Source organism: Streptomyces sp. 549 (assembly GCF_030124175.1).
Lineage (GTDB): Bacteria > Actinomycetota > Actinomycetes > Streptomycetales > Streptomycetaceae > Streptomyces.
On sequence record NZ_JASKMT010000004.1, the window covers coordinates 1 to 57,671 of the forward strand.

The window sequence follows — 57,671 nt, forward strand, 5'->3', positions numbered from 1 at the left end:
AAGGAACGGACGCTTCCTTCGGATTCCCTTCCGGGCCTCCTCCGGGCGCTTCCCTTCGGTGTTTCCAACCTTACCAGACTCTCACCGGCCGTTTCACCGACCAGATCCGAACCCGAGGGAGACTGGAATCCCCTTCACGCTTTCCGGTATTCACCTCGCGGCTTCAACCTTTCGGCGCTTCCCGACACTATCAGAACCCCGCCTCCAGCCGTCTCCGACCGAAACCGCAATCCCAACCCTCCGCCGGGACGGAGGACCCACCACCGCAGACACCACAGAAACAAAGACTTTCCGTCGCGCACTGCCCGGTGAGACCGCCACGCTAGTGGACAATCCCCAGCGACTCAAAACCGAGCCACCCGAACCCATTCCGGAGAAACCGAAAGAGACCCTCACGGGAATCGAACCAGTAGATGTGGAGGCCGCCCGAAGCGGCAGAGACGCCACCAGCAGAACCAGACAGCTCCGCGGCAACCCGGAGTACATTACTGATCCGGCGAACCGGTGTCAACCCCCGTCTACTGCGGCACCCGAGGCCTCGACGACAGCGGGCGCTGGACTCAGTCGAGGTGGGCCGAGACACGGTCGAGCAGACGGGTCAGCAGATCGCCGAGCTGGCCGCGGTCCTCGCTGGAGAGGTCCTGGAGCAGGTACTCCTCGAAGGAGGAGGCCTGGCGCATGACCTGCAACCACTTCTCGCGGCCCTCGTCGGTCAGGCCGATGATCACCCGGACCCTGTTCTCCTCGTCGCGCTCCCGCGTGACGAGCCCCGCGGCGACCATGCGGTCGATGCGGTGCGTCATGGCCGCGGGCGTCAGCCCGAGTTGCTTCGCGATGGTGCCGGGCCAGAGCTGGTAGGGCCGGCCCACCATCACCAGCGCCTTCAGTACCTCCCACTCGGCACTGTTGAGCCCCAGGGTCGCGAGCTGGCGTCCGTAGGCGACGCTCATGCGCCGGTCGAGACGACTGAGGGCGCTGACCACCTTCTCCACTTGCGGGTCCAGGTCGCGGTACTCGCGCTGGTAGATCGCGATCTGCTCGTCGAGTGACGGCTGCCGGTCTGACATGGGCCGGAGTATCCCACGGCAACACGTTGGCATCGAAGACTTGCGATGTGTACTCTTTAGCTTCGAAGTCTTCAGCTCTCAGCTCTCGTGGTGTGTCGCTGACGGCTGCCCCAAACCAACGACGCCTCCTCGACGGGGCGTCGTCCCCCTGCAACGACCTAGGTAGGTGAGTGTGACCACCGCGATGGGCGCGACCTTGCGCCGGATCCAGCTCGGAAACGCATTGAGCGCGTTCGGAAGCGGCTTCACCGTCCCGTATCTGTTCATCTACGTGGCGCAGGTGCGTGAACTCGGGCCCAGCACGGCCGGAGCCGTGCTGGCGGCCTTCGCCGCTGCGGCGCTCGTCGTGCTGCCGTTCACCGGCCGGGTGATCGACGGGCACGGTCCGATGCCGGTCGCGCTCTTCGGCAGTGCCGCCGCGTCCGTCGGTGCGCTCGGCTTCGGCATGTCCAGCAGTGCACCGCTCGTCATGGTTTCCGCGGCCGTCATGGGCGGCGGTATAGCCGTGCTGCAGCCGTCCCTGGCGACGATGATCGTCTGGTGCTCGACGACGGCCACCCGGTCACGTGCCTTCGCGACGCAGTTCTTCCTCAACAACCTCGGGCTGGGCCTCGGCGGCCTGCTCGGCGGGCAACTGGTGGACGAGCACCGGGCGAGCAGCTTCACCCTGCTGTTCAGTGTCGAGGCGGTCATGTTCGTGGTGCTGGCCGGTGTGCTGCTCACCGTTCGTCTGCCGCGCGCCTCGGGCGTCGGCGAATCCATGCCGACGGAGGCCGGCGAGTCCGGTGGCGGCTGGCGCGCGATGCTCTCGCACCGGGCCATGGTCCTGCTCTGCGTGCTCGGCTTCGTCCTGTTCTTCACCTGCTACGGCCAGTTCGAGTCCGGTCTTGCCGCTTACGGCGTCGAGGTCACCGGGGTGTCGACGTCCACGCTCGGCTTCGCCCTGTTCGCCAACACGGCGATGATCGTCCTGGCTCAGTTCGTGGTCCTGCGCATGGTCGAGGGCAGGCGGCGCAGCCGGGTCATCGCGCTGGTCGGCCTGATCTGGATGGTGGCCTGGGTGGCTGCGGGCGTCTCCGGACTGGTTCCGCACGCCCAGGCGGTGGCGACGGCCCTGCTGATCTCGACCTACGCGCTCTTCGGGGTCGGCGAGGCCATGCTGTCGCCGACCGTCGCGCCGCTCGTTGCCGACCTGGCGCCGCCCCGCGTGATCGGCCAGTACAACTCGGCGTTCGCCCTGGTCAAACAGCTCGGTGTGGCCGTCGGACCGGCGGTGGGCGGCCTGATGGCGGCGCACGGCGCCTATGCGGCCTACATCGTCATGCTGGTGCTCTGCTCGGTCGGCGTCAGCGTGCTCGCGCTGATGCTGGGACGTCGACTCACGCCTGCGCAGGACAACCCGCAGCTGCGCACCCCGTCCCCGGTGGTTCACAAGCAGGCCGTGGCAGCGGTCTGACACAACCCGCCGTCGCCGGTCCGGTCGCCGTCGGGGGACGAGCGGGCTCAGGTGTGCGGCAGGGCGAACTCGCACCAGACCGCCTTGCCGCCGCCCGGTGTGCGTCGGCAGCCCCACGAGGAGGCGATGGTGGCGACGATGGAGATACCGCGGCCCGACTCGTCGGCGGGTTCGGCCCTTCGACGCCGGGGCAGGTGGTCGTCCCCGTCGGTGACCTCGACGATCAGCCGCCGGTCGGTGCGGCGCAGCCGCAGGCGCATCGGGGGCGTGCCGTGCTGGAGCGAGTTCGCCACCAGTTCGCTGGCGGCCAGCACGCCCAGGTCGCGCAACTCGGCCGGGAAGCGCCAGGACGTCAGCACCCCGATGGCGAAGGCCCGCGCCCGGGGCGCCGCCTCCACCCCGCCGAGCAGGTCGAGCGCCGCGTTGTGGAACAGCTCCGCGTCGTGACCGGTGCGTGCCGGGTGCTGGAGGACCAGTACGGCCACGTCGTCGTCGTGTTCGGCGGTGATGCCCAGCGCGCGCTGGAGCCGGCCGCAGATGATGTCGGGAGCGCCCGTTGCCCCGGCGAAGGCCCGCTCCAGCGTCTCGACGCCCTCGTCGATGTCGGCGTCGCGGCGCTCGACGAGTCCGTCGGTGTAGAGCACCGCCGTGGCGCCCTCCCCGAACGGCACCGAGCCCGAGGTGTGCAGCCAGCCCCCCGTGCCCAGCGGCGGCCCGGTCGGCTCGTCCGCCCGGTGCACGGTGCCGTCGGCGTTGCGCACCAGGATGGGCAGGTGCCCCGCGGAGGAGTAGATCAGCCGGCCCTCGTTGGGATCGTGCACGGCGTAGACGCAGGTGGCGATCTGGCTGGCGTCGATCTCGGCGGCCAGACCGTCCAGCAGTTGCAGTACCTCGTGCGGCGGCAGGTCGAGGCGGGCGTAGGCCCGGACCGCCGTGCGCAGCTGCCCCATCACTGCGGCGGCCCGTACGCCGCGGCCCATGACGTCACCGATGACCAGGGCCGTACGGCCGGCGCCGAGCGTGATCACGTCGTACCAGTCGCCGCCGACGGCGGCCTCGGTGCCGCCGGGCTGGTAGGTGGCGGCCACCCGCAGGTCGTCGGGCTGTTCCAGTTCCTGCGGCAGCAGGCTGCGCTGGAGGGTGACGGCTGCCTCCCGCTGCCGGGCCTCGCTGGCCCGCAGGCGCTCGGCCGACTCGATCTGGTCCGTCACGTCCGTGGCGAACACGAGCACGCCCCGGTCGTGCCGGTCGCCGGCCACCATGTTCTCCCGGAGTCCGGCAGCCCGGGAGGTGCCCTCGCTGTCGCCCGGCGTGGCGGCTCCGGCGGTGTCGGTCCGGCTGTCGGCGAGGTCGATCGGAGTGCAGGTGAAGGTGTAGTGGCTGGCCTTGGCCCCGCCCGGCACCCGGCGGGCCTTGACCGTGCGGGGTTTGCCGCTGCGCAGCACCTGCTCCATCAGAGGCAGCAGGCCCAGCTCCACGAGTTCCGGCAGCGCCTCCTTCGCCGGCGTGCCGAGGCTGCGCGGGCCGAACGCCTGGGCGTAGGCGTCGTTGACGTAGGCGATCCGGTGTTCCGGGCCCCGTACGACGGCCACCAGAGCGGGGACCTGGCCGAGCAGCCGGTGCACCGACAGCCCGTCCAGTCCTGCCTGCCCTGCGGCCTGTCCGAGCGCGGCGCGGGCGGGGTCCTGCAACTCACCGCGGGCGGACGGCACCTCCCAGCCGGGGGTCCCGGGCCCGGTGGCCGCGGACTCGGCGGTCCGCCCGGCCCGCGCGGCAGCGGTGCGTCGCTGCGTGCCTGGCAGGCGGGCGCTCCAGCGCGTGAAGTTCACTGCGGTTCAGATCCGATTCTGCCGGGAGTCAGGGAAGGGGGGTGAGGGGTGATCGTGACTCATTGCTGACGGGAGTGCACCCATGGTCACATGCCCAGTGTGGCCGATGGGACTGACATACGTCAGCGCTGCGGAGGACGGTGCCCGTCCCCGGCGGCCATTTCGAACTCCGCCCGGGGGTGCTCCAGGGAGCCGAGCGAGACGATCTCTCTCTTGAAGAACCCGGCGAGGGCCCATTCGGCGAGCACCCGGGACTTGCGGTTGAGGGTGGGCACTCTGCTGAGGTGGTAGACGCGGTGCATGAGCCAGGCAGGGTAGCCCTTCAACTTGCGCCCGTACACACGGGCGACCCCTTTGTGCAGGCCAAGGGAGGCGACGGATCCCGCATACGAGTGCTGGTAGGTGCTCAGCGGTTCACCGCGCAGGGTGGCCGCGACGTTGTCGCCGAGCACGCGGGCCTGACGCACGGCGTGCTGGGCGTTTGGGGCGCACTCCTGACCGGGCTGGTCGGCCGTCAGGTCGGGCACGGCGGCGGCGTCACCGGCTGCCCAGGCGTGTTCGGTGCCCTCGATCTGGAGGGTTGCGGTGCCGCGCAGGCGCCCGCGCGCGGTCAGCGGAAGGTCGCTCGCGGCGATGATCGGGTGCGGCTTCACGCCGGCGGTCCACACCAGCGTGCGGCAGGGGTGGCGTGCGCCGTCACTGAGCACGGCGACCCGGTTCTCGCAGCTCTCCAGCCGGGTGTCCAGCCGCACGTCGATGTTCCGCCCGCGCAGTTCCCGGACGGCGTACTTGCCCATCTCTTCGCCGACTTCGGGCAGGATGCGGTCACTGGCCTCGACGAGGATCCACTTCTGCTCCTCGGGCCGCAGGTTGTGGTAGTACCGGCAGGCGTAACGAGCCATGTCCTCGAGTTCGGCCAGCGCCTCGACACCCGCGTAGCCGCCGCCGACGAAGACGAAGGTGAGCGCGGCGTCGCGGATCTCGGGGTTGCGGGTGGAGGAGGCGATGTCGAGCTGCTCCAGCACGTGGTTGCGCAGCCCGATGGCCTCCTCGACCGTCTTGAAGCCGATGCCGAACTCGGCGAGACCGGGCACCGGCAGGGTGCGGGAGACCGAACCGGGAGCCAGTACCAGTTCGTCGTACTGGACGGTGAGCGGGCCGCCACCCTCGTCCTTGGTGGCGATGGTCTCGACGGTGGCGGTCCGCCGGGCGTGGTCGATGGCGGTGGCCTCGCCGACCAGGATCCGGCACTGGGGGAGCACGCGCCGCAGCGGCACCACGACGTGCCGGGGCGAGATGGAGCCCGCTGCCGCTTCGGGCAGGAAGGGCTGGTACGTCATGTAGGGCTCTGGGCTGACCACGACGATCTCCACCCCGCCGCGCCCCTCCCGGGCTGCCTTCAGCTCCTGCTTGAGCTTCTTCTGGAGTCGCAGAGCGGTGTACATCCCCACATATCCGCCGCCGACCACCAGAACGCGCGCTGTTTCCTTCGCCACCTTCGACCCCTGTCCGTGCGTCACCTGTCCATGACGCACCGCCGGGACGCCGTTTGTCCACAGGTCCCAGGAATTGTGTGACTGGAGGAAGCAAGGACTCCGGATCCGGCAACGGGACGAAGGGATGCGAGAATGCACAGGTCAGGAGGGTTCTGACGGGATTGGATCAGGTGCCCAAAGGGGGCAGATCAGGGTTGTACTCCGATCGGGGGCAGTCCGCCAGGAACCAGCCCCCTTCTCTCCCGACGACCGCTCAACTATGTTCGTAGTCGGCCGGTGGCGGGGCGTGGCCCCGTGGTCCGGCCGTATGACGGGGAGTCTCCGGGGGGAGACAGTGATTACCGGGGGAACGACTATGCGTATTCAAGGTGTTCAGGGTGTTCATTCCCTTCAGGACACGCACGGGGTGACCGAGGCCGTCTCATCGGACGGCGGGGGCGGAAGCGGGCGGTCGACGCCGCTGCGCATCGACGCCCAGCGCAATCTGGAGCACGTGCTGCGCGCGGCGCGTGAGGTGTTCGGCGAGCTGGGCTACGGCGCGCCCATGGAGGACGTGGCCCGTCGGGCGCGGGTGGGGGTGGGCACGGTCTACCGCCGCTTCCCCAGCAAGGAGGTCCTGGTCCGGCGGATAGCGGAGGAGGAGACGGCCCGGCTGACCGGCCAGGCCCATGCCGCGCTCAGCCAGGAGCGTGACCCCTGGTCGGCTCTGGCGCGCTTCCTGCGGACGTCGGTGGCCTCGGGCGCGGGGCGGTTGCTGCCACCGCGAGTGCTGAGGGCCGGTTCGGGCAGCGGCGCTGCCAGCACGCCCGCCTCCGCCGTGCGGGTGCCGCACCAGCGGCAGCCTGGCGAGGGCAGCGGCACAACGCCTGAGCTGTGGCTCGTGGCGGACGGCGCCGGGTCGGCGCTGGTTGATGACGTCTCATCGGTCAGCTCCGGCTCATCGGTCAGCTCCGCGGCACCTGTCAGCTCCGCCGCACCGGACGTCTCGGTGCTGTCGGGCACCGACGCCGAGGAGGCGCCGCTCGCCTCGCAGGAGGAGCCGCACGAGGGCGAGGGCGTCGCCGAACTCCTGGCCGTGGTCAGCCATCTGGTCGACCGCGCCCGTGAGTCGGGAGCGCTGCGGACCGACGTGACAGTGGCGGACGTCCTGCTTGTCATAGCCACCACTGCTCCTTCGCTGCCGGATGCCGAGCAGCAGGCGGAGGCGTCCGGCAGGCTGCTCGACATCCTGCTGGAAGGGCTGCGGTCGCGGGAGAACCGCTGAGGGAGTCGTCCCGCCCGGTCCGACGGCGTGACCGGGCGGCGTCGGCCGGAGGCGTGTCCGGGAGGCGCTGTCCGGGCACCTCTGGCCGGGCGGGCGACAGCAGGGACAGGCAGCCGGGGCGAGTGGCTGATCCCAGCGGCTCGCGGGAAGGCCGGCCGGTGACCTGAGTCAAGGCCCTGACCTGAGACGAGGCGGCCCCTGACGGTGCGGTGCTCGGGTACTGCGTCCCAGGTGCGGAGTGAGGGTGCGGAGTGAGGGTGTTGCGTTCCGGTTCTACTCCTTGGTCCGGGCCCTGCTCCGGGCACCTGGCGCAGTGACCCGAACGGGTGATACTTCAGGGCTTGCGGGGCGAAACCCACTCGGACGAGTGGTTGCGTTGCAGGGCCGGCGCTCACGCACCGACCTTGTGGGAGTCTTTCCCGGTGTTTGACTGCCACGGGGTCTACGGGAGCTTCCGCTATGGGTGTTGAGGGGCGGGACGAACCGCGCGGGGGCGAGAGTCCGCAGGAGTCGGGCGGGGCGACCGCTCCCAAGGTTCCCGGGCAGGCCGACCGGGCGGGCAAGGGGGCGGCACCGGCGTCCGCAGAGCGCTCCGCCCCGGGCGAGCCGCCTCGGTCAGTGCCCGTGCAGCGCTCCCGGGGCGCGACTGCTCAGGAGGACGGAGAGGCACCCGGAAGCGTCTTCCGGGGTCCCCGCGGATCCGTGGCGCCGCCCTCGGAGGGCCGGTCGGACGGCGACACCGGGGCGGAGGACCCGCCCGTCGGTGACACCGAGTTGGTGTCACGCATGCGCGGCGGGGACACCGCCGCCTATGACGAGCTGTACCGACGGCACGCCGAGGCGGTCCGGCGGTACGCCCGGACCTGCTGCCGGGACGCGGACACCGCCGACGACCTCACCAACGAGGTGTTCGCACGGACCCTGCAGGCCGTGCACAGCGGCAAGGGGCCACAGACGGCGGTACGCGCCTACCTGCTGACGGCGGTCCGGCACACCGCGGCTGCGTGGGGCCGGACGGCCAGGCGGGAGCATCTGGTGGAGGACTTCGCCCTCTTCGCCGGTTCGGCCGTCGCCTCGCAGGCCAGCGAGGCGGACACGCTCGATCTGGGTGCGGACGTGCGCGCCATGCACGAGGCCGAGCAGTCCATGGTCGTCCAGGCGTTCCGCACGCTGCCGGAACGCTGGCAGACGGTGCTGTGGCACACCACCGTCGAGGACGCCTCACCGCAGGACGTGGCTCCGATCCTGGGGCTGACCGCCAACGCCACCGCGGTGCTCGCCCACCGGGCCAGGGAGGGGCTGAAGCAGGCGTACCTCCAGGCACATGTCAGCCAGTCGCTGACCTCGGGCGGTGACTGCGCGCGCTACGCGGACCGGCTCGGTGCCTTCGCCCGCGGCGGTCTGCGCGTGCGGGCCGAGCGGGGCCTGCGCAAGCACCTGGAGGAGTGCTCCAGGTGCCGGGTGGCGGCCATGGAGGTCAAGGACGTCAACGAGCGGCTGCGCCTGCTGCTTCCGGTGGCGGTCATCGGCTGGTTCGCCGCGACCTACTCGGTCAAGGCGGCGGGCATCGTCGGCGGGGTGGGAGCGGCCGGTGTCGGTGGTTCCGCGGCGGCCGCGGGCGGCAAGGCCGGCGCCGGCGGAGCGGCGTCCGAAGGGCTGGGCGCGCCCGCGAAGGCGGGCATCGCGGCGAGCGCGGTCACCGCTGCCGCGGCGGCGGTGGCGCTCGTACTGGCGCTGGCGGGCAATCCGCAGCAGGAGGAGCCGCCGCCCCCGCAGGCCAAGCCGTCCGCCGTGCCGGTCGAACCGGCGCCGCAGGACCCGCCGGTGGAGGAGTCCGCGCCGGAGCCACCCCCGCTCGTGCCGGCCCCCGAGCCCGAGGCGCGCGCTGCGGCGCCGGCTGCCGAGGACCCGGCGCCAGCCCCGCGGCCGGAACCCGAGCCGGAGCCGCGCCCTGCCGACCCGGCTCCCGTGCCGCCCCCGGCACCCGCCCCCGCGCCGCCGTCCTCACCGCCCGCCCCCAGTCCGGCCCCGACGCCCACTCCGGCACCCACTCCCCCGCCGGTACCGCCGCCTCCCGCACCGGCCCCGGCGGGCTACCAGATCAACCAGCTGCGCTGGGACGTGCTGGGCGCCTCCGACGAGCCGGCCGTGCGGGTGGCCGAGAGCTCGTGGCTGTGGCAGCGGTCGGGTCTGCGGATCGGTGGTCGCCAGTACGGCCACGGGGTCACGGTGCACGCCCCCTCGTCCGTGACCATCGACCTCAACCGGCAGTGCGAGTCGTACTCGGCGGTCGCCGGCGTCGACGACCTGACCATGGGGCTGGGCGCCGTGCGCTTCGCCGTGCACGGTGACGGTGTCCTGCTCTGGCAGTCGCAGGTGGTCAGGGGCGGCGACCAGGCGGTACCGGTGAACGTGCCGCTGGCGGGCGTCAGGACGATGCGCCTGGTCGTGACCCCGGAGTCGCCGCTGGGGGCCGCGGCGCTGGCCGACTGGGCCGAGTCCGTGATCCGCTGCCGCTGACGGAGGAAGCGGGCACCGGGAGCGGGCGCGGGAGCCCGGCGCCCGTCAGCGACCGGTGCCCGACGGCGCGTGCCGCCAGCCCGTCAGATCGCGGGGCGGGGCGGCACGCCTGCGGCCACGGCGCGCTGGCGGGGTGCGGAGGAACCCGTCCAGCAGGTGCCGCGGCGCTGCAGCAGGCGGCGCAACCACAGCTCGGTGGAGACCAGTTCGGCGATGCCGTCCAGGGGCAGCGCCTCCCCCTGGGCCGCCGAGCGCAGTGCCTTGCGCACCACCCGCGCCTCCACCAGCCCGGCGTCGGCGAGCAGCGGCGCGTCGAAGAGGTCCAGCAGCTCGCCCACGGATGTGCGCAGTCCGGCGCGGACCGCGGCGAGGTGGGCGACGTGCGAGGTGGCGCCCCAGCCGGGTGGCAGGTCGTGGATCCCGGCGCCGGCCAGCACCGTCCGCAGCACCGACGCCCGGGCGCCGGGTCGTACCCGCAGGGCCTCGGGCAGTTCCAGGGCGGCGCGTACCACCTGGTTGTCGAGGAAGGGGGCGTGCAGGCGCTGGTTGCGGATCTCCGCGGCCTGCTCCATCACCCGGTAGTCGGCGGCCTGCCGTGCGAGGGCGGCGCGGGCCCGCTGGACGCCGGGGCGGGGGCCGAAGCCGGAGCCGGAGCGGATGGCGGCGGTCTCCAGCCGAACCGATACTTCGGCCAGAGCCTCACCGGTCAACCAGCGCGCTGCCGGGCCCGGGCGGCACCAGGTGAGCGCGGCGAGTGAGGCGTCGAGTGGGCTCTCGGCGAGACCGTCGGTGGCGAAGTCCCGGTCGCGCAGGCGGCGGGCGGTGTCGGTGACACCTTCGCGCTGCGAGGTGCGGGCCAGGCGGCGGGCGGCACGGTAGACGGTCAGCGGCACCAGGACGGAGTTGCGGCGGGGGCCCTCGGCGACGGCGAGGGCGGCTGCGGGGCGCAGGAGCTGGCGTCTGCGGCGGTCCATGAGCAGGTCCGCGAGACGCGCGGGGTGGGCGTCCAGCACCTGGCGGGCCCCGTACCCGATGAGGTGGTCGGCGCTGCCGGCCGCGAGGCGTCTGCGGTGGCGTTCGGCGAGGACGAGGGACGGTCCTGGCTCGTCGGTGAGCGTGTCGTCGTCGAGGTCGGCGTAGGGCAGTGCGTCCTCGCCTGCGGTCACCACGACGTGGTGCAGCCGCGGGTTGTCGGCGACGGCGCGGGCCCGTTCGAGTTCGGCGACGCGCCCGGAGTCGCCGTTGCCGGTGAGGTCGTTGAAGGTGACGGCGAGCAGCCGCTGCCCGGCGTGGGTGCCGGGGGCGCCGTAGACGGTGCCGGGCACGCCGGGCAGTCCGGCGGCGAGCAGCGCGAGTGTGGCGGAGGCGGAGCCGCCGGAGAGGTCGGCGCCGATGCCGGGGGCGGGCCCGCCGCGGCGGGCGGCGGGGCCGAGGCCGGGGATGGGCCCCGGGTCGAGGCCGTCGGCTCCCGGCATGCCGGGGCCTTCGGGGACGTGGCGGGGCGCGGCGAGGCGGACCCGGACGGCTTCGATGAGGGCGTCGCGCACGCCGTCGACGGCCTTCTCGGCTTCGAGCGGCGGGGCGGCGACCACGGTGGGCACGGCCGGCTCGTAGCTGGTGATCTCCCGGGTGCCGCCCTCGCGCAGGATCAGGGCGTGGCCGGGTGGGACGCGGTGGACTCCGCGGTAGGGCGTGGTGTCGCCCATCGCTTCGGGTGCTTCGGGGGCGGCGAGCAGCGCGCCGAGGTGGCCGACGTCGAGTTGCGCCTCGATGAGGTCGGCGAGCGGCAGGGCGGCGGTGGCGTAGGCGGTGCCGCCGGCCCAGGGGGTGTGGAAGACGGGGCGGGCGCCGGCGAGGTCGGTGGCCAGTGCCACGCGGCGGCCGATGCGGGCGACGGCGGTGTAGGAACCCGGCCAGGCGGTGAGGTGGCGCAGGGCTCCGCCGCGGGCGGCGAACAGGGCGACGCGCAGCTGGTCGTCGCTGGCGCCGCAGCAGCCGAAGACGGCGAGCCGGGTGCCCGGGTCGGCTTCGATGACGCGGACCTCGTCGGGCCGCCAGTCGCCGACGGCCCACAGCGGGTCGGGGTCGCCCCACAACTGCTGGGCACCGACAGGGTGCAGGTTCCGGCCGGAGACCTGGGCACTTCCCGCTGCGGTGCTGCTCCATCCCACCAACCACCGCATCGACGCCGCCTCCGCCCGTCACTCCTCGCCCGCAACCGCCGTTACGGATTGCTCCCGATGCTCTTCGGGCCCATGCTGCCACGAGACCGGCGTGGGAGAGGCGCGAAGGGGGCGCGTAGATGGGTGTGTTCATGCCGAGCGGGGTGGAAGTGGCCGTCACTGAAACAGCGACATTCAGCCAACTTCCAGCCGTGCGGGGGTTCGTGGCGGAGCGTCTGCGGGTCCCGGAGCGGCGGTGCGGCAACGGGCGGCGGACGTCGGCGGTTTGGCGGGCCGGGGCGTCACGGAACGTGCACGACGGTCCGGGAGGCGCTGTCGCCTCCCGGACCGGGCCACCGCTCGCGGGGATTGGAGCGGTGGCATTCCCCCAGCCCACTGGTTCCAGTTCAGTGGGCCGACCCACGCATCTCCCAGGTAAACGTGTGTCGGCGGCCTTGCACAGAGCGCACGGACAGGCGCACGGCCACACGACCGGGGCACGTGATCCGGCCGCCGCGCGGCGCGCTCGCGCTGGTCGCCGCGCGCCGTTCGGGGTCGCGCGGCCGCCGGGGCACGCAGACGAATCCCGCCATCCCCGAAGCCGCCCCTTAACGGTAGGGATGCGGCGAACTACGCTGGGTTCACGAATGCCCCGAGCATGTTCCGCATGCGGCGGGGCGGCCGTCGGTGTGTGTCAGGGGTGCGCATGTCCAGGGAGCCACGAGGGCCGAACGAGAAGCTGGGAACTGTTCTCGCGCTGGCGGGAATCAGCAACGCCGGACTCGCCCGGAGGGTCAATGACCTGGGCGCACAGCGCGGTCTGACGCTGCGGTACGACAAGACGTCTGTCGCCCGGTGGGTCTCCAAGGGCATGGTGCCGCAGGGCGCCGCGCCACATCTGATCGCCGCGGCGATCGGCAGCAAGCTGGGCCGCCCGGTTCCGCTGCACGAGATCGGCCTGGCCGACGCCGACCCGGCCCCGGAGATCGGGCTCGCCTTCCCCCGGGATGTCGGTGCGGCTGTGAAGGCCGCAACGGATCTGTACCGGCTGGATCTCGCCGGTCGCCGGGGCAACGGCAGCATCTGGCACTCCTTGGCCGGATCCTTCGCGGTGAGCGCATATGCAACGCCCGCGTCGCGCTGGCTGATAACCCCCGCGGACAGCTCGGTGGCACGTGCGGCGGACGACGACGCCGCGGGTGCCGCGTCGGGCGGTCCGCTGCGGGTGGGCCACAGCGACGTCTCCAAGCTGCGCGAGGCCGCCGCCGAGGCGCGGCGCTGGGACTCCAAGTACGGCGGCGGCGACTGGCGTTCGTCGATGGTGCCGGAGTGCCTGCGGGTCGACGCCGCGCCGCTGCTGCTGGGGTCCTACTCGGACGAGGTGGGCCGGGCGCTGTTCGGCGCGACCGCCGAACTGACCCGGCTGGCCGGCTGGATGGCCTTCGACACCGGCCAGCAGGAGGCCGCGCAGCGCTACTACATCCAGGCGCTGCGCCTGGCCAGGGCAGCCGCCGACGTCCCGCTGGGCGGCTACGTGCTGGCGTCGATGTCGCTCCAGGCCACGTACCGGGGCTTCGCCGACGAGGGCGTGGATCTGGCGCAGGCCGCGCTGGAACGCAACCGCGGCGTGGCCACGGCGCGGGTGATGAGCTTCTTCCACCTGGTCGAGGCGCGTGCCCAGGCCAAGGCGAACGACTCGGTGGCCTGCGGTACCGCGCTGTCCGCGGCCGAGGGGTGGCTGGAGCGCTCCCGGGAGGGTGATCCCGACCCGTCGTGGCTGGGCTTCTACAACTACGACCGGCTCGCTGCGGACGCCGCCGAGTGCTACCGGGACCTCAAGGCCCCGCGGCAGGTGCGCCGCTTCACGCAGCAGGCGCTGTCCCGGCCGACGGAGGAGTTCGTACGCTCGCACGGGCTGCGTCTGGTGGTGTCGGCGGTGGCCGAGCTGGAGTCCGGCAACCTGGACGCGGCCTGCGCGGCCGGGGCGCTCGCGGTGGAGGTCGCGGGGCGCATCTCCTCGGCCCGCACCACCGAGTACGTGCGCGACCTGCTGAACCGCCTGGAGCCGTACGGCGACGATCCGCAGGTGGTGGAGCTGCGGGAGAGGGCCAGGCCGCTGCTCGTCACCCCGGCGTGAGTCGGCCGGCCGGCCCCCGCGCCTCGGCTCCCGCGCGCCTCCGGCCGACGGTACGCGCGGGCGACAGACGGGTGGGGGCGGACGGGCAGGCGGCGGTGGGCGTGTGGCGGCGGGCGGGCGGCAGGATGTCAGTGGCCTCGCTCATGATGGGTGTGTGGTGTCAGTGAGCAGCGGGGAGCAGAGCCGGGCCGGCGGGCGGAAGGGCCGGGTGTACGACTGCGACGTCCTGGTGGTGGGCGGCGGCATCGTCGGCCTGTCGACGGCGTACGCCCTGACCCGGGCCCGGCCCGGGTTGCGGGTCATCGTCCTGGAGAAGGAGGCCGGGCCCGCCCGGCACCAGACGGGCCGCAACAGCGGCGTGATCCACAGCGGCGTCTACTACCGTCCCGGGTCGTACAAGGCCCGGTTCGCCGTGCAGGGCGCGGCGGAGATGGTGAAGTTCTGCACCGAGCACGGCGTGCCGCACCGCGTCACCGGCAAGCTCGTCGTGGCGACGCACCGCGCGGAGCTGCCCCGGCTGCACACGCTCGCGCAGCGAGGCCGGCAGAACGGCATCCCGATCAGGGAGCTGGGCCCGTGCCAGATCACCGAGTACGAACCGGCGGTGCGCGGTCTGGCCGCGCTGCACGTCGGCACCACCGGCGTGTGCGACTTCGCCGCCGTCGCGGCGCGGCTGGCGGAGCTGGCCGCCGACGCGGGGGCGGAGATCCGCTACGGCTCCGCGGTGGCCGCGATCGACCGCCGCCCGGGGCTCGGCGTGGCCGTGCGCACCGCGGACGGCCGGGTGCTGCGGGCCCGCGCGCTCGCCAACTGCGCGGGGCTGCACTGCGACCGCGTGGCCCGGCTGGCCGGCGATCACCCGCCCGCCCGGATCGTGCCGTTCCGCGGGGAGTACCACGCGCTGGCCCCCGAGCGGGCCGCGCTGGTGCGGGGGCTGGTCTACCCGGTGCCGGACCCGGCGTTCCCGTTCCTGGGCGTGCACCTCACGCGGGGCGTGGACGGCCATGTGCACGTCGGCCCCAACGCGGTCCCGGCGACGGCCCGGGAGGGCTACGACCGCCGCACACTGGACGCGGCCGAGTTCGCCGGCACGCTCGCCTGGCCGGGCACCTGGCGGATCGCCGCCCGGCACTGGCGGTACGGCGCCGGCGAGGTGCACCGCTCGCTGTCCCGCCGGGCGTTCACCGCCGCCGTGCGGCGGCTGCTGCCGGAGGTCACCGAGGAGGACCTCCGTCCGTCCCCGGCCGGGGTGCGGGCGCAGGCGGTGCTGCGCGACGGCACCCTGGTGGACGACTTCCTGATCACCGAGGGCCCGCACACCGTGCACGTGCTGAACGCGCCCTCGCCCGCCGCGACGGCCTCGCTGCCCATCGGCCGGGAGGTGGCCGGCCGGGTGCTGCGCGGTCTGTGACGCGGGAGCACCCGGGCGGGCCCGGGGCGGGCCTCCCGGGTGTCGGGGCCACCGTAGAATCGTTGGCACTGTGTCCGAGAGAATCCCCATGTTCGCCCCCGGTGCCGGCCCGACGGCCGACCCCGCCGGGGCGCACCACCACCGCCGCATCCGCAGCTTCCAGCCGCGCCGCAGCCGCGTCACGCATGCCCAGCGCGAGGCGCTGCTGCGGCTGTGGCCGGCCTGGGGTCTGGACGTCGACGGCAGCCGTGTGCTGGACCTCGACGAGCTGTTCGACACCCTGCCGCCCGGCGCTCCCAAGGTGGTCGAGGTCGGTTTCGGCATGGGTGAGGCCACCGTGCAGATGGCCGCCGACGACCCGGCCACCGGCATCCTGGCCGTGGACGTGCACACTCCGGGGCAGGGCAGCCTGATGCGCCTGGCGGAGCAGCGCGGCCTGGACAACGTGCGGGTCGCCAACGGGGACGCGGTGATCCTGCTGCGCGAGATGCTGCGGCCCGACTCGCTCGCCGGTCTGCGGGTGTTCTTCCCCGACCCGTGGCCCAAGACGCGCCACCACAAGCGCCGCATCATCCAGCCCGAGTTCCTGGACGTGGCGGCGTCCCGCCTCGCGCCGGGCGCCGTGGTGCACTGCGCGACCGACTGGGAGCCGTACGCGGAGCGCATGCTCGAAGTGCTGACCGCCCACCCGGCGTTCGAGAACACGCGGCCTGACGGCGGCTTCGCCCCGCGCCCCGGCTTCCGCCCGATGACCCGCTTCGAGGGGCAGGGCCTGCGCAAGGGCCACGCCGTGCACGACCTGCTGTTCCGCAGGCTGCCCCACCCGCCCGCCGACGGCTGACGCACGCCGCCCGGCTGCGGGCCGGTGCCCCGCGCCGCGGCCCGTCGGCCCCGTAAGGTCTACGGGTGCGTCCATATGTCCCGGGGCCCTCCCCCGAGCACCGATTCGGTGCCCGGCACGGCACGACCGGCCCGAACGAGCAGTCCGACCGCACGGCCTGGTTCCCGGCGATGCCGGCAGAGCGCGCCCAGTGGCGTTACGCGCCGCGCCGCGCGCCCTGGTGGCACCGGCGGGCGCTGCGGGTCGGTGCGATGGCGCTGCTGCTCGCCGTCTGCGGACTCACCGTCCTGGCCATCGTGCGGGAGGAGACCGGCACCGAGGGCTTTGCCATCGGCCTGCTGCTGTCGGTCCTGCCGGTGCCGCTGCTGATAGCCGCCTTCCGCTGGATCGACAGCGTCGAGCCGACCCCGTGGCGGAACCTGGTCTTCGCCTTCGCCTGGGGGGCGTGCGCGGCGACGCTGGTGGCCGTCGTGGCGAACGGTTTCGCCACCGAGTGGCTGGCGGCGTCGGTCATCGCCGGTGGGGACGTGGACACCGTCAGCGCGACTCTGGTGGCGCCCGTGGTGGAGGAGCTCGCGAAGGCTGCGGCGATCCTGCTGCTGTTCCTCTACCGGCGGCGGGCCTTCGAGGGGGTGGTGGCCGGCATCGTCATCGCGGGCATCACCGCGACGGGCTTCGCCTTCACCGAGAACGTGCTGTACCTGGGCAGCGCCTACGACGAGGACCAGATGCTCGGTTCGAGCGGGTTCGCCTCCACCACCGCTGCGACCTTCTTCATCCGCATCGTCATGTCGCCGTTCGCCCACCCCCTCTTCACCGCGATGACCGGCATCGGGTTCGGCGTCGCCGCCGCGCTGCCGCGCCACCGCCGGGGGCTGCGGATCGCGTTGCCGCTGCTGGGGCTGCTGACGTCGATGGTGCTGCACGCGCTGTGGAACGGCTCCGCGTCGCTGACCGGACTGCACTTCCTCGCCGTCTACGCGCTGTTCATGATCCCCGTATTCGCCACCCTGACCTGGCTGGCGGTCTGGTCCCGGCAGCGGGACCTGCGCACCGTGCGGGCGACGCTGCCGGCCTACACGGCGCAGGGCTGGATGGCGGAGCCGGAACCGTGGGCGCTGGGCTCCATGCGCGCTCGCGCCCTGGCCCGCAGGCTGGCCCGCCGGACGCACGGCGCGGCGGGCGCGCAGACCGTCTCCGAGTACCACGCGGCGGCCACCTCGCTGGCCCTGCTGCGGGCCCGCGCCGAGCGCGGCGCCACCGTGGCGGACTTCACCGCACGGGAGCAGGAGCTGCTGTACCACCTGCTGACCCGGCGCGACGTCGCCGGTCCCGCCACCGCGTCGGCGGCGCTGGCCCACGCCCGCCCGCACGTACCGCCCCGCTGGCACCCCTACGGCGCCCCGCCGCAGCACGCCTCTCCGCCGCAGCACGCCGCGCCACCCCCGTACGCCGCCCCGCGCCACGTGCCGCCCCCCGCGTACGCCCCGCCATCCCCGCGGCCGGCCCCAGCCCGGTACCCAGCACCACCCCAGGGCCCACCGCCGCCCCCGCCGGCGACGTGACCCCCGGGCGGGCCGGGACGGAAGAGGACGACGGGACGGACGGGAACGACGGGGACGGCGGGGTGCGGTGCGAGTAGCCGGGGTGGCTGCCGGGAAGCACGATGGAGTCACGGGGTGCGCCCCCGGGCACCGGCCCGGACCGGGAGCCCCGGCCGCTCTCGCCACTCCGGCCGCTGCGGCAACGCCCGGAGCGGGTGGTCCGCCGCTACCGAAGGAGTCCTGATGGCCGACGGCACGTCTGACGACGCCCTGCTGTCGCTGCTCGCCGAGCGCGACCTGGGGGTGCTGGTGACGCTGAAGCGGGACGGGCGGCCCCAGCTGTCGAACGTCAACCACAGCTTCGACCCGGCAGGCCGCACCCTGCGGGTGTCGGTGACCGACGGCCGGGCGAAGGTCCGCAACCTGCGCCGTGACGCCCGCGCGAGCTACCACGTCACCTCGCCCGACGGGTGGGCGTGGACGGTGGCCGAGGGCACGGCGGAGCTGACGCCGCTGACCGAGGACCCGCAGGACGCCACCGCGGACGAGCTGGTGGCCCTCTACCGGGCGATCCGCGGCGAGCACCCCGACTGGGACGAGTACCGCGCGGCGATGGTCGCGGACCGGCGGCTGGTGCTGCGGCTGGCCGTGGAGCGCGTCTACGGGCAGCCCCGCCGGTGAGTGGCGAACCGGGGGACGGCACACTCGCGGCGCTCGGCTTCGCCGGGGCGCCGCTGGTGGAACCGCTGCGGTACCCGGGGCGGGTCGCGGAGCAGCCGGTCCTGCTGAGCGGCGGACGGCTGCGGCCGTTGCGGGGCTTCCCGGTGACGGGCCGGGTGCCGGTGCTGGCGGTGGGCTCGAACGGTTCGCCCGCCCAGCTGCACCACAAGCTGACCGGGGCGGGCGTCACTGACACCGTGCCGCTGGCGCCGGTACGCGTCGAGGGGCTGGCGGTGGCCCTGTCGGGGCACGTGAGCCGGGCGGGCTACGTGGCGGCCACCCCGTACCGGGCCCCCGGGGAGGCGGTGGCTCTGGTGCTGACCTGGCTGACGCCGGAGCAGCTGGCCGTGGTGGACGTCAGCGAGAGCGTGAACTACCGCCGGGTGGCACTGCCACCGGCCGACTTCCCGGTGCTGCTGCCGGACGGCACACCGACGGCGCAGGGCGGTGCCCAGCTCTACGTCAGCCTGCGCGGGGTGCTCACCGACCCGGCCGGGCGGCCCCGGCCGCGCGGCCCCCAGGAAGCGGTGCTGTCGGCGCTGCTGGCCGACTCGGCCCGGCTGCGCGTGCTCTTCGGGCCGACTCCGCGGACGTGGATGGCGGCGGTGCGGGACGACCCGTCGCTCCCGGCCCGCGGCACCGCCGTCTTCCGCTCGGAGGGGTGGGTGCGGGAGTCCGGCGGGCTGCTGGACCTGCTGCCGCCGGGGCAGCCGGCCGACGCCGGCCCGTCGGCGGGGTCCGAGGCGCCGCAGCCCGCTCGGAGCACAGCAGCCCGGCACGTGCCGCGTCGCTGACCCGCCGCCGGTCACCCGTGGGCGCGGTCGTACTCCAGGACCGCGCAGCCGTTTTCGAAGGTCCGGCAGTGCGTCAGGGCGAAGCGGGTGGGCCGGAAGGCGGTGGCGAAGGACGGGATGCCGCTGCCCGCCACCACCGGGTACTTCTTGACGACCAGGCGGTCGATCTCCGGCAGCAGCGCACCCGCGAGCTGTCCGCCTCCCGCCAGGTAGATGCCGAACGGCGAGTCCTCGGCCTTCAGTTCACGTACGGCGGCCACCGGGTCGGTGCGCACCAGGGTGACCTGCTCGTCGGGCGACTTCTCGAGGCTGCGGCTCACCACGTACTGCCGCAGGTGGCTGTAGGGGCTGGTGATGCCCTCGCGGAGGGCCGGTTCGTAGGTGCCACGGCCCATGATGACGGTGTCGAACTCCTTGACCGGCCGGTCGCCGACACCCAGTGCGCGGCGGATGTGGCTGGGCAGGACGTCGGGGAAGTCCTCGACCATGCTGCCGGTGTGGTCGTCGGAGAGCGGAAGGAAGTCCACCTCCTCGTTCGGTCCGGCGATGAAGCCGTCGAGCGTGAGGCCGATGTAGTACGTCAGGCGTCGCATGCACACTCCCTGCAAGAGGTGATCAGTGAACCGGGGAGAACCACTACGATCAGAGTGCTACACCTGTAGTGGTTGTGCAAGGCGTTTTCCACACCCCGGGCACCCGCCCCCGAGCACCCGAGCACGACACACCAGCACCGCACACCAGTCCCGCACACCAGCACGGACACAGACCCGGGAGAGACGCATGGCACGCAATCCGGAACGCCGGACGGCACTGCTCGACGCGGCCATCGACGTGCTGGCGGCGGCGGGGGCGAGGGGCCTGACGTTCCGCGCGGTCGACCAGCAGGCCGGTGTGCCGGTCGGCACCGCGTCCAACTACTTCGCGGATCGTGAGGAGTTGCTGCGCCAGGCCGGGCGGTACATCTTCGTCCGGCTCGCCCCCGACCCGGGGGAAGTGGCCGAGCGCCTGGCCTCGGCCCCCACTCGCAGCCTGGAGGTCGTGCTGATGCAGGACATCGTCAGGCGGGCGCAGCGCGACCGCGCCGGGTACCTGGCGATGCTGGAGCTGCGACTGGAGGCCACCCGCAGGCCGGAGTTGCAGGCATCGCTGACCGACTACCACCGCGCCAACCTGGAGGAGATCGTCGGCCACCACACCGCCGGCGGTTTCCCCGGGGACCGCACCACGCCGGTTCTGCTCTACCTGGCCATGACCGGCCTGATCGTGGAGCACCTCACGCTGCCGGAGATGCTGTCCACCACAACGGGCGCGCTGGACGACCTCGTTGAGGACATCGTGACCAGCATCGTGCCCGAGCGGTGAGCTGGCCGTGCGGCGGGCGCGCACCGGCGGCGGGGCGCCGCGGCCGGTGCGGTCGGCCCCGACGGGCACGGGTGCGGGCAAGGACGCGGTCGGTGCACAAGAACACCGGCGGCCCTGGTGCCGGGGGGTGGTGCACCAGGGCCGCCGGCCGGGAGGGTTCGCCGCCGCCCCTCCCCTCCTGGGACCGGCCCGGGGCCGGCAGGTGCGGGGCGGCGGCGAGGTGCGCGGCGGCAGCGGAGTGCGCCGGCCGAGCGCAGCGAAGCGGGCCGTCCGGGGACGGCCCGCTCGGCGGATGTCAGACGCTGAGGCCCTTGCCGCGCAGCCAGGCGAGCGGGTCGATCGGGTCGCCGCCGCCGGGCCGGACCTCCAGGTGGAGGTGGGGGCCGGAGGAGTTGCCGGTCGATCCGACGTTGCCGATCACGTCGCCGGTGGTGACCGTGCCGCTGGTCTTGGTCATCGACGACAGGTGGGAGTACCAGACCTCGGTGCCGTCGTTCAGCTCCAGAATGATCCGGTAGCCGTAGGAGCCGGCCCAGCCGGCCTCCTTGATGGTGCCGGCGTGCACGGCCTTGACCGGGGTGCCGGTCGGCGCGGCGAAGTCCTGGCCGGTGTGGTTGTTGGACCACATGGAACCGGAGTCGCCGAAGCTGGAGGTGAGCTGATAGGACGCCAGCGGCATGCTGAAGGTGGCGGCGAGCTTCCGCAGCCGCTCCTCCTCCGCCTTGCGCTTGCGCTCCTCCTCGGCCTTGCGCTTGCGCTCCTCCTCCGCCTTGCGCTCCTGCTCGGCGGTCTTGGCGGCGTTCTCCGCGGCCTTCGCGGCTGCCGCCTTGGCGAGCGCGTCGCGTTCCTGCTGGTCGGCGGCGGCCTGCTGCTGGTCGGCCTGCTGGAGGATGCGGGCCCGCAGCGCCTCGCCCGCGTCGGTCTGGCCGGCGTCGGCATCGCTCTGGGTCAGGCCGACCTGGGTGAACGGCGCGGACACGGTGGTGGTGTCCGACTCAGCGGTGTCGGCGGCGAGGGTGTCCACGCCGGGAAGGTTGTCGGTGAGAGAGCCGAGATCCGGCAGCGACACGGGAAGCCGCGGCTTGTCCTGCGCGGTGGCGATGCCGCCGGCGCCGATCGCAGCGACCATGCCGACGCCCAGGACCGCGCTGCTGCGGGCCATGCCTCGCTGCTTGGCGACGCGGTGGCGTCCTCGCACGGAACGGGTGGACTCCTCGGTGGGGTTCCACTCGTCCCAGGAGTCTCCGGCGACGGGACCGTAGGCGGTGACCTCGGCCGGCGGGGCCTCGGTGGCAGACCTGCTTGACGCCACGGGGGCGCTCTCCTTTCCTTCCTCTGGCCTACCGGGTTAGCTGACGGGTTCGGAGCAGGAAGGTCTCCTACCGGCGTCTCCTGGCGAGGAGGCGCCCGATTCACCCCAAAATGGTGGTTCCCCGGTTCCTTTTGTGCAGGTGTTACTGGCGGTGATGCACTGATGGGATTCGGCCATGGCGCACGGTGTCGCCTCTTGCGACGACAGTGACGACCGCGCTGCGTTATCGAACGTTAATAGACCTGGAGGTCAGATTCCAAGTCTTCGGGGAATAAGGCGCCTTCATTGCCGGGACGTTCGTCACGCCCAGGCAGCAAGCGGGCATTTCCCCACCGGCACCCGATGCCTCGTCAGTCGATGTTCATCAAACTGTTATCCACAGGGGTGCGAAGCGCTTACCCACAGTGACATCGGAGGGGGGTTCGGCGACGGCGTCATTCGCGGCGGACGACGGCGAGCAGCGCCATGTCGTCGGTGGACCGCCCGCCGCTGTGCTCGCCGACGTCGGCCAGCAGACCGTCCAGCAGGGCCTGCGGCCCGTGCCGCTGCCAGCCTGCCCGGCGGATGCGCGGCGCCGGATCGTAGAACTCGCCCCGGGCGTCCCGGGCTTCGGTGAGCCCGTCGGTGTGCATCAGCAGCGTGGCGCCCACCGGGAAGGGCACCTCGCACGGCTTCGGCCGGGCGGCGTCGGTGCCGCCGAGCTGCAGCAGGCCCAGCGGAAGGGCGTGCTCGGCGGGGTCCAGCAGGCGGACGGTGCCGTCCGGCAGCAGGAGCAGCGGGGACGGATGGCCGCAGTTGACCAGACGCAGCATGCCCCGGTCGTCGACCTCGACGAGCACGGCCGTGGTGAAGCCCTCGATCCGGTCGAACCGCGGTCCCCGGCCGACCTCGCGGGTGAGCGCCCGGTCCAGTCGGCCGGCGAGCTGGTGCAGGCCCGCCTCCTGCTCCGCGGCCTCCCGGAACGCGCCGATGACCACGGCGACGGTCTCCACCGCGTCCAGCCCCTTGCCGCGCACGTCGCCGATGATCAGGCGGATGCCGTACGGGGTCTCCTGGACGGCGTAGAGGTCACCGCCGATGCGGGCGTCGGCCTGAGCCGCCTGGTAGCGCGCCGCCACGTCGAGCATCGACACCTGTGCCGGCGGCACCGGCAGCACCGCCATCTGGGCGACCTCCGCCACACTCCGCGCCCAGGCGAGCCGCTGGTTGCCGCGCCGCACGACCCGGTTGATGCCGACGGCCAGCACGGCGACGGTGCCCACCGTCGCCGTCTGCATGACGTCCTCGGCCCAGCCGGCGCTGTCGTAGGCGACGATCAGCACGACCAGCGCGACCGTGGCCGCCACCCCGGTGAGAGCGGTGGCGCGGGCGGAGTACAGGGGCGCTGCGACGAGCGGCGCCGCGGCGAAGATGGCGGCGAAGGTGATGTCCGGCGGGGTGAGGAGCTGAATGATCACACCGAGCACCACGAGCACGGCCGGCAGCAGCCGCGCCAAGCGCCCGCTCGCCGACTCGCCCTCCCACCACCGTCGTCTGTACACCTCTCCACTCTCAGCCCACAGGGGAGAAGGGGCGACCGGGCGACGGCCGTTTGTGCCCGCGGTCCCGACGGGCGGTCGCGGCCCGGTGTTCGAGCCGCCGCTTCGAACCCCGCCCCGCCCTCGGCGGCAGGCGAGTGAGGTCTGTCCCCCGCGGGGGTGAAAGCGGGCTGCGGGCCTCATGCCGGGGGGCGGTTCGTGGCGAAGCACATCAGGCGGCAGTACGCCGCCCGGCGTGTGCGCCTCGTGTGCGCCGGCCTCTCTTGAAAAGGACCGCTCCATGATTCGTACGGTGAAGACCGCCGCCCTTGCTGCCGCCGCGAGCATCGCGCTGATCGGCGGCGCCGGTGCCGCTTCGGCCGACAGCATCGCGAAGGGCGCGGCCGTCGGTTCGCCGGGCGTGCTGTCCGGCAACGTCGTCCAGGTGCCGATCCACATCCCCGTGAACATCTGCGGCAACAGCGTGAACGTCGTCGGCCTGCTCAACCCGGCCATCGGCAACGTCTGCGTCAACGACTGACCTGCCCCGGACGCCGGCCGACCGGCGGAAACCGTCCCGGCCGGCCGGCACCCCGCCGCCCACGGGCCCCCTGCGAGACGGGCCCGTGGGCGGCGGCGGGCGAAGCTGTGCCCCGCTCGTCACGGGCGGGGCACAGCGCATCGGGGTGCCGGAGCGTCGGCGCGGGCGCGAAGCCCTCGCCTCCGGCTCGTCGACAGCTCTCAGCCCGGCATCGTGCCTCGGATGGGCACGGCGTCCCAGGTGGGCATGGCGCCCCAGGGGCCTCAGACGGGCATCGTGGCGTGGATGTACTTGCCGCCGGGGCCCGATTCGACGTGGACCGACAGGCTCAGAGCGTGGACGATCTCCAGCCCGTGCCCGCCGACGCGCGCCGCGTCGGGTGGCAGCAGCACAGGCGCGACCGGGCTGGCGTCCCAGACCGTCACCTGGATGGTGCTCTCCACCGGGTCCACCGACAGCGTCAGCAGAGCGGGGCCGCCGGCGTACTTCACCGCGTTGGTGACCAGCTCACTCACGACGAGCTGCACGTCCTCGAGGGAGCGGGGCGGTACGAAGACCCCCGATTCGTCGACGTCGTGCAGGAAGTCAGCGGTGAAGCGCCGGGCGTGGGCGCCGGATTCCGATGTCCCGTTCACGGCCGTGTCGCGCCGCAGGCGAACGGCGTCGTCCGACTCGGTGCCGGGCAGCGGGTACGTGATGATCATGACTTGCCTTTCCCGTGCGGGTGCAGCGGTAACGGGCGTATACCCGAGTCGGTCCGTTCTGACTCCGGCCGTTCGGCACTGATTCACCCGATCCGGCAACACGCCCGTGACCAGCGAGGGTCTGCCCGCAGGTCCTCTCGCAGCTCCTCCCACGGATTGCCCCAGGCCGGCCCGGGCGTGTGCCGCGGGACTCAGCGACGTTCCAGGGCCTGCTCCACCGAGCTGTGGCAGGGTGGCAGCTCACCCACCCGGGTGACCGCCAGCAGCCGCCGCACAGCTTCGGAAGGGGCCGCGAGGTCCACCTCGCGGCTCGCGGTGCGCCAGGGCAGCAGTGCACGCAGCAGGCCCGAGTCGCAGAAGGTGACCCGGGAGACGTCCACGACGACCCGGGCGGCTCCCCGGCCCGCAGCGGAGGAGGAGGCGGATGCCGTGGCGGTGTCGGTGGCGGATGGGCTGGCGGTGGCGGTATCGGTCGGGGACACGCTGGCCACCGGGGCCGGGGAGGCGGTAAGGGCCGGAGTGGCGGAGGCGGTGGCGGTGGCGGTGGCCAGAGCGGAGCGCACCCACGCCGCGCTGAAGAAGTCGATCTCTCCGGTGAGCGTGAGCACGCAGCAGCCGTTCAGCCAACGCGCGTCCGCGACCACCTGGGGCGGCGGTGGGCCCCCGGCGCACTGAGGGGCCAGCACGGGAGGCAGGGGCAGGAGTATGGGCGCGGCGTGGTGGGTGTCATGGGTGTTCACGTCCTGCCGCAACGAGCGGCGGGGCGTCTCCGCACTGCCGAGTGATCGGGATCACGCAGAGACGGACCCACGTCACCGGTTCGCGTCGCCTCGGCCACCCGATCGGCCCCTGCGGCCGGTCAGGCCCGTTTCCCGCCGCGGCGGGCCCACCTGTCCGGCATCTTGTCCTATGTTCCGGTTTCGTAACAGAGAGCATGCCTTTGCGGGTCACTCCCTAACGTAAGCGCCCTCACCGCGCACAACCGGTGCGCGGCCGGCCGAACAGGACGCCCGTTGAACCGTTCCCGCTCCCGCGTGCTCGCCGCCGCAACCACCATCGCCGCCTGCGCAGGCGCGCTCCTGCTGCCCACCCAGGCCCAGGCAGCCGGCTCCGTCCACCTGTACAAGATCTACTACGACAGCCCCGGCGCCGACCGCGGCGGCAACACCAGCCTGAACGCGGAGTACGTGGAGATCCGCAACACCACCGGCAAGGCCGTAAGCCTCAAGGGCTGGACCATCAAGGACCGGACCGGCTACACGTACACCTTCGGCACGTACTCGCTCGGCGCGTCCAAGACGGTCAAGGTGCGCACCGGCCAGGGCAGCGACACCGCGGCCAACCGCTACTGGAACCGCAAGTGGTACGTCTGGAACAACACCGGTGACACCGCGACGCTCCGCAAGGCCACCGGGACGAAGGTCGACACCTGCGACTACGGCAAGCGCTCCTCGCCGTACATCATGTGCTGAGCCGAGAACGGTGAGCTGGCGGCGGTGAGCCGAGCACTGTGAGTCGGTGGCGGACCCGGGGCCGGGGTCCGGTCCGCCACCGGCCCACCGCGGTCACTGGCGTCGCCGCGAGGGGCCGTCGCCCCGGGGTTCGACGCTGCCCGGCCGCGGCGGTTCGCCGCTGACGCGCTGCACGATCGCGGCAGCGACCCGGTGCAGCTTCACGTTCCGGTTCTGCGAGATGCGCCGCAGGATCTCGAAGGCCTGGTCCGGGCTGCAGCGCTGCTGGGCCATGATGACGCCCAGTGCCTGGTCGATGACCGCCCGGGAACGCAGCGCGGCCTGCAGGTCCTGCCCGAACTCCACATGCCCGGCGATCTTCAGCGCGACGCCCAGCGCTCCCGCCGCGTACGTAGCGAAGCTGCGCGCCTCGCTGCGGACCACCTCGTCGAAGGTGCAGGCCTCACTTGAGTAGAGGTTCATCGCGCCCAGCGGGCGCTGGTAGCCGAACGGCGTCAGCGGCAGCGCGTACACGCTGAGCACCCCGGCCTCCAGGCTCTTGGGGGCGTAGTCGTCCCAGCGTCGCTCGTCCCGCATGTCCGGCACCAGGTTCGGACGACCGGTCTCGAGGGCCTCCAGGCAGGGTCCGCGGCCCGCCTCGTACTGAGCCTCGTCGAACCGGCCCACCCTGGCGTCGCTGGCGGCGGCCGTCGTGGGCCGGCCGTCGGGCCGGATGGTGATGCCGCACGACACGTTGAGCTCGGTGGCGGTGAGCTTCACCAGGTCCTGGAGGAACTCCTCCACACGTTCGGTCCCGAGCAGCAGGGAGTGCAGTTGGGCGAGGGCCTGGTCACCCAGCCCACCGGATCCTGATCCCGCTCCTGGGGGAGTCGTCACTGCACCTCCACAGGCTCTGGCGGCCCCGGGCCGCCCCGCGCCGGCCGGTTCTCCACCGCACCGCGCGACTGTCGCCGCAAGGGCGCGTCGTGCACCGACGCGCAAGCCGGACGGGCCGAGCCGCGGCACGGCGGCCCGCCGTACGCCTTGAGGCCTGCCGCCCAACGGATTCCCGCTCCGCGGAACGACGAAACAGCAGGGCTGGCACCAAGACAGACAAAGTACCCATACCGCCCGCCCCCTGTCACCTCTCTGTCCTCAGCCGCCTCTGCCCGGTGGACAGAGCCGGGCCTCAGCTCAGCAGGTCCTGGAAGGTCTCGGTGGGCAGCGCGGTGGCCGGCACGACGCGCACCGTGCGGTCCTGCTGCTCGGCGCGCTCCTTGAAGCGCCGCAGCTCCGCCAGACCGGCCGAGCTGACGTGCGTCACCTCACGCAGGTCGACCGCCAGGGTGCGGCCGGAGCCGCCCGCGAGCGCCAACTCGGACAGCGCGCCGACGAAGTCCGGCGTGGCCGTCAGGTCCACCGAGCCCCGGACGCTCAGCACCACCTCGTCGGCCGAGCGCAGCAGCTCCACGTGCAGGGGGCGCGCGCGCAGCTCCGGCGGCGTGCGCAGGACCTCGGAGAGCGTGCCGTCCCCGAGCGCGGCGTCGCTGATGGCCGCGTCGAGGGCGTGTGTCGTCTCGCGCGGCAGCGGGATGCCGTGCCGGGTGCTGTGCACGATGCGCTCGGCGAGCGTGCGGAGCTTGGTGTTGGAGTTCTGCGAGAACCAGCGGAGCAGGTTGATCGCGGTGTGGTCGTCGAGCCCGTGGACCAGCATCAGGGCCCCCACCGCCTGGTCGATGATGCTGTGCGACTCCACCGCCGCCTCGATGTCCTGCCGGGCGCGCTGCGAGGCGGCCTCGTGCAGCGGCACCGTGATGTCCGCGGTGTAGCCGCGCAGCTCCGGGGAGGCACCGGGCGCCGAAGCGCGCTCGACGAGCGTGACCACCGTGCGGTCGCGGTCGGAGGCGGCGATGCGGTGCAGACGGGCGAGCGGCTGCCCGTCCTCGTGCAGCGACGCGGTGAACAGACCCAGGATGTGGTCCCGGTCCTCGGGACTCAGGTGCCGGGTGATCAACGAGGTCGTCGGTGCGACTTCGCCCGGTCTCAACCCGTACAGCCGGAACATGGTGTCCGACCACGTCCAGGTGTCGCTGGCCAGCTGGTACGTGAACCGGCCGACGATCTCGTTCTTCACGGCATTCCTCGGATGTCGGGGCGCCATCACCGGCAGGCCCGCTCCGGGGGGACGGGCAGTGCGGTGGCGCAACTCGCTGCTGACGAGGGCTCGCGCAGCGCACCGCCTCCCCACCGCGGGTGAAGCGGTACGGAAGACGGCACGCCGAAGAGCCCCGCCGCGAGCTGACTGCCCAACTCGAGGTCGTGATCGCGATGTTACCAACGAGCAGCCGCGCCAGTCCGCGCCCCCGACGCATCTGCCCCGCCACGGCGCTCCGACCTGCACCGATGCGCATGACGGACGCCCCCGACCTGACGCACCGTCGTCACAGCTCGCGGGCGCGCGCCCCTTCACGCGTGCGCTCCGGATCAACCGAACGCTGCGGGTTGCGCCGCAGGAACTCCGTCTCCAGGCGCGAACTGCGCTCGGTGTGCGCGCCCAACGCGTCCTGCGAGCCGTGCAGCAGCGTCTCGTGCCGGGTGCGGTGCAGGGTCTCCAGTTCCTTGATCAGCTGCTCGTCGGAAAGGTCCGCCGGGTCGACACCGGTCATGTTCAGCCGCCTCCTCGTCTCTTCTCGTCCCGCCTTGTTCCTCTGCCTCCGCGCGCCACCGGGGCGCAGCGCACGCGGGTACCCGCAATCCCCGCGGCGAGTCCTGCACCCGGCGCACTGGAGTGCACGCCCGCGTGCGACTGCGCGCCCTTCGGGTGGCTGCGGGCGCGAAGAGGAGGCGTCCGTTCAGGGGTCGACGCGGGGGAGGGCGGAACACGGAACGCCCCGGCCAGTGAGCCCGGCCGGGGCGGTGGGGGCAGGTCGGGGGGCTTCCCCCGGCTGCCGCAGGTAGGCCGTGTGGGACTCGAACCCACAACCAATGGATTAAAAGTCCACTGCTCTGCCAATTGAGCTAACGGCCCGCCCCCGAAGCATAGCTGCCAGGACGGGCGCACCTCGAAGGCATACGGCCCGGGTCCTGGATCTTCCGACGGTGGATCAGCCGCGACGGCCGGCTCCCACCCGCCTCGGGCTCCGTCAGGGCGCCTCGAAGCCGCGTCACGACCTCCCCCGCCGTCCCTGTCGGCGTCCCTGGGAGAGCCCGTGGCGGGGCTCGGTGGCGGGGCTCGGTGGCGAGCAAGCCGGGCCCCGCGAGGCGGCAGCGGACGTCGCCGCACAGCGGCAGGCCCCGGCGGACACGGGGTGTCCGCCGGGGCCTGCCGGTGAGTGGTCGTCAGCGCCGGTCAGCGGCGCAGGCGTCCGGCCTCAAGGGCCGGGTGCCGGGCCGTCCGGTCAGCGCCGGGACGTCAGCTGTTGCGCTTCCAGCGCGGCTTCTCGGTGCGGCGGTCGAAGGACCGGCCGGCGGTGCTGCCGGTGGAGCCGGCGCCGCGGTGGTCGTCGCGGCGGCCCGCCGGGCGGCGGTCGTCGCGGTTGACCGGACGGTCGTGCTCGCGGCGGAAGCCGCCCCGGTCGCGCTCCTGGCCCTCGAAGCCGCGGGACGGACGGTCGTCGCGACGGAAGCCGCCGCCACCCTGGCTCGGACGGTCGTCACGGCGGAACCCGCCGCCACCCTGGCTCGGACGGTCGTCGCGGCGGAACCCGCCGCCACCGCCGCCCTGGCGGTCGTCGCGGTTGAACGGACGGTCGCCGCCGCCACGGCGGTCGTCCCGCCGGTCGTCACGACGGAAGCCGCCGCCCTGGCTCGGGCGGTCGTCACGGCGGAAGCCGCCACCGCCACCGCCCTGGCCCTGGCGGTCGTCGCGACGGAAGCCGCCGCCACCGCCGCCCTGGCGGTCGCGGTTGTAGGGGCGGTCGCCGCCTCGGCGGTCGTCGCGGCGCTCGAACGAGCCGCTCTGCCGGCGCTCCTCGCGGACCTCGGCGGCCTTGCGCTCCTTCTCGGCGCGCACCACGGCGGCCCGCGCCTCGCGCTCGGCCTCCTCGGCGGCCTCCTTGGCCAGCGCCTCGGCGGCGTCGGCCACGGCCTGCTCCGGGTCGTCACCGCGCTCGCGCGCGGCACGGGCCGTCAGCTGGTCGGCCTCCTCGCGCAGTTCCAGCGCACGGCGCTGGGCCTGCTCCAACTGCCGGGTGAGGGCGTTGACCTCGCGGGCGGCCTGCTTGGCGGCCATGTTCACGGACTCGGCCTGCACCTCGGTCAGGGACCGCACGCCGGTGATGCGCACGACCTCCTCGTCGAAGGCGTCACCGCGGGCGATGATGTGCCGGGTGGCGTCCACGCCGGCGTCCTCCATGAGGCGGAAGATCTGGCGGCGCTGGTGCGGCAGCGCCAGCGACACGACGCTGCCGGACTGGCCGGCCCGCGCGGTGCGGCCCGAACGGTGCAGGTAGTCCTTGTGGTCGCCGGCCGGGTCGACGTTGAGCACCAGGTCGATGCCGTCGACGTGGATGCCGCGGGCGGCGACGTCGGTGGCGACGAGGACGTTGACGCGGCCTTCCTTGAAGTCGGCCAGGGTCGCGGTACGCGCGCCCTGCGTCATGCCGCCGTGCAGCGCGTCGGCGCTGACGCCGGTCTCGCGCAGCTGCTCGGCGACGCGGTCCGCGCCCAGCTGGGTGCGGACGAAGACGATGGTGCGGCCCTTGCGGGACGCGATGGCGGCGGTGACCGGGGCCTTGTCGCGCGGCTTCACGATCAGCACGTGGTGGGTCATGGTGGTGACCGCGCCCTGCGCCGCGTCCACCTCGTGGCTCACGGGGTCGACGAGGTAGCGCTTCACCAGGCTGTCGATCTCGTTCTCCAGCGTCGCGGAGAACAGCATGCGCTGGCCGCCATGCGGCACCAGGTCGAGCAGCTCGGTGACCTCGGGCAGGAAGCCCAGGTCGGCCATCTGGTCGGCCTCGTCCAGGACGGCGACCTCGACGTCGTCGAGCGAGCAGGCACCGCGGTTGATCAGGTCGCGCAGGCGGCCGGGCGTGGCGACGAGCACGTCGACGCCGCGCTCCAGCGCGCTCATCTGGTTGCCCATGGAGGTACCGCCGCAGACGACCTTCAGCTTGAGGCCGAGCACGTCGCCGTAGGGCTGGAGCGCGTCGGAGACCTGCATGGCCAGTTCACGGGTGGGCGTGAGGATGACGGCACGGGGGCGGCGGCGCGCGGTGCGTCCGCCGGAGAGACGGGCGAGCGCCGGCAGGCCGAAGCTCAGCGTCTTGCCGGAGCCGGTACGGCCGCGGCCCAGGATGTCCTTGCCGGCCAGGGCGTCCGGGATGGTCGCGGCCTGGATGGGGAAGGGGCTGGTGACACCGTTCTGCGCGAGCTTGCGCACCACGGCTTCGGGCAGTCCCAGGGTGGTGAAGGTGATCTCGGGGACGGCGGTCGCGGCCTCCTCGGCCGCGCCCTCCTCGGAGGTGGCCTCCGCCGGAGCGGCCGCTTCAGTGACGGCCTCCGCGGGGACGACGGCCGCGGCAGCGGTGGTGTCCTCGGCGGCGGTGGCCGCGGAGGTCTCCTCGACGAGCTGCTCGTCCTCGGTCGTTACGGTTTCAGGGGTGACAACAGACATGCGAACCTTCCGGAATTCGGCACGCGCCACACACTTCCGTGATTCGCACACGACCGCCTCAGTGCGGTCAGCCCACGGCTAAGCAAAGGAACGCGCCACACGGCGCGCTTCGGTTGGGGCGCCGGGCAAATGGGATCAAACGATCTACCACCATACGCACCCTGCCGTGCGGGTGGCAAACCCGTCCCGGCCGAAGTGCTGCGGATCACCTCCGGCCGTCATGACGTGGAGTTCCGAGCGGCCCACCTCCGCCCTCAGCCCTCGCCCTCGCCGGGCTCCTGCGGGTCCTGCGGCGTGACCGGCGGCGGGTCGCTCGGGGCCGGGTCGGGGACCTCCGAGTGCGACGGGGCCGGCGCCGGGCGGGTCGGTTCGACGACCGGTCCGCTGGGCCGGGAGCGGCGGCTCGGTTCGCTCTCCCCCGGCCGCTCGGCACGCTCCGACCGCGACGGTTCGACGGCCGGCCGGTCGGACTTCGACACGGACGACGACCGGGACGACCGCTTCGCCGACGGCGGACTCTCCGTCACCGCCCGGCCCGACAGCCGCCCGGGGACCTCCGACGCGAGGCGGGGCTGCTCCCCCGCCCACCGGCCGACGCCGTCGGTGCCGACCGGATCGGGCGCCGCCGAGTTGCCGACCGGAGCGCGCTTGTGGTCGTCGCCGGGCGCACCGACGGTCATGCAGCCGGTCAGCGCGGAGAGTGCCGCAACGGCGACGGTCGTACGGGACAGGGCGCGGGGACAGCGCACGGGCGGACTCCTCAGGACCGGACTGCGGTGCGGGCGCCCTGCTCAACTCCCGCGCCGCCCCCGAGGACACGCCCCGACCTACCGGTCGGGCGGCCACCGCGGGACGGCCCCCGGACGCGTCGGGGCCGCCGGACCGCCCGCGGTCGTCCGGCGCACACCCGAGGCCCCCTGACCGGTCGTCGGATCGACCACCGGTCGTCGGATCGACCGCGCGGCGACGCCGACTGCCCGATCCGGTCCCCGTCACGGACAATGGCCGGGTGCTGGAGATGACACGCGAGACCTTCGAAGAACTGGTCAGCCAGGCCCTGGACCAGATCCCGCCCGAACTGACCCGCATGATGGACAACGTGGCCGTGTTCGTGGAGGACGAACCGGACGCGTCGGACCCCGAACTGCTGGGGCTGTACGAAGGCACGCCGCTCACCGAACGCGGCGAGTGGTACGCGGGGGTGCTGCCGGACCGGATCTCGATCTACATGGGCCCCACCCTGCGGCACTGCGAGTCGGCGGAGGACGTCGTGCACGAGGTCGCCGTCACCGTCGTGCACGAGGTGGCCCACCACTTCGGCATCGAGGACGAGCGGCTGCACGAACTCGGCTGGGGCTGACCCGCGTCGGCCCCGCCACCGCCACCGGCTCGGCCTCGCGTCCCCGGCGCCCGTGCGAAGGCGCTGCGCTCCCTGCGGTCGGCGCCACTACGCCATTGTCGGGTACGGACGTGCCGCGTCGCATAGTCGTCATCCCACGAGGGCATACGCCACCCCATGGCCAGTGCTCCCGACAGGCTGCTGCGCGCCTGCCTCCGTTCCGCGACCCGAGGCGTCCACCGCGCCGGCGACGCCCTCAGTCGGCGCCGGCGCCGACTCCCCCCGCTCGACGGCGATCCGGCCGGACGCTCTCACCCCTTGGCCCGGGCACTGGGGCTGGCCGCGGTGACGCTGCTGGGCGCGTGGCTGGGCCTGCTCGTCGTCGGCAACGTGCACAAGCCGGTCGGGCCGATGGACACCACGATGACGCTGCGTCCCTCGCTCGACGGCGGCACGAAGATCAACGTGGCGCCGCTGGGCGACCTGCGGCTGGAAAGCCACCGGGCACCGCTGCGCCTCGACGTGGACGTCACCCGCCTCGACCCGGAACGCGTCGGCTCGCTCATCGACCGGCCGGAACGTATCAGCGGCCTCCAGGAGAGCGTCACCCGTGATGTGGAGGTGGGCACCCGCGACCTGGCCGTGCGGTCCTGCGCGGCCGTCGTCGCCGGGGCGACCGCGCTCGGTCTGGCCGTGTACCGGCGTCCGCGCCGGGCAATGGCCGCGGGCGGCCTGGCGCTCACCCTGCTGGTGGCGTCCGGCGCGACGGCCGCGGCCACCTGGAATCCGAAGGCGCTGCTGGAGCCGAAGTTCTCGGGGCTGCTGGCCGGTGCTCCCAGCCTGGTCGGCGACGCCCGCAGCATCGTCAGCGACTTCGGCATCTACCAGGAGGAGCTGGCCCGCCTGGTGACCAACGTGACGAAGCTCTACAACGCCGCGTCGACGCTGCCCACCTACCAGCCGGACCCGACCACGACCCGGGTACTGCACGTCTCCGACATCCACCTCAACCCGGCCGCCTGGTCGATCATCAAGTCGCTGGTGGAGCAGTACGAGATCAACATGATCATCGACACCGGCGACACCATGGACCACGGGACCGCCGCCGAGAACGCCTTCCTCGACCCGGCCGAGGACCTGGGCGCCCCCTTCGTGTGGGTGCGCGGCAACCACGACTCGATGGAGACCCAGGAGTACCTGGAGGGCATGGAGAACGTGCACGTCCTCGACGAGGGCCGGACGGTGGAGATCGCCGGGCTGCGCGTCGCCGGCTGGGGCGACCCGCAGTTCACGCCGGACCGTTCCGTCGAGGCGGCCGGCGATCCGGAGGAGCGGGAGGCGGGGCGCCGTCTCGCGTCCGCCCTGCGCGCCCAGCGCGCCGCGGGCGAGCCGGTCGACATCGCGGTGGCCCACAACCCCGAACTCGCCAAGCAGACGGACGGCCTGGTGCCGCTGGCGCTGGCCGGCCACACCCACAACCGCAAGCAGCACCAACTACCCGAGGGCACCCGGCTGATGGTCGAGGGTTCCACCGGTGGCAGCGGACTGCGCGCGGTGGAGGGGGAGGAACCGGACAAGGTCCAGGCGTCGGTGCTCTACTTCGACCAGGAAAGCCGCGAACTCCAGGCGTGGGACGAGATCACCCTGGGCGGCCTGGGCCTCACCTCGGCCGAGGTGAGCCGCCACGTCCCCGACAGCGCCCTCCCCGACGGCGGCGACACCACGCCCTCCCCCAGCCCCTCTCCCTCACCGGACGCCGACCCCACGGCCGAGGACAGCCCGCCCCCGGGCGGCAGCCCCGAAGCGGACGCCGACCCGGACGCCGGCCCGAGCGGGGAGGGCGGCCAGGAGCGGACGCCGTCGCCCGTCCTGACCGGCGCCGGCGCGGGCAGGCCCGCCGACGGCGGCTGACCCGGCACCGGCAGCCGACCCGGCACCGCGGCGGGCACACGCGGGAGCGGGAGGGGCCCGCGCGGGGGCGGGTGGCGTCGGGTGGCGTGCCGCGTGCGGACGGCAACACCGCAGGTGAGGAGGGTGGCGGGGCGTGGAGGCCCGGGGGCGGTCGCGTCCACCGGTATCCGTTTTGGCGAACGGTCCCGGTATCCCATATGCTTCTCACGTCCCCGACGCGCTGTTACAGCGTTCAGGTGGGCCATCAGCCCTCATCGTCTAGTGGCCCAGGACGCCGCCCTTTCAAGGCGGTAGCACGGGTTCGAATCCCGTTGGGGGCACGCAACACCATGTGCAGTGTTCACTTCTGCACATCATGGTCCTGTGGAGCAGTTTGGAGTGCTCGCCACCCTGTCAAGGTGGAGGCCGCGGGTTCAAATCCCGTCAGGACCGCTTGCAGATCACTTCGGTGAACTGCGTGGCTGGGTAGCTCAGTTGGTACGAGCGATCGCCTGAAAAGCGATAGGTCGCCGGTTCGATCCCGGCCCCAGCCACCAGGAACAGAGTCCCGGACGGTCTGCCGTCCGGGACTCTGTTGTTGTGTGCCCCAGCAAAGAATCTGGCCTGACAGCAATCGGCTTCAGAGCCTTACCGGTGCTGACATGTCAGCACCGGACTGGCACCGTTTCGGGCTCCCACACCACTCTCGCTCCCGCGTAGAACCCGTGCTCCTCCAGAGGCGCACCACATGCTGACCCATGCGGCAAACAGCAGGGTTACAGTGCACGCGCGGGTAGGCCAATGTCAGGAGTGGGGGATACAAAGATGTCTGAGCGGGCCCGGCTCAGCCTCGGCGATCTGACTGCAGGGCGTGCGGTGTCGGGCATTGTCACCGGCGGTGACGTCACGGTGGTCGCTGTACAGATGTTCGGGCCGGCGGCGGCGCAGGTGACGTATCGGCGCCCCGACGGCACTGTGGAGGAGCGAATCCTCTACGAGGAGGATGCTGCGCGACTCGCTGAGGCGGCCTGCGGCTCAGTAGGCGGCGGTTTCGACGTGGATCCTGGCTTGTTCCGGCTGGCGGCCGAAGCGCTGCGGATCCGGATGGCTGCGCGCGGCGACGCAATGCTGGCGGTGTCCACCAGTCTCCTCGACCCGCTGCCCCACCAGATCCAGGCTGTCTACAACGAGCTGCTGCCGCGGACCCCGCTGCGTTTCCTCCTCGCTGACGACCCCGGTGCAGGAAAGACCATCATGGCCGGGCTTTACATCAAGGAGCTGGCGCTCCGCGGCGATCTGGAGCGCTGTCTCATCGTCGTGCCGGGAGGACTCGTCGAACAGTGGCAGGACGAGCTGCTGGAGAAGTTCGGTCTCGACTTCACTCTCCTCACCCGGCAGCTGACCGACGCGACGATTGAGGGCAACGTCTTCGATCGTCATCCCCGGCTCATCGCTCGCATGGACGCGCTGGCGCGCTCCGAGGACCTGCAGCGGCTACTCGGGGAGAGCGGGTGGGACCTGGTCGTCGTAGACGAGGCACACCGGATGAGCGCTAGTTACTTCGGCACAGAGCTGAAGACCACGAAGCGCTACGAGCTTGGCCGCCTCCTCGGTCGCCTCACCCGTCACCTGCTCCTGATGACTGCCACCCCACACGCAGGCAAAGAGGAGGACTTTCAGCTGTTTATGACGCTGCTGGACAGCGACCGGTTCAGCGGCCGCTATCGGGCGGGTATCCACCGGCACGATGTCTCCGGCCTGATGCGCCGCATGATCAAGGAGGACCTGCTCACTTTCGATGGCAAGCAACTGTTCCCAGAGCGCCGCGCTTACACCGTGCCGTACGAACTGTCGCCCGCTGAGTATGACCTGTACGAGCAGGTCACGGAGTACGTCCGCCAGGAGATGAACCGGGCCGAGCGGTTGGACGGCCGACGAGGCAACCAGGTCGGTTTCGCGCTTACCGTCCTCCAGCGTCGCCTCGCCTCCAGCCCAGCGGCGATCCACCGGTCCCTAGAGCGCAGGCGGATGCGACTGGAGGCCCGGCGTCAGGAGATGTTGTCGGATCAGACCGTGGCGAACTTGGCCCTCGATTCCGCACCGTCCGTCCCCGTCGAGGACGAGTTGGACGACTTGACCGGTGGCGAGTTGGAGGATCTCGAGGAGCAGGTCGTCGATGCGGCGACCGCCGCCCGCACCCTCCAAGAGCTGGAGCTGGAGATCGCCGCGCTGAGCGAGCTGGAGCGGCTCGCTGCACGGGTCCTGGCCTCCGGCGACGACCGCAAGTGGCGGGAGCTGTCGGGGCTGCTCCAGGATGACCCGCTGTTGCGGGATGAGAGAGGGCTGCCGCGCAAGCTGATCATTTTCACCGAGCATCGCGACACTCTTGATTACCTGTCCCGCCGCATCAGGAACCTGATCGGACGCCCCGAGGCAGTCGTCGCCATCCATGGCGGCACCCCACGCCCACAGCGCCGTGACATCCGCGATGCCTTCAACCAGGACCCCGAAGTCCGCGTTCTCGTCGCTACCGACGCCGCCGGCGAGGGCCTGAACCTCCAGCGCGCCCACCTCATGGTCAACTACGACCTGCCGTGGAATCCCAATCGCATCGAGCAGCGCTTCGGCCGGATCCACCGCATCGGCCAGACCGAGGTTTGCCACCTGTGGAACCTGATTGCCGCCGACACTCGAGAGGGACAGGTCTTCCAACGACTCCTCGACAAGATCGAACAGCAGTCGAGGGCGTACGACGGCAAGGTTTACAACGTCCTGGGTGAGCTCTTCGAGGGCGAGCCGTTGCGAGGCTTGCTCTTGGAGGCAATCCGCTACGGCGACCGGCCCGAGGTCAAGAGCCGCCTGGATCAGGTCATCGACGCCCGGGTAGGTGAGCGGGCAGTGGAGCTGATCAAGGGGCTCGCACTCGATACCCATGTCATGGGGTTGGAGGACGTCGAGGCGGTACGGCTTCGTATGGAGGAGGCTCAAGCCAAGCGGTTGCATCCGCACTACGTACGAGCCTTCTTTCGTGACGCCTCCGACCGTCTCGGTGGTCACCTCAGGGCGCGAGAGAACGGCCGTTTCGAGATCACCCATATTCCGGCCGTCCTGCGCGATACGGGCCGCTTTGGGCTCGGCCTGGGCGGAGTCGTGCAGCGCCGCTATGAACGGGTGTGCTTCGACCGTGAGCGCGTCACTGTGCCTGGCGCCGCCCGTGCCGACCTGATCGCCCCTGGGCACCCGCTCTTCGACGCGGTTCTGGAAGAGACGGTTCACCGGCACGGGGATCTACTCACGCGGGGCGCGGTTCTGATCGATGCCTCCGATGCCGGGACCAACCCTCGGCTGTTGACCGCGCTGGTCCAAGATGTCGTCGATGGGCACGGGCGGTCGGTGGACCGTTCCTTTGCGTTCGTGGAGCTGAATCCGGACGGAACGGCCCACGATGCCGGCCCTGCTCCCTATCTGGATTATCGCCCGCCCACGCCCCGGGAGGCCGAGGCGGCAGGGGTGCTACTCACGGATGAGTGGCTGCGGGACGGTGGGCCCGCCCGTGCCATGGCCTGGGCGGTGCGGGAGGCGGTCCCGCAGCACCTGAACCGCACCCGGGAACGACTGCTGCCCGTCATCGAGCGTACTCGTGCCCAGGTCGAGCAGCGGCTGCGGCAGGAGATCAGCTTCTGGCATGCGCAGGCCGGAAAACTCGAACTGGATGTTGCCGAGGGCAAGAAGGTCCGTCACCGTCCGGAAACCGCGCGTGCTTGGGCTGAGGACCTTGAGCGCCGCCGTGAGCAGCGTTTGGCCGTGCTAGACAAAGACCAGGCTCTTCAGGCCCGCCCGCCAGTCGTGGCGGGGTGCGCGCTCGTCGTGCCGGTGGGCTGGCTGGTCAGCCACCTTGGCCCTGCCGAGACCCCGGCGGAGAAGGCTGTACTGGATGCCATGCATGCGGCCGACGGCTACGAGACCGACCGGCGGGCTGTGGCTGCAGTACTCGGCGCCGAGCGTGGCCTCGGGCGCGTCCCTGAGGAAATGGCCCACAACAATCCCGGCTACGACATCCGATCGCTTAGTCTTGACGGTCACCTCGTGCACATCGAGGTGAAGGGTCGCCGAGAGGGTGCGGAGCACTTCTACGTCAGCCGAAACGAGGTCCTCGTCGCCAAGAATCGCGGCGCGCAGCATCGTCTCGCCCTGGTCTCCGTCAGCCCGCGGGGAGCGGAGCACGACGAGATCCGCTACTTGACCGACGCCTTCGCCGACACCGACTTCGGCGACCTGCAGACCGAGGGTGTGCTGCTGTCCTGGCAGGACGCCTGGAACAAGGGAGGAACCCCGCAGTGAGCGGTGCAACCGAAGACACGGCCTCTGCTCCGGAGCGCCGCACCAAGCTCATCGAGGTGTCCCTCCCTCTGGAGGCGATCAACAGGGAGTCGGCCCGGGAGAAATCCATCCGGCACGGGCACCCGTCAACGCTCCACCTGTGGTGGGCGCGCCGGCCGTTGGCGGCTGCGCGTGCGATGCTCTTCGCTCAGCTCGTGGACGACCCGGCCTCGCGGCCCGATCTGTATCCGGGGCCGGAGGAGCAGAAGGCCGAGCGGCAGCGATTGTTCGACCTCATCGAGGAGATGGTCCCCTGGGAGGCCACGCGCGACGAGCGGATCATGCGCAAGGTCCGGGAGAAGATCGCCGAGTCGCACGGTGAGGGTCCGCTTCCGCCTGTCCTCGACCCCTTCGCGGGCGGTGGGACGATTCCGCTGGAGGCGCACCGGCTGGGGCTTGAGGCTCACGCCAGTGACCTGAATCCGGTGCCGGTCGTCATCAACAAGGCGTTGATCGAGATCCCGCCGAAGTGGGCTGGCCGCAAGCCCGTTTCGCCGACTGCCGAGCTGCGGCACGAGGAGAGCTGGCGGAGGGCGAGCGGGCTCGCGGAGGATGTGCGCCAGTACGGGAAGTGGATGCGTGATCAGGCGTACGCGAAGATCGGCTCGCACTACCCGAAGGCCAAGCGGGACGACGGAAGTGAGGCGCCGGTCATTGCTTGGCTCTGGGCGCGGACGGTGGCCTGTCGCGACCCGGCTTGTCCGGCCGAGATGCCGCTGGTTCGGTCCTTCTGGCTGAGTAAGAAGAAGGAGCGGCCCTGTTACGTAGTCCCCGAGCCGGTGGACGGGGAGGTGACGTTTACGATCGGCGGCCCCGAGGGCGAGCCCCGTGCCGGGACAGTGGACGGCAAGAGTGCCGAATGCCTCGTGTGTGGCGATCGGGCTCCGCTGGAGTATGTGCGGACCGAAGGCAAGGCCGGGCGGATGGGCGCCGTCATGATGGCCGTGGTTGCGGAGGGAAAGCGTCAGCGCATCTATCTACCGCCCACTGCGGAGCATGTAGGGGCGGCTGAAGTGGGACGACCTGTCAATGTGCCCGAGTCCGAACTGCCCGAGCAGGCACTGGGGTTCAGGGTACAGGGGTATGGGATTCGGAAGCATGCGGACCTGTTCACTAACCGGCAACTGCTCGCTATGACCACGTTCAGCGATCTGGTGAGCGAGGCGCGGGAGAGGGTTGAGCGGGATGCTCGGCATGCGGGCTTGCCGGATAGGGACGCTACAGAGTACGCCACGACAGTTTCGACGTACCTTGCTTTTGCTGCCTCACGACTGGCCAACGAGTCATCCTCGATTAGCACCTGGGACTCTAACGGGACAAAGCAGCACGTCAGGGCTACCTTCTCAAGGCAGACCCTCCAAATGACCTGGGACTTTGCTGAAGGAAACCCCTTCTTTACGTCGACCGGCAGCATCTCTGAATCTCTACGCCGAGTTTCAGCCGTGCTGGACGCTCTACCTGCGGAGCGTATGCCTGGTCATGTTGTGCAGGCCGACGCCAGCACCCGCCCCTACGAAAATTACGTCATTAATACCGACCCCCCGTATTATGACAACATCGGCTATGCCGACCTCGCCGACTTCTTCTACATTTGGCTCCGCCGTTCCCTAGGTACCTTCTACCCCGAGGTCATGAGCACGATCCTCACCCCCAAAGAGCCGGAACTCATCGCCACCCCCTACCGCCACGGCGGGAACTGGGAGGCAGCCGAGAAGCACTTCGAACGCGGCTTCGTCGAGACCTTCACGCACATGCGCGCAGGCCACCACCCGGACTACCCGCTCACGGTCTACTACGCGTTTAAGCAGGCGGAGACCGACGCCGAGGACGGCACGGCCTCGACCGGTTGGGAGACGCTACTCAGCGGCATGATCGAGGCTGGCTGGTCGGTCACCGGCACATGGCCGGTCCGTACCGAGCGAACCGGCCGTTCCCGTGACATCGGCTCCAACGCCCTCGCCTCCTCCGTAGTCCTCGCCTGCCGCCCCCGCCACGTCACCGCCGGCTCCACCGACCGTCGTGGCTTCCTCCGTGCCCTGCGCAGTGAACTCCCAGACAAGCTGCGGAAGCTGCAGGAGGGCAATCTCGCCCCCGTCGACCTCCCTCAGTCCGCGATCGGCCCCGGTATCGCGGTGTTCTCGCGGTACGCGAAGGTCACCGAGCCCGACGGCACTCCCATGCGCGTCCGCACTGCGCTCGGACTCATCAACGACGTCCTCGCCGACGTGCTGAACGAACAAGAGGGAGAGTTCGACCAGGACACCCGGTGGGCGATCCGTTGGTTCGAGCAGTTCCAGTGGAACAAGGGCACGTTCGGGGACGCCGAGACGCTCGCGAAGGCATACAACGTGTCCGTGAAGGGCCTCCAGGATGCCCACGTCACCGCGTCCGGCGACAGCAAGGTGTGGCTGCTCGCCCCGGCTGACCTGCCGGAGTCGTACGACCCGGAGACGGACGGCCGTATCTCCGTCTGGGAGGCGGCCATGCACCTGTCCCGGGTGCTGGACGGCAAGGGCGCACAATCCGGTGTGGGACCGGCCGGTGAGCTGCTCGCCGGGATCCGGGCGCGCGGGGAGTTCGACGAAGACGCCATCCGTGACCTCGCCCACCTGCTCTACAGCATCTGCGACCGACGGCGCTGGTCCGAGAGTGGGCAGCGGTTCAACAACCTCGCCCGTGCCTGGTCCGACCTCCAGACCGAGGCCCGTAACGCCGAGAAGCGCGGCCCGCGCAAGCCCCAGCACCAGCCCCTCTTCTGAACGCCCGTCCCACTCACAGGCACCCGGAAAGGCAGGACACCCGCACCATGGCGGTGAACAACCGAGACCGTGTCTCCCGCATGATCGACATCCTTGGGGAGGGTCTGTTGCCCTTCCTGGAACGGGAGATGATTAAGCGGCAGGGCGACAGCTGGTTCGAAGACGCGGAGAGCGAGGCTCGGGGACAAGGGAAACAGATCGGCAGGACCGATCCGCAGTTCCTGCTGAACCTCCTCCAGCGGTACTGGAGCACCTACTTCCGGCATCTTCTCCCGGCGAGCGCCCGTGGATTCGCCAGCGAGATGAACGCGGTCCGCAACCAGTGGGCACACAACGAAAAGTTCACCGCGGACGACACCCTGCGCTCGCTGGACACGGCGGAGCGACTGCTGCGGGCCGTGCACGCGGATCCCTCCCTGGTCGAGGAGGTCCGCGAGTCCCGGCAGACGCTGCACCGGCAGGTCACAGAGGAGGAGACGAAGAAGGCAGCGCGCCGGGCACGAGCCGTGCCGAGCGTGGCCGCCGAGGGGCTGCGGCCCTGGCGGGACGTGCTCACCCCGCACGTGGACGTGGCGCGCGGTGACTTCAACGCCTCCGAGTTCGCCGCCGACCTGTGGCGGGTGGCGCGCGGGGAAGGCGCCGCCGAGTACACCGAACCCGAGGAGTTCTTCCAGCGGACGTACCTCACCGAGGGCCTTGAAGAACTGCTCTCCAAGTCGCTGCGCCGGATCAGCGGTGACCCGAACGCCGCCCCCGTCATCAACCTCCAGACCAACTTCGGCGGCGGCAAGACACACTCCATGATGGCGCTGTACCACCTGTACGCGCCGGCCCTGAAGGTGAACCGGCTGCCGCAGGACCTTCAGGAACTGATCGCCGCCGCGCCCGGCGGCGGACTGCCCGGCGGAACGGTGCACCGGGCCGTGCTGGTCGGCAACGAGCTGGGTATCGGACAGCCCGACGTCAAGCCCGACGGCACCGTCGTCAACACCATGTGGGGCCAACTCGCCTGGGGGCTCGGCAAGAGGCAGGCGTACGACATCATCGCCGAGGCCGACCGCACCAGCACCAGCCCCGGCACCGCCCTGCTCCAGGACCTAATCGCCGCCTACGCGCCCTGCGTGATCCTCATCGACGAGTGGGTTCATTACGCCGGTCCGCTGCTCGGCAACGACAACCTGCCTGCCGGGTCCTTCGAGACACACTTCTCCTTCGCCCAGTCCCTCACCGAGGCCGTCGCCTCCGTCGACGGGGCTCAGTTGCTGGTCTCCATCCCGGCGTCCGCGACCGGCGAGATCAGCGCCGCCGACCAGTACGACATCGGCGGCGAGAACAACCGCACCGCGCTGGAGCGGCTCCAGAACGTCGTCCACCGCAAGGCCGACGCTTGGCGGCCCGCCAGCTCCGACGAGTCCTTCGAGATCGTGCGCCGTCGTCTCTTCCAAACCGCCACCAGCGAGGTCCAGGCCGAGATCAACAAGGTGGCGCGGCTATACACGCAGTTCTACGGTACCGAGAAGCGCGAGTTCCCGGCCGGCTGCGACACCATGGACTACGAGCGGCGAATCAAGTCGACCTACCCGATCCACCCAGAGCTGTTCGCCCGGCTGTACGAGGACTGGTCCACGCTGCCCAGGTTCCAGCGCACCCGAGGTGTGCTGCGGCTGATGAGCACGGTCATTCACGCGCTGTGGCGGGACCAGAACCAGAGCCCCATGATCATGCCCGGTGACGTGCCGATACACGACACCCGCGTCAACCAGGAGCTGACGTACTACCTGGAGGACCGCTGGAAGCCAATCATCGACGCCGACGTCGACGGCCCTGACTCCACCCCGGCCTCCGTCGACGCCGAGAAGCCCGTGCTCGGGCAGCGCGGCATGAGCCAACGCGTGGCCCGTACCGTCTTCATGGGCTCCGCACCTCGCGTGCACGCCGCCCGCAAGGGCCTGTCCGAGCCGCACATCCGGCTCGGCATGGCCATCCCCGGTGAACCGCTGGGCAACTTCCGCACCGCGCTTAACGCACTCGCCGACCGCTCCACTTACCTCTACGGCGACGGCGAACGCCACTGGTACGACACTCACGCCAACATCACCCGTACCGCCAAGGACGAGGCGAACAAGCTCCTCGACGACGTCGACAAGGTGTGGGCGGACGTGGTGCGCCGGCTCAGCGTTGTCCAGGGCGTGCGCGGCCAGTTCCACGCCGTTCACGCGGCGCCGCTGCCCGCGAGCGACATCCCGGACAACGACAACGCGCGCCTGGTGCTGCTGCACCCCCGCTTCACCCACCGTAGCGCCCGGGACGTGCCCGACACTGAGGCCCTGAGCTTCGCCCAGGAGGCCCTTGACCAGTACCGCTCCAGCGCCCGGCAGCACCGCAACGCCCTCGTCTTCCTCGCCCCCGACCGCAAGGAGATGGAGGGTGTCTCCGAGGCTGTCCGCGAGTACCTCGGCTGGAAGCAGGTCCTCACGCAACACGTCCAGCTCGACCTGACGGAGAACCAGAGAACGCAGGCCAGGACCCGGATGGAGAAGGCTGACGAGACAGTCAGCCTTCGCCTCGGCAAGGCCTACCGGTGGGTCCTTGTTCCCGAGCAGATCCCCGGCGCCAAGATCGAGTGGGTCAACTTCAAGGTCGACCTGCAAGCCATCGACGACGCGGCCATCCAGGTCGGTGATCGTCTCAAGCGCCAGGGCATGCTCTACGTCCTGCAGGCTCCTGCCGTCCTGCATCAGCGGATCAACGACGCCCTGAGCCAGGAGTGGAACCGGGACGGCCACATCTCCGTCGGTCGCCTGTGGGAACTGCACACCAAGTACCCGTACATGAATCGGCTGCGTGATCGCTCAGTCCTCGACCAGGGGGTCGAGGACGTCCTCTCCCACGTCACCTGGGAGACGGATGGCTTCGCCCTCGCCACCAGCCACGATCCCGAGGCCGGCCGCTACCTGGGACTCGTCCTGCCCTGCCGCAATGTGTCCTTCGGCCAGATCACCGACAGCACGCTGCTGGTACGACCCGACCTTGCCATCGCTCAGGAGACCGCCGATCTGGCGGCCGCCGCCGCTCAGCACCAGAAGTCAGCCAATCAGGTCCATGATGCCGACGACGGCACAGGTAGCGGGGCTGGGCAGGGCCCTGGTGGTCCGTCGGTGTCCCTCCGCCCTGCGCCCGGCGCCCCGGTCCCGGGGCCGACTCCATTGCCGCGCGTCCCGACCCGGTTCTATGCCCACGCCCGGCTGGACACCGAGCAATACAGTAAGCGCGCCACTAAGTACGCCTTCGAAATCCTCCAGCACCTCGAAGCCATCGGGGCGGACGTCGAGGTCACGGTCGAGATCCAAGCGACCGCGCCCGGCGGTTTCCCCGCGGACAAGGTGCGCACCCTGACAGAAAACGCCAACACCCTCAATCTGCAAGCCCAGTTCGAGGAGGAATAGGGTCGGACAGCGGGTCTGGTGGTCCTCGCAGGGCCCGGCCTGGTCGTTTCGGCTGTCGACACACTCGATAGGTTGTCAGATCCTGGTATAGACCGACTTCGTCCGAGAACACTACGGGGGGGACCGCAGGCATGGCCGCACGCAACCGGGACAGAATCGTCCACTTCTATGAGATCGCAGACGCCGACGCTCCCGACGGCGCCCGTCTGCCCCACCGAGACTGGGGAGAGCACATCCGTCGTCTGTGCGCCCAGCCGCTGGCCCAGCGCACCGTGCCTGCGGGGGAGGATATCTTGATCGGTGCCGTCGACCCCCATCAGACGGCTCCGCACTTGCTCCTCGCCAAGTCTCGTCAGGACGTACCGCAGCTCATTGATCACGTCGACGGCACCCTCAGTCGGCTCCAGCTTGCCGCCGACAAGGAGTTGGTTGACGTTACAACCGTATACTTCCTACCCTTCGGCAACGTCGTTGCGACAATGGCCGGCGGCATCTCGGCCCCCCGTGCGCAGGCGCTCAAGCGCTGGCTCGACGGGATGCGCGTCGCAGCTCCCGACGTCCGCAACATCGTGCTGCGGCCGGTGGTCAACGCCCGTTCCCGGGAGAAGCTCCAGCATGCCGTCGCCATCGAGAAACTCACGGTGAAGATCGCTCCCGAGCCAGCTGACAGCCCCTCCACTCTGCGCGCCAGCTCCGACCTCGGCACAGCCCTCAGCCGCATGCACACGGACAACCCGGACATGGTAATCACTCTGACCCTAGAGGTCCCGAAGAAGTCGGGCATCCTGTCGACGCGCCGCCGGGCCCGCGGTCACAACCAACTCCTCGGCTCAACAAGGGTTTTTGCGAGTGACATCGAGGACTGGCTGGACAACTCTGACGCCGTTGACACGGCTGCCGCGCAGGCCCGTATGGAGGCATGGCACAGCGAGGCTGATGACGAGAAGATCGACTTCGTCAGCGAGCGCATCACTGCAAAATGCGTCGTCCCCTTCTCCTCTGGCGATGGCCACGCCATCGACCTGCAGGTGGCCCTGAACAAGCTGGAGGGGGTCTCCCTGGAGAACGAGAGGGTGCTACGGGCCGCTGTCAGTGCCGACATCTAGCCTGGAGGAGGGTAACTGGGGCGAAAGCCCTGGTCGGGGCGCGCGGGGGGAGATGTGACAATGCCGAGGCTTGTGGAAGCGGTTCGCCGAGTTCTCAACGGTTGGCGATCACGTCCGGCGGCGGACTGGCTGCTGACGGCAGTTGTCCTCGGCGGGCACGGTCTGCTAGTCACCCTGACCGGACGTGGTGACATCCTCGGTGCGCCTGAGCGCGAACAGCGCTTGACGATCTATACCACCGGCGCCACCGTCGTCGCACTGGTCGGGAGCTTCGTCACCGCCGCCATTGCTCAGTATGCTTCTGCGAGCGGCCGCAGGATGCGGGTTCTGCGTACCGCGCCTCACTTGGCCTCACAATTCCGGCGGAACTGGGTGAGTGTCCTATCAGCCACTCTACTCATCTCCGGCACATGCCTTCTTGCAACCGTCCTCGACACCACCGAAACTAACCCGGAAGGTGTGCACTGGGCGGTGGAAGGCGCGCTGATCCTCGGTGCCGCTCGGTCCTACCGCCTGCTATGGCTGTTCAACGCTGTCATCCAGGCATCAGATAAAGATCTTGCAGATCTCGCTCAGACAACAGCCCAAAACCCTCGCTAGCTTGCGGCGGGGTTGCATTGCCCAGACGGCTGACACGCAGAGCGCGCTCTGCGTGTCAGTCCGCTGTGACTCGACCAGCTGAATCTGATATTGCGCTGAAACTTTCGACACGGTCGCACCTGCAATCGTCCTGTAGATATGCTGACATGTCAGCACCGGACAGGGGTCCAGATGGATCGAGCTGGACCCAGGCGGACGTTAACAACTCTTTTGTCCTGCTTTTCCAGCTCTCTCGTAGGTCAGGGGCGTAACAATTTCGGGTTCGAATCCCGTTGGGGGCACGCAACACCATGTGCAGTGTTCACTTCTGCGCATCATGCTCCTGTGGAGGAGTTTGGAGTGCTCGCCACCCTGTCAAGGTGGAGGCCGCGGGTTCAAATCCCGTCAGGACCGCTTGCAGATCACTTCGGTGAACTGCGTGGCTGGGTAGCTCAGTTGGTACGAGCGATCGCCTGAAAAGCGATAGGTCGCCGGTTCGATCCCGGCCCCAGCCACCACAACGAAGAGTCCCGGACGGTCTGCCGCCCGGGGCTTTTTCACGCGCCCCAAGGCGCCCTGTCTTCACTTGCGGAAACGTCACCACGGAACATCTTTCCGTGCTGACGTATCGGTACGACGGTGCTGACATGGCCCGGGAAGGCCTGTGTTTCCCGGGTTCGGGATGGCCCCCTTCTCCCGCGATGGGTCCTGGGAGCCCCGCACACGGCAGGTCACGTGGACGGTTGTTGTCCATGACGCTGTAACTCCGTGCATCGCAGCCGGTCACGCCCCCTCTCGTGGTGTAGCCGATCACGGTCATCGGGTTCCTCACCGCGTTCCAGCTCACGCAGCCCGCGCGACACCGTGGGCGCCGCCACACCGGTTCGGGGAAGGGGTCTCCCCCCCTGCTCGAGCGGAGCCGAGAGCTTGGGGAAGGGCGCGGACCCCAAGCAGCTGCGGGACGTGGCCGCAGAGGCTCACCACCGCAGAAGGGATCAGGAGATCGTGCAGCGCCCGCCTGCGTGTGGGCACGGCCCATGAAGCCGTGCCGCAGCCGAGCAGGGTGAGGGCCGTCGCACTCCGCCGCCAGTTCCCGCCCTACGACCTGTACCCAGACGTCGTAGGCGGCGCCCGAGCCGTCCCGCACCAGGCCGGCCCGCACCGAGCAGGAACGGGCCTTCGGCGCCGCGCTCGGGTTCGGCGACTGCGACGGCGGCGACCCCTTCTGCGAGGCGGGCGGCAGGGGGTCCGTACCGGGTCCGCGCGGCTCGCTGACCGTCGCCGACCTGCTCGACGAGGCCTTGGACAGGGTGTGTGCCGTCCCGCCCGCGACACAGCGCGCCACGAAGCGTGCTGGAGCGGGCCGCCGCCCTTTTCACCAAGGCGGGCATGGGCCGCGCGGTACTGGCGGCAGGCAGCGAGGTGCTGCACGCGGTGTGGCACCGCGGCTGGCAGCCCACCGATGTGGTGCGCGCCGCCCGGCGTGAACTCAAGGCGCGGCACGGGCGACTCGCGGCCGACCTGATCGCCGCCGAACACCGCGCCAACCCGGCCCCGGCCATGGGCCTGGACGAGCGCCGGGCAGATCGACTGACCATCCTGTCGGCCGAGGTGTGGTGGGGCGACGACGACGACGGGATCACCGGCTCGATCGCGAGGGCGGCCTTCCGCCGGTCCCCGCCGGACCTGGCAGGGGCCGGGGGCGTCCCCTGTCCGCCGTGAGCCCAACGCAGGGCAGGGCCGAACTGCTGCGACGGCCGGATGGCCATAGTGCTGTCTGCGTGGACGGTGTCCTGCGCGTACTGGGCGAGCGGTACGTCGTTCTCGTCCTCGTGATTCTGCACGCCCCCTCCCAAGGTGTCCTTCGCCGCCGCTGTCACCAGGGCGTCGTCTGTGTCGTCCGGATGCGGCCGATCTGTGTCTCACGTATGCCGAGGGTTCACCCACTGGGCAGGCGCAGGAACGCGGCCAGCGCCCGCTGGGGTGCAGTGGCCGCGGGCGCGCCGCCGGCGACGGCCAGGGCACGCAGGTCGCCGCGACACAGCTCCGCGCGGATGCCGGCCAGCTGTCCCAGGGCACCGTTGTCGTCCTCGTCGTCCCAGTCGGCCTCCCTTACCCACCAGGCCTCGCCAGTGCCGTCCTCGTCCTCGCTGGTCAGATCGATGACCGTGTGCGCGCCACTGCAATGGGCGGTCAGTGAGCCGTCGGCGTCGTCCCGCTGGTAGGAATCCACCGCCATGAGCGGCACTCGGGCGGCGGGCACCCGAAGCAGCAGTCGCCGGCTGCCCCAGTTGGCGAAGTACAGGTACGCATCGAAGTACCTCTCCACCAGGGCAACCGGGTCGCCCTCGAAGTCACCCCACTCGTAGCTGTTCACCATCCGGCGCGCGGTGATCTGCGCCCGCGACGAGATACGGCGCAGCTCGGCCTGCTGGCGCTCGCTCAGCGGCCGGTCCACGGCCAGAAAGTGGTAGTACTGGTACTCGCTCACCAGCCCATGCTACGCAGCGACTACGCTGCGCTACCGCTCGTTCCCGAGAACGACGTACTCACCGGGGCGACAAGCCGCGCGGAAGTCCGGATCAACCGGTAGACAAGCGGGCCGGACCCGGAACGGTTCTTCCTCGGCGATCCGTAGGCCCGGCCGGAACGCTCGAAAGAAGCACTCGATCCTCACCGTCGGCACAGCACGTCTACTGCGATATCGTTGATATAAGGATGAGAGGAGGTTGTCATGGCGTCAGAGAGCTCCGCATCGCTGGTCGCCGACATCCGCCGGGCCGCCGGACTGACCCAGCGGGAGTTCGCCGAGTTGTCGGGCGTGGCCCAGCCCAACATCGCGGCGTACGAGAACGGCACCCGCCGTCCCTCCCCGAAGATGCTGGCACGCCTGGCCGCCGCCGCCAGGCCCCGCGCATCCGTCGCGCTCGCCCGGCACAAGGCCGAGGTGAAAGCACTCGCCGCACGCCACAAGGCGCTCAGCGTGAAGGTCTTCGGCTCCGTCGCCCGCGGCGAGGACCGCCCCGGCAGCGATCTCGACCTGCTGGTGTCATTCGCCCCCGACGCCTCCCTGTTCGACCAGATCGAACTGGCCCAAGACCTTGAAGACGCCCTCGGGGTGAAGGTCGACGTCGTCAGCGCGGGTGGACTGCACGAGAGCCACACCACCATCGCGGCGGAGGCGAAGCCCTTGTGACCGCGGCGCACTCCGGAACCCCCGGTCAAGAGCCCCTCGACGCCCGCACCCGGCAGACACTTCACGACTTTCTCGACTTCGCTGCCACCGCAGGCCGGCTCGTCACACGAGGCCGCGAAGCCTACGACGGCGACGAGATGCTTCGGCTCTCCGGCGAGGCGATCCTGCACCGCATCGGTGAGGCCGTCGCCCGGCTGGACGACGACTTCACCGCGGCACACCCCGAGGTGCGGTGGCGCGCGATGAAAGGCATGCGCAATCTCGTCGCCCACGACTACGGCGCCGTCGACCACGACATCCTGTGGAACGCCATAGCGCACAACCTCCCGCAAGAGGCCGCCCACGTGCAGAGAATCCTTGACGGGGACCGATGACCCAACCGGCACGCGCAGAGTCTCGCGCTGTCCACCGGCCCTCTCAGCTCTCTGGTCTCGCACCGCTCTCGACGAGCCAGAATTTGCGATCAGAATGAATAGCCACTCCGTGCTGACATGTCAGCACGGAGGCCAGATCGAGGAGGATCGAGCCAGGCTCAGAGGGAAGGGAGGGGAACGGGTGACCTCATCCCGGTTCTGCAGCAGAATCGCAGCTCAGCGAGGTAACGGTTTCGGGTTCGAATCCCGTTGGGGGCACGCACCATCCTGTGCGAGACTTGTTCTCGCACAAGCCTGGTCCTGTGGAGCAGTTTGGAGTGCTCGCCACCCTGTCAAGGTGGAGGCCGCGGGTTCAAATCCCGTCAGGACCGCTTGCAGATCACTTCGGTGAACTGCGTGGCTGGGTAGCTCAGTTGGTACGAGCGATCGCCTGAAAAGCGATAGGTCGCCGGTTCGACCCCGGCCCCAGCCACAGCGCTGAACAGCGAGGACGGCCTCGCCAGGACCATCTGGCGGGGCCGTTTCGCGTTGGCTGCCCACCACGTGTGCCATCAGCGGTCGGCTGCCCACACCGCCACCGTGACCGCCACCGCCGCCGTTACCGCCGCCGCCGTGACCGTGTCCGGCCCCGGCCCCGGGCCGGACCGTCCGGGGGCGCCATCACCCGCCCGGTTATCCGTTCGCGTGGTGTCGGCCGCGGGTGAGATCCTGGGATCCGTATGTCCACTGTGCCTGCCCTCACCCTGCCCGCCCTTCTGGAGCGGCTCCCCGAACTGATGCCGCGCGACGAGCGCCGGATCGGACGACGCCTGGAAGGGGTGCGACGCATCCGCAAGCCGGAGGCGAAGGAGGCCGCGCTGGCCGAGATCGCCGCCGACATCGACCGGGCCGAGCAGCGGGTCGCCGCCCGGCGGGCCGCGCTGCCCGAGATCAGCTACCCGGAGCAGCTGCCGGTCAGCCAGAAGAAGGACGAGATCCTGGCGGCCATCCGCGACCACCAGGTGGTGATCGTGGCGGGCGAGACCGGCTCCGGAAAGACGACGCAGATCCCCAAGATCTGCCTGGAGCTGGGCCGCGGCATCAAGGGGCTCATCGGCCACACGCAGCCCCGCCGGATCGCGGCGCGCACGGTGGCCGAGCGGGTCGCGGAGGAGCTGCGCACGCCGCTGGGCGGCGCGGTGGGCTGGAAGATCCGGTTCACCGACCAGGTGGGCGACACCACCCTGGTCAAGCTGATGACGGACGGCATCCTGCTCGCCGAGATCCAGACCGACCGCGAGCTGCGCCAGTACGACACGATCATCCTCGACGAGGCGCACGAGCGCAGCCTCAACATCGACTTCCTGATGGGCTATCTCGCCCAGCTGCTGCCGCGCCGTCCCGATCTGAAGGTGGTCATCACCTCCGCGACGATCGACCCGGAGCGTTTCGCCCGCCACTTCGGCCGGTTCGCCACGGTCGGCGGCCCCGACCGCCCCCGCGCCGCCGCCTCCGGCACAGCCGACGCCGACGAGGCGCCCGCCGCGCCGATTGTGGAGGTCAGCGGGCGCACGTACCCGGTGGAGGTGCGGTACCGGCCGCTGCTGGAGGACGGCGACGACGTCGACCGGGACCAGATCACCGCCATCTGCGACGCGGTGGACGAACTCCAGGCGGAGGGCCCGGGGGACATCCTGGTGTTCCTCTCCGGCGAGCGGGAGATCCGCGACACCGCGGACGCGCTGTCCAAGAAGCAGCTGCGGGCGACGGAGATCCTGCCGCTGTACGCCCGCCTGTCGCACGCCGAGCAGCACCGCGTCTTCCAGCGGCACTCGGGCCGCCGGGTGGTGCTGGCGACGAACGTGGCCGAGACGTCACTGACGGTCCCCGGCATCAAGTACGTGGTGGACCCGGGCACGGCCCGCATCTCGCGCTACAGCCACCGTACGAAGGTGCAGCGGCTGCCCATCGAACCGGTGTCGCAGGCGAGCGCCAACCAGCGCAAGGGGCGCTGCGGGCGGACCTCGGACGGCATCTGCATCCGGTTGTACTCGGAGGAGGACTTCCTCAGCCGCCCGGAGTTCACCGACGCCGAGATCCTGCGCACCAACCTGGCCTCGGTCATCCTCCACATGACGGCGGCCGGGCTCGGCGACATCGAGAGGTTCCCGTTCATCGACCCGCCGGACCACCGCAGCATCAAGGCCGGTGTGCAGCTGCTGGAGGAACTGGGCGCGCTCGACGCCGGGCCCGCCCCCGGCACTCCCCGCGACGCCGCCGGCAGCCGCGGCAGGGGGCGGCCGGGGCTGACGCCGATCGGGCGGAAGCTGGCCCAGCTGCCGGTGGACCCGCGGCTGGCCCGGATGGTGCTGGAGGCGGACCGCAACGGCTGCGTGCGGGAGGTGATGGTGATCGCGGCGGCGCTGTCGATCCAGGACCCGCGCGAGCGGCCCAGCGAGAAGCAGCAGCAGGCCGACCAGTCGCACGCCAGGTTCCGCGACGAGCACAGCGACTTCCTCGGCTTCCTCAAGCTGTGGGAGTACGTGCAGGAGCGGCAGCGGGAGTTGTCCTCCTCGGCGTTCCGCCGGTCGTGCAAGGCGGAGTTCCTCAACCACCTGCGGATACGCGAGTGGCAGGACATCTACGCGCAGTTGCGCCAGGTGGCGCGCACGATGGGCGTCACGCCCAACGAGCAGGACGCGTCGCCGGACGCCGTGCACCAGTCGCTGCTGGCCGGCCTCCTGTCGCACATCGGGTTGAAGACGACCGAGGAGGCGCCGGCGGGCAAGGGCGGGGCGCCTGCCAAGGAGGGCGGCAGGAGCGGGGGCCGGAACGAGTACCTGGGGGCCCGCAGCGCCAAGTTCGCGGTCTTCCCCGGGTCGGCCCTGTTCAAGAAACCGCCGCGCTGGGTCATGTCCGCGGAGCTGGTGGAGACGTCCCGGCTGTGGGCGCGGGTCAACGCGCGCATCGACCCGGAGTGGATCGAGCCGCTGGCGCAGCACCTGGTCAAGCGCACCTACAGCGAGCCGCACTGGGAGCAGAAGCAGGCCGCGGTGATGGCGTACGAGAAGGTGACGCTGTACGGCGTGCCGGTCGTCGCCCAGCGGAAGGTGAACTACGGCCGCATCGACGCCGAGGTGTCCCGCGACCTGTTCATCCGCAACGCGCTGGTGGAGGGCGACTGGCGGACGCACCACCAGTTCTTCCACGACAACCGCAGACTCCTCGGTGAGGTCGAGGAGTTGGAGCACCGGGCGAGGCGCCGCGACATCCTGGTCGACGACGAGACGCTGTACGACTTCTACGACCAGCGGCTGCCCGAGGACGTCGTCTCGGGGGCGCACTTCGACTCCTGGTGGAAGGGCAAGCGGCGGGACGAGCCGGACCTGCTGAACTTCGAGAAGTCCATGCTCATCAACGAGCGTGCCGGGCAGGTCAGCAAGGACGACTACCCGGACGGCTGGCGGCAGGGCGGGCTGAAGTTCCGCGTGACGTACCAGTTCGAGCCGGGCGCGGACGCGGACGGCGTCACCGTCCACCTGCCGCTCCAGGTGCTCAACCAGGTCGCGCCCGACGGTTTCGACTGGCAGATCCCGGGGCTGCGCGAGCAGGTCGTGACGGAGCTGATCCGGTCGCTGCCGAAGCCGATCCGTCGCAACTACGTGCCGGCGCCGAACTTCGCGGCCCAGTTCCTGGACGCCGTCGGCGCCCGCGGCGGGCAGGCGCCCGCCGAGCCGCTGACCGCGGCGCTGGCCCGGGAGCTGCCGCGCATGGTCGGGGTGCGGATGGAGGCGTCGGACTTCGACTGGGGCAGGGTTCCCGACCATCTCCGCATCACCTTCCGGGTGGTGGACGAACGGCGGCGGAAGATCTCCGCCGAGGCGGAGGACAAGGACCTGGACGCGCTGGTGAACCGCATGCGGCCCAAGGCGAAGGCCGCGCTGTCGCAGGCGTTCGACGCGACGGCGGCCCAGGCGGCGAAGGCCGGCTCCCGGGCGGACGACGCCCCGCGTTCCGGCGGCCCCGCCGGGCCCGCGCCCGCCCGGCGCACCGGGCTGACCTCGTGGACGATCGGCACGCTGGACCGGACGTTCGAGACGCGCCGCGCGGGTCAGCCGGTGAAGGCGTATCCGGCGCTGGTGGACGACGGCACGTCGGTGTCGGTGCAGCTCTTCGACTCCGAGGACGAGCAGCGGCAGGCGATGTGGCGCGGTACCCGGCGCCTGGTCATGCTCAACCTCCCGTCGGATCCGGCGAAGTTCGTCCAGGGCAAGCTGACCAACCAGCAGAAGCTGGCGCTGTCGCGCTCGCCGCACGGCAGTGTGCAGAAGCTGTTCGAGGACTGCGTCAGCGCGTCCGTGGACCGGCTGGTCGCGGCCAGGGGCGGCCCGGCGTGGGACGAGGAGGGCTGGCGCAAGCTGTTCGACGCGGTCCGCGCGGATGTGGTGGACGCGACGTGGCAGACGGTCCGCCAGGTGCAGGAGGTCCTCGCGGCCTGGCAGGCGTGCGAGCGGCGGATGAAGGCACCGCCGCTGAGCACCAGCGCGGTGCTGGTGCCGTCGCTGGCCGACGTGCGGGCCCAACTGGCGGCGCTGGTCAAGCCGGGCTTCGTCACCGAGCACGGCGCGCGGCGCCTGTCCGACGTGCTGCGCTACCTGGTGGCCGCCGACCGGCGCCTGCAGCAGCTGCCGAGCAACGCCGAGCGGGACCGCGCGCGGTCGGCGAAGGTGCAGGAGATGGCCGACGAGTACGCGTGGCTGCTGGAGCAGTTCCCGCCGGGCCGACCGGTGCCGGAGCAGGCCAGGGAGATCCGCTGGATGATCGAGGAGCTGCGGGTCAGCTACTTCGCACACGCGCTCGGCACGGCGTATCCCGTCTCGGACAAGCGCATCGTGAAGGCCGTCGACGCGGCCGTCCCGACGCCGCGCTGACCTGGCGCGGTGGGGCTCGGGCGGGCGCTGCGCGGGGTGGTCGCGAACGGATTGGCGATGCGCCCCTGAGCTGCTGTAGAGTCTGGTTCGCGCCCGGCGGTGACTGGTCGCAACGCAAGGTCCTGTGGAGCAGTTTGGAGTGCTCGCCACCCTGTCAAGGTGGAGGCCGCGGGTTCAAATCCCGTCAGGACCGCAGTGAGGCTGAGGGCCCGCATCCGAATCGGATGCGGGCCCTCAGCCGTTGTCCGGGGCGGTCCGGGGTGGTCCGGGGCCGCTGCGGGGGCCGTCCCGCACGCTTCCGGGCCGCTGGCGGGCGCCGGCGGGCGGGCTGGAAGCGCACGGTACGTCTTGACGCACCCACGCAGCGCCGGTACCCCTGCTACAGGGAGGTGGTCGCCGTGTCGACGACTCCGAAGCCCCCGCGGCGCGCGACGCACGCGCTGCTGCGCGCCCACCTGTCGGCCGCCACCCGCTTCGGCCACGCGGCCCGCCGGTGCCCGGTCTGCCACCGCCTGCAGCGGCTGGTGATGGAGCAGGCGCAGGAGGAGGCGACCGGCGCGGGTTCCGAGAAAAGTACGTCACCCCGATGACAGAACCGGTGCCCGCACCCCCGTCGGGGGTGCGATGGTGGAACAGGCAACGGATCGCCGCCTTCTGGCGTCCCTACTACCGTAGGTGCGTCATGCGCGGCAAGAACACGGACCTGTGACGGGAGTCACCGAACTGCTCGCAGGAACGGGGGAGTTTATGCCGTTCCTACACCGGGTCAATTTAATATGTGCAATTGCACCCTGGTATCCCATGCGCCCCCGGGCTTCGAGACGACCCCTCCGAGTGACACCGGAAGCCCCGGAAGCGGACCGCCGACCCCCGTGCGAGTGACCGTCGCGGCCCCGCGCACCCGGCGTACACCGACCCGCGAGGGCGGCACCCGGTGCCAGTCGCGACGACGACCACCGAACCCCTCCCCCGGCGGCCGGTGACCGCACGGGGGCAAAAAGAATCGCGTCGGACCCGGCGGAGTCCGACGCGATGCGACGACCAAGCCCTGGGGGGACACGGACTCGGACGTCGTTTGGTGCCTGGCGTTCCCGGTGGGGCCGGGGCCGCCCGTTATGCGGTTGTTCAGGCCTCGCTGCGCTGCTGCGGAATGCCCGCAAGGAGTGCGCGCACCTCCGCCTCGCGGTAGCGGCGGTGCCCGCCGAGCGTGCGGATCGACGTGAGCTTGCCTGCCTTTGCCCACCGCGTCACCGTCTTCGGGTCCACGCGGAACATCGTGGCGACCTCAGCCGGGGTCAGCAGCGGCTCGGCGTCAGGGGTGCGAGCGGTCATGAGCGGCCTCCTCGGGAGAACCGAACCATCACGGTTCTTTCCTCTAAATTCTGCACCTTGGCCCGCGTTGCCCGAAATGACGTACGCAGGCCGAGTCGGTTATAGGACGAACGGCTTGTCCTCGGCACTACAACTACACCATCTGTCCAGCCTCGTCGGCCAAACCGATGGAATTGCCCTCTCCCGTATCCAACCTCAACGGATGCCGATGGAACATGTCATAACGGACAGTCAACCAGCTGTGACAATCCGTCACAGATCATGACCAGATGCCACTGAGAGAACAAGTAGTGCAATACCGAAGTATCCGCCCATGGGTGGGCGGTAGGAGGCCCTGCCGGACTCCTTGTCCTATTTTGACACGAGGGGTGGGCTTGAGGGCAAGGGCCTCTTTGGAGAAGGTTTAGTGCAGTCCATCACGCTTGAGGGCAAAAGACCGGATCAGGACCAAGGTCCCACGGCCCCACCGACCCCCCGCGACCGGCCCGGGGCGCCCCGCCCGCCCGGGTCAGTTGGCGTACAGGCGCTCCCGCACCGCACGCCACCGCTCGGTCAGGACGTCGAACAGCTCGTCGGCCCGGTCGGCGTCGCCGTCCCGCAGCGCCGCCACTCCCG

At 71.1% G+C, this 57,671-nt stretch carries 41 protein-coding genes, 9 tRNA genes and 1 riboswitch (1 of these 51 running past the window's edge); of the genes, 32 read left to right on the forward strand and 18 right to left on the reverse strand.

Annotated elements, in window-relative coordinates; all coding sequences use genetic code 11:
* Positions 1-560 precede the first annotated feature (560 nt).
* On the reverse strand, positions 561-1,067 hold the full coding sequence (locus QNO07_RS06015; RefSeq protein ID WP_283990532.1) for a MarR family winged helix-turn-helix transcriptional regulator: 507 nt from the start codon (positions 1,065-1,067) through the stop codon (positions 561-563).
* A 172-nt stretch (positions 1,068-1,239) separates the two neighbouring features.
* Between QNO07_RS06015 and QNO07_RS06020 the strand changes: the two genes are divergently transcribed.
* Complete coding sequence (locus QNO07_RS06020) at positions 1,240-2,523, forward strand: MFS transporter (protein ID WP_283990881.1); 1,284 nt, start codon at positions 1,240-1,242, stop codon at positions 2,521-2,523.
* A gap of 47 nt (positions 2,524-2,570) precedes the next feature.
* On the opposite strand, the gene QNO07_RS06025 is transcribed toward QNO07_RS06020, so the two are convergent.
* Positions 2,571-4,352, reverse strand: a complete 1,782-nt coding sequence (locus tag QNO07_RS06025; protein WP_283990533.1) for an ATP-binding SpoIIE family protein phosphatase — start codon at positions 4,350-4,352, stop codon at positions 2,571-2,573.
* A 122-nt stretch (positions 4,353-4,474) separates the two neighbouring features.
* Complete coding sequence (locus QNO07_RS06030; protein ID WP_283990534.1) at positions 4,475-5,848, reverse strand: NAD(P)/FAD-dependent oxidoreductase; 1,374 nt, start codon at positions 5,846-5,848, stop codon at positions 4,475-4,477.
* Between the two features lie 355 nt (positions 5,849-6,203).
* On the opposite strand from QNO07_RS06030, the gene QNO07_RS06035 reads away from it, so the two are divergent.
* Both QNO07_RS06035 and QNO07_RS06040 read left to right on the forward strand, forming a co-directional pair.
* Complete coding sequence (locus QNO07_RS06035) at positions 6,204-7,112, forward strand: TetR family transcriptional regulator (RefSeq protein ID WP_283990535.1); 909 nt, start codon at positions 6,204-6,206, stop codon at positions 7,110-7,112.
* A gap of 459 nt (positions 7,113-7,571) precedes the next feature.
* Positions 7,572-9,632 carry a sigma-70 family RNA polymerase sigma factor gene (locus QNO07_RS06040; protein ID WP_283990536.1) on the forward strand — a complete coding sequence of 687 codons (2,061 nt, stop codon included), beginning with the start codon at positions 7,572-7,574 and terminating at the stop codon, positions 9,630-9,632.
* Positions 9,633-9,715: 83 nt separating this feature from the next.
* Here the strand turns inward: QNO07_RS06040 and QNO07_RS06045 are convergent, their stop codons facing one another.
* The gene (locus QNO07_RS06045) at positions 9,716-11,815 is read right to left on the reverse strand and encodes an asparagine synthase-related protein (protein WP_283990537.1); all 2,100 of its coding nucleotides are present in this window, start codon (positions 11,813-11,815) and stop codon (positions 9,716-9,718) included.
* A gap of 685 nt (positions 11,816-12,500) precedes the next feature.
* Here QNO07_RS06045 and QNO07_RS06050 point away from each other — a divergent pair.
* The 6 genes from QNO07_RS06050 to QNO07_RS06075 all read left to right on the forward strand — a co-directional run bounded on the left by QNO07_RS06050 (position 12,501) and on the right by QNO07_RS06075 (position 19,241).
* Positions 12,501-13,931 carry an NsdA family TPR-like regulatory protein gene (locus QNO07_RS06050; RefSeq protein WP_283990538.1) on the forward strand — a complete coding sequence of 477 codons (1,431 nt, stop codon included), beginning with the start codon at positions 12,501-12,503 and terminating at the stop codon, positions 13,929-13,931.
* 154 nt (positions 13,932-14,085) lie between these two features.
* Positions 14,086-15,342 carry an L-2-hydroxyglutarate dehydrogenase gene (lhgD, locus tag QNO07_RS06055; protein WP_283990539.1) on the forward strand — a complete coding sequence of 419 codons (1,257 nt, stop codon included), beginning with the start codon at positions 14,086-14,088 and terminating at the stop codon, positions 15,340-15,342.
* Between the two features lie 88 nt (positions 15,343-15,430).
* Positions 15,431-16,183, forward strand: coding sequence for a tRNA (guanosine(46)-N7)-methyltransferase TrmB (gene trmB, locus QNO07_RS06060; protein WP_283990883.1), 753 nt, complete (start codon positions 15,431-15,433; stop codon positions 16,181-16,183).
* 170 nt (positions 16,184-16,353) lie between these two features.
* The gene (locus QNO07_RS06065; protein ID WP_283990884.1) at positions 16,354-17,748 is read left to right on the forward strand and encodes a PrsW family intramembrane metalloprotease; all 1,395 of its coding nucleotides are present in this window, start codon (positions 16,354-16,356) and stop codon (positions 17,746-17,748) included.
* Between the two features lie 222 nt (positions 17,749-17,970).
* The gene (locus QNO07_RS06070) at positions 17,971-18,408 is read left to right on the forward strand and encodes a PPOX class F420-dependent oxidoreductase (protein WP_283990540.1); all 438 of its coding nucleotides are present in this window, start codon (positions 17,971-17,973) and stop codon (positions 18,406-18,408) included.
* Complete coding sequence (locus QNO07_RS06075; RefSeq protein ID WP_283990541.1) at positions 18,405-19,241, forward strand: hypothetical protein; 837 nt, start codon at positions 18,405-18,407, stop codon at positions 19,239-19,241. Before QNO07_RS06070 ends, QNO07_RS06075 begins: the two co-directional genes overlap by 4 nt.
* A gap of 11 nt (positions 19,242-19,252) precedes the next feature.
* On the opposite strand, the gene QNO07_RS06080 is transcribed toward QNO07_RS06075, so the two are convergent.
* Positions 19,253-19,834: a dihydrofolate reductase family protein gene (locus tag QNO07_RS06080; RefSeq protein ID WP_283990542.1), complete on the reverse strand. Its 582-nt coding sequence runs from the start codon at positions 19,832-19,834 to the stop codon at positions 19,253-19,255.
* A 187-nt stretch (positions 19,835-20,021) separates the two neighbouring features.
* Between QNO07_RS06080 and QNO07_RS06085 the strand changes: the two genes are divergently transcribed.
* Entirely contained in the window at positions 20,022-20,603 is a 582-nt protein-coding gene (locus tag QNO07_RS06085; protein ID WP_283990544.1) for a TetR/AcrR family transcriptional regulator, read from the forward strand.
* A 295-nt stretch (positions 20,604-20,898) separates the two neighbouring features.
* On the opposite strand, the gene QNO07_RS06090 is transcribed toward QNO07_RS06085, so the two are convergent.
* Positions 20,899-21,915 carry a M23 family metallopeptidase gene (locus QNO07_RS06090; protein ID WP_283990546.1) on the reverse strand — a complete coding sequence of 339 codons (1,017 nt, stop codon included), beginning with the start codon at positions 21,913-21,915 and terminating at the stop codon, positions 20,899-20,901.
* A 10-nt stretch (positions 21,916-21,925) separates the two neighbouring features.
* Positions 21,926-22,097: riboswitch (cyclic di-AMP (ydaO/yuaA leader) on the reverse strand.
* 252 nt (positions 22,098-22,349) lie between these two features.
* Positions 22,350-23,456, reverse strand: a complete 1,107-nt coding sequence (locus QNO07_RS06095; RefSeq protein WP_283990547.1) for a PP2C family protein-serine/threonine phosphatase — start codon at positions 23,454-23,456, stop codon at positions 22,350-22,352.
* Between the two features lie 277 nt (positions 23,457-23,733).
* On the opposite strand from QNO07_RS06095, the gene QNO07_RS06100 reads away from it, so the two are divergent.
* The gene (locus QNO07_RS06100) at positions 23,734-23,973 is read left to right on the forward strand and encodes a chaplin (protein ID WP_283990549.1); all 240 of its coding nucleotides are present in this window, start codon (positions 23,734-23,736) and stop codon (positions 23,971-23,973) included.
* Positions 23,974-24,236: 263 nt separating this feature from the next.
* Here QNO07_RS06100 and QNO07_RS06105 read toward each other — a convergent pair whose 3' ends face one another.
* Together QNO07_RS06105 and QNO07_RS06110 are read right to left on the reverse strand one after the other, a co-directional pair.
* Positions 24,237-24,677: an ATP-binding protein gene (locus QNO07_RS06105; protein ID WP_283990550.1), complete on the reverse strand. Its 441-nt coding sequence runs from the start codon at positions 24,675-24,677 to the stop codon at positions 24,237-24,239.
* A 191-nt stretch (positions 24,678-24,868) separates the two neighbouring features.
* Positions 24,869-25,417, reverse strand: a complete 549-nt coding sequence (locus QNO07_RS06110) for an STAS domain-containing protein (RefSeq protein WP_283990551.1) — start codon at positions 25,415-25,417, stop codon at positions 24,869-24,871.
* A 273-nt stretch (positions 25,418-25,690) separates the two neighbouring features.
* Between QNO07_RS06110 and QNO07_RS06115 the strand changes: the two genes are divergently transcribed.
* Positions 25,691-26,149: a lamin tail domain-containing protein gene (locus QNO07_RS06115; RefSeq protein WP_283990553.1), complete on the forward strand. Its 459-nt coding sequence runs from the start codon at positions 25,691-25,693 to the stop codon at positions 26,147-26,149.
* 93 nt (positions 26,150-26,242) lie between these two features.
* Here QNO07_RS06115 and QNO07_RS06120 read toward each other — a convergent pair whose 3' ends face one another.
* The 6 genes from QNO07_RS06120 to QNO07_RS06145 form a co-directional block, all read right to left on the reverse strand.
* The gene (locus QNO07_RS06120) at positions 26,243-27,025 is read right to left on the reverse strand and encodes a GAF and ANTAR domain-containing protein (protein ID WP_283990555.1); all 783 of its coding nucleotides are present in this window, start codon (positions 27,023-27,025) and stop codon (positions 26,243-26,245) included.
* 292 nt (positions 27,026-27,317) lie between these two features.
* The gene (locus QNO07_RS06125; protein ID WP_283990557.1) at positions 27,318-28,262 is read right to left on the reverse strand and encodes an ANTAR domain-containing protein; all 945 of its coding nucleotides are present in this window, start codon (positions 28,260-28,262) and stop codon (positions 27,318-27,320) included.
* Between the two features lie 307 nt (positions 28,263-28,569).
* Positions 28,570-28,794: a DUF6158 family protein gene (locus QNO07_RS06130; protein ID WP_283990558.1), complete on the reverse strand. Its 225-nt coding sequence runs from the start codon at positions 28,792-28,794 to the stop codon at positions 28,570-28,572.
* 289 nt (positions 28,795-29,083) lie between these two features.
* Positions 29,084-29,156: transfer RNA gene (locus tag QNO07_RS06135), tRNA-Lys, on the reverse strand.
* A 384-nt stretch (positions 29,157-29,540) separates the two neighbouring features.
* Positions 29,541-31,745, reverse strand: a complete 2,205-nt coding sequence (locus QNO07_RS06140; RefSeq protein WP_283990559.1) for a DEAD/DEAH box helicase — start codon at positions 31,743-31,745, stop codon at positions 29,541-29,543.
* Positions 31,746-31,999: 254 nt separating this feature from the next.
* The gene (locus QNO07_RS06145; protein ID WP_283990561.1) at positions 32,000-32,494 is read right to left on the reverse strand and encodes a hypothetical protein; all 495 of its coding nucleotides are present in this window, start codon (positions 32,492-32,494) and stop codon (positions 32,000-32,002) included.
* Positions 32,495-32,754: 260 nt separating this feature from the next.
* On the opposite strand from QNO07_RS06145, the gene QNO07_RS06150 reads away from it, so the two are divergent.
* The 13 genes from QNO07_RS06150 (at position 32,755) to QNO07_RS06210 (ending at position 48,966) form a co-directional block, all read left to right on the forward strand.
* On the forward strand, positions 32,755-33,105 hold the full coding sequence (locus tag QNO07_RS06150; protein ID WP_283990564.1) for a metallopeptidase family protein: 351 nt from the start codon (positions 32,755-32,757) through the stop codon (positions 33,103-33,105).
* Positions 33,106-33,261: 156 nt separating this feature from the next.
* Complete coding sequence (locus QNO07_RS06155; protein WP_283990566.1) at positions 33,262-34,995, forward strand: metallophosphoesterase; 1,734 nt, start codon at positions 33,262-33,264, stop codon at positions 34,993-34,995.
* Between the two features lie 247 nt (positions 34,996-35,242).
* Positions 35,243-35,315: transfer RNA gene (locus QNO07_RS06160), tRNA-Glu, on the forward strand.
* A gap of 37 nt (positions 35,316-35,352) precedes the next feature.
* A tRNA-Asp gene (locus QNO07_RS06165) sits at positions 35,353-35,427 on the forward strand.
* A 27-nt stretch (positions 35,428-35,454) separates the two neighbouring features.
* Positions 35,455-35,531 (forward strand) — tRNA-Phe (locus QNO07_RS06170).
* 268 nt (positions 35,532-35,799) lie between these two features.
* On the forward strand, positions 35,800-39,315 hold the full coding sequence (locus tag QNO07_RS06175) for a helicase-related protein (RefSeq protein WP_283990567.1): 3,516 nt from the start codon (positions 35,800-35,802) through the stop codon (positions 39,313-39,315).
* The gene (locus tag QNO07_RS06180; RefSeq protein WP_283990568.1) at positions 39,312-42,113 is read left to right on the forward strand and encodes a DUF1156 domain-containing protein; all 2,802 of its coding nucleotides are present in this window, start codon (positions 39,312-39,314) and stop codon (positions 42,111-42,113) included. Before QNO07_RS06175 ends, QNO07_RS06180 begins: the two co-directional genes overlap by 4 nt.
* A gap of 80 nt (positions 42,114-42,193) precedes the next feature.
* Entirely contained in the window at positions 42,194-45,559 is a 3,366-nt protein-coding gene (locus QNO07_RS06185; protein ID WP_283990569.1) for a DUF499 family protein, read from the forward strand.
* Between the two features lie 131 nt (positions 45,560-45,690).
* Positions 45,691-46,665, forward strand: coding sequence for a hypothetical protein (locus QNO07_RS06190; RefSeq protein ID WP_283990570.1), 975 nt, complete (start codon positions 45,691-45,693; stop codon positions 46,663-46,665).
* 60 nt (positions 46,666-46,725) lie between these two features.
* Entirely contained in the window at positions 46,726-47,265 is a 540-nt protein-coding gene (locus QNO07_RS06195) for a hypothetical protein (RefSeq protein ID WP_283990572.1), read from the forward strand.
* Positions 47,266-47,585: 320 nt separating this feature from the next.
* A tRNA-Asp gene (locus tag QNO07_RS06200) sits at positions 47,586-47,658 on the forward strand.
* A gap of 27 nt (positions 47,659-47,685) precedes the next feature.
* Positions 47,686-47,762, forward strand: a tRNA-Phe gene (locus QNO07_RS06205).
* 871 nt (positions 47,763-48,633) lie between these two features.
* Positions 48,634-48,966 carry a hypothetical protein gene (locus tag QNO07_RS06210; protein ID WP_283990574.1) on the forward strand — a complete coding sequence of 111 codons (333 nt, stop codon included), beginning with the start codon at positions 48,634-48,636 and terminating at the stop codon, positions 48,964-48,966.
* 217 nt (positions 48,967-49,183) lie between these two features.
* On the opposite strand, the gene QNO07_RS06215 is transcribed toward QNO07_RS06210, so the two are convergent.
* Positions 49,184-49,735, reverse strand: a complete 552-nt coding sequence (locus QNO07_RS06215; RefSeq protein WP_283990575.1) for a hypothetical protein — start codon at positions 49,733-49,735, stop codon at positions 49,184-49,186.
* Between the two features lie 243 nt (positions 49,736-49,978).
* Here QNO07_RS06215 and QNO07_RS06220 point away from each other — a divergent pair, with 243 nt between their 5' ends.
* The 7 genes from QNO07_RS06220 (at position 49,979) to QNO07_RS06250 (ending at position 56,314) form a co-directional block, all read left to right on the forward strand.
* Positions 49,979-50,440 carry a helix-turn-helix domain-containing protein gene (locus tag QNO07_RS06220; protein WP_283990576.1) on the forward strand — a complete coding sequence of 154 codons (462 nt, stop codon included), beginning with the start codon at positions 49,979-49,981 and terminating at the stop codon, positions 50,438-50,440.
* Positions 50,437-50,814, forward strand: coding sequence for a HepT-like ribonuclease domain-containing protein (locus QNO07_RS06225; RefSeq protein ID WP_283990577.1), 378 nt, complete (start codon positions 50,437-50,439; stop codon positions 50,812-50,814). The genes QNO07_RS06220 and QNO07_RS06225 overlap by 4 nt, the downstream gene beginning before the upstream one ends.
* 296 nt (positions 50,815-51,110) lie before the next feature.
* Positions 51,111-51,185, forward strand: a tRNA-Asp gene (locus QNO07_RS06230).
* Between the two features lie 27 nt (positions 51,186-51,212).
* Positions 51,213-51,286, forward strand: a tRNA-Phe gene (locus tag QNO07_RS06235).
* A 247-nt stretch (positions 51,287-51,533) separates the two neighbouring features.
* Positions 51,534-55,724, forward strand: coding sequence for an ATP-dependent RNA helicase HrpA (gene hrpA, locus QNO07_RS06240; protein WP_283990578.1), 4,191 nt, complete (start codon positions 51,534-51,536; stop codon positions 55,722-55,724).
* A gap of 118 nt (positions 55,725-55,842) precedes the next feature.
* Positions 55,843-55,917, forward strand: a tRNA-Asp gene (locus QNO07_RS06245).
* 205 nt (positions 55,918-56,122) lie between these two features.
* Entirely contained in the window at positions 56,123-56,314 is a 192-nt protein-coding gene (locus tag QNO07_RS06250) for a DUF6274 family protein (RefSeq protein ID WP_283990579.1), read from the forward strand.
* Between the two features lie 535 nt (positions 56,315-56,849).
* Here the strand turns inward: QNO07_RS06250 and bldC are convergent.
* Together bldC and QNO07_RS06260 are read right to left on the reverse strand one after the other, a co-directional pair.
* A complete protein-coding gene (gene bldC / locus QNO07_RS06255) occupies positions 56,850-57,056 on the reverse strand; it encodes a developmental transcriptional regulator BldC (RefSeq protein ID WP_003949541.1) in 207 nt (68 codons plus the stop codon).
* Positions 57,057-57,564: 508 nt separating this feature from the next.
* Positions 57,565-57,671 carry the final stretch of a DUF8083 family protein gene (locus tag QNO07_RS06260; RefSeq protein WP_283990581.1) on the reverse strand. 739 nt of this gene lie beyond the right edge of the window, so 107 of the gene's 846 nt are visible here — the last part of the coding sequence; the start codon falls outside the window, past its right edge; its stop codon occupies positions 57,565-57,567.

Bases quoted from the DNA above. Each gene is read 5' to 3' on its own strand.
- QNO07_RS06015 (WP_283990532.1), bottom strand. From the start codon at position 1,067: ATGTCAGACCGGCAGCCGTCACTCGACGAGCAGATCGCGATCTACCAG.
- QNO07_RS06035 (WP_283990535.1), top strand. From the start codon at position 6,204: ATGCGTATTCAAGGTGTTCAGGGTGTTCATTCCCTTCAGGACACGCAC.
- QNO07_RS06040 (WP_283990536.1), top strand. From the start codon at position 7,572: ATGGGTGTTGAGGGGCGGGACGAACCGCGCGGGGGCGAGAGTCCGCAG.
- QNO07_RS06045 (WP_283990537.1), bottom strand. From the start codon at position 11,815: ATGCGGTGGTTGGTGGGATGGAGCAGCACCGCAGCGGGAAGTGCCCAG.
- QNO07_RS06050 (WP_283990538.1), top strand. From the start codon at position 12,501: ATGTCCAGGGAGCCACGAGGGCCGAACGAGAAGCTGGGAACTGTTCTC.
- trmB (WP_283990883.1), top strand. From the start codon at position 15,431: ATGTTCGCCCCCGGTGCCGGCCCGACGGCCGACCCCGCCGGGGCGCAC.
- QNO07_RS06065 (WP_283990884.1), top strand. From the start codon at position 16,354: ATGCCGGCAGAGCGCGCCCAGTGGCGTTACGCGCCGCGCCGCGCGCCC.
- QNO07_RS06070 (WP_283990540.1), top strand. From the start codon at position 17,971: ATGGCCGACGGCACGTCTGACGACGCCCTGCTGTCGCTGCTCGCCGAG.
- QNO07_RS06080 (WP_283990542.1), bottom strand. From the start codon at position 19,834: ATGCGACGCCTGACGTACTACATCGGCCTCACGCTCGACGGCTTCATC.
- QNO07_RS06085 (WP_283990544.1), top strand. From the start codon at position 20,022: ATGGCACGCAATCCGGAACGCCGGACGGCACTGCTCGACGCGGCCATC.
- QNO07_RS06100 (WP_283990549.1), top strand. From the start codon at position 23,734: ATGATTCGTACGGTGAAGACCGCCGCCCTTGCTGCCGCCGCGAGCATC.
- QNO07_RS06105 (WP_283990550.1), bottom strand. From the start codon at position 24,677: ATGATCATCACGTACCCGCTGCCCGGCACCGAGTCGGACGACGCCGTT.
- QNO07_RS06130 (WP_283990558.1), bottom strand. From the start codon at position 28,794: ATGACCGGTGTCGACCCGGCGGACCTTTCCGACGAGCAGCTGATCAAG.
- QNO07_RS06140 (WP_283990559.1), bottom strand. From the start codon at position 31,745: ATGTCTGTTGTCACCCCTGAAACCGTAACGACCGAGGACGAGCAGCTC.
- QNO07_RS06155 (WP_283990566.1), top strand. From the start codon at position 33,262: ATGGCCAGTGCTCCCGACAGGCTGCTGCGCGCCTGCCTCCGTTCCGCG.
- QNO07_RS06175 (WP_283990567.1), top strand. From the start codon at position 35,800: ATGTCTGAGCGGGCCCGGCTCAGCCTCGGCGATCTGACTGCAGGGCGT.
- QNO07_RS06185 (WP_283990569.1), top strand. From the start codon at position 42,194: ATGATCGACATCCTTGGGGAGGGTCTGTTGCCCTTCCTGGAACGGGAG.
- QNO07_RS06190 (WP_283990570.1), top strand. From the start codon at position 45,691: ATGGCCGCACGCAACCGGGACAGAATCGTCCACTTCTATGAGATCGCA.
- QNO07_RS06195 (WP_283990572.1), top strand. From the start codon at position 46,726: ATGCCGAGGCTTGTGGAAGCGGTTCGCCGAGTTCTCAACGGTTGGCGA.
- QNO07_RS06210 (WP_283990574.1), top strand. From the start codon at position 48,634: ATGGGCCGCGCGGTACTGGCGGCAGGCAGCGAGGTGCTGCACGCGGTG.
- QNO07_RS06220 (WP_283990576.1), top strand. From the start codon at position 49,979: ATGGCGTCAGAGAGCTCCGCATCGCTGGTCGCCGACATCCGCCGGGCC.
- hrpA (WP_283990578.1), top strand. From the start codon at position 51,534: ATGTCCACTGTGCCTGCCCTCACCCTGCCCGCCCTTCTGGAGCGGCTC.
- bldC (WP_003949541.1), bottom strand. From the start codon at position 57,056: ATGACCGCTCGCACCCCTGACGCCGAGCCGCTGCTGACCCCGGCTGAG.